Source organism: Cupriavidus sp. GW822-FHT03E04, from assembly GCF_058801495.1.
On record NZ_JBXANI010000043.1, the window covers coordinates 1 to 53,791 of the forward strand.

Genomic DNA, 53,791 nt, shown 5'->3' on the forward strand with positions numbered 1-53,791 from the left:
ACCACCCCTGCCAACCCCGCAACCCTTGTCCCGTCTGCTTTGCAGCGGTGTTTCGTGTTGCGAGGGGGCGAATCATATGCGCCTCCCCGGACCTTGGCAATCGTTTTGTCACATGAGTATGCGATGCATGCCGAAGGCGCGGGAATAACCCATTGATCTATAAAGAAAATACAGCCCGCTTAACCCGTACCGGAAGGTGAATACCCGATGAAGTTACTCGGGTATTCACCTATCAAGTTTTAGCGATGCTTGAAATTGGGCGCCCTCTTCTCCACAAAAGCCGCCATCCCTTCCTTCTGGTCTTCCGTCGCAAAGGTGGAATGGAACAAACGGCGCTCCAGGTGCACGCCCTCGGAAAGGCTGGTCTCGTAAGCCGCGTTGATCGACTCCTTGATCATCATCACCACCGGCAGCGAGAAGCCGGCAATGGTCTCGGCGGCGGCCAGCGCATCGTCGAGCAGCTTGTCGGCGGCAACCACGCGCGACACGAGGCCGGCGCGTTCGGCTTCCGCCGCATCCATCATGCGCGAAGTCAGGCACAGGTCCATGGCTTTGGCCTTGGAGACCGCGCGCGGCAGGCGTTGGGTGCCGCCGGCGCCGGGCATCGTGCCCAGCTTGACTTCGGGCTGGCCGAAGCGGGCGGTATCGGCGGCAATGATGATATCGCACATCATCGCCAGTTCGCAGCCGCCGCCGAGCGCGTAGCCCGCCACGGCCGCGATCACCGGCTTGCGGATGCGGCGAATCGTTTCCCAGTTGCGCGTAATGTAGTCGCCCTTGTACACATCCATATAGGAGTACTTAGCCATCATGCCGATATCGGCGCCTGCGGCAAAAGCGCGGTCGCTGCCGGTGATCACGATGCTGCCGATGGCTTCATCGGCGTCGAACGCGAGCAGCGCCGCGCCCAGCTCATCCATCAGCGCATCGTTGAGCGCGTTCAGGGCCTTGGGGCGATTCAGCGTCACCAGGCCAACGCGCCCGCGCGTTTCGACCAGAATGTTCTCGTACGGCATGTGTTCTCCTCTTGGAATGGGAAGTCGGAAAGCGGAAAGTGGATCGATTCGTTACCCTGCGAGACGATACTCGCGTGTGGAAATTAGTGCTACCATTTGCCGACCGACTGGTCGGTTAATTTAAGCGGCGATCCGGATCCCCTTATATATAGGAGTGACCGCGTGCCACCGGACATAGCCTCCACTGACATGGCAGGAGACGAAAGATGCCAGATACGCCCCCGCAAGCCAGCCTGACTTCCGGCCCGATACTGCTCGCCTGGCATGGCCAGGTTGCGGTCATCACGCTGAACCGCCCCGACAAGCTCAATAGCTTTACCCGCGAAATGCACGCCGTGCTGCAGCAGGCACTCGACCATGTGGAGGCCGGCGGCGCCCGCGCCCTGCTGCTGACCGGTGCCGGGCGCGGCTTCTGCGCGGGGCAGGACCTGGCCGACCTGGATTTCACGCCCGGCGCCATGACCGACCTGGGTGAGTTGATCGATGTGTGGTTCAACCGGCTGGTCCGGCGCCTGCAAAAGCTGCCGCTGCCGGTGATTGCCGCCGTCAACGGCACGGCGGCCGGCGCGGGAGCCAACCTGGCGCTGGCTTGCGACATGGTGCTGGCGGCGCGCTCGGCCAGCTTTATCCAGGCCTTCGTCAAGATCGGGCTGGTGCCGGATTCTGGCGGCACTTGGCTGCTGCCCAAGCGCATCGGCATGGCCCGCGCCATGGGCTTGGCCATGACGGGCGACAAGCTCAGCGCCGACGAGGCCGAGAAGTGGGGGCTGATCTGGGAGGCAATGGACGATCCGCTGTTGCCCGAGCAGGCGCTGGCGCTGGCCACGCACCTGGCGGCCCAGCCGACGCGCGCCCTGGCCGCCATCAAGCAAGCCATGTACGTCGGCGCGAGCCAGGGGCTCGATGCCCAGCTCGACCTGGAACGCGACCTGCAGCGTGAGCTGGGCGCGTCGCACGACTATGCCGAGGGCGTGAACGCCTTCCTGGAAAAACGCGCACCGCGCTTCACCGGGCGATAGGATCGCCAATACCGCAGCGCGGCGCAGCCAACAGCCCGAACAGGAGACCAGCTTGACCCACAATCCCCAGGCCCTCGCGGAAAGCGCCGCCGCCAGCATGTACGAAGCCGACACCTGCAGCCGCTGGCTGGGCATCATCGTCGAGGCCGTGCGGCCCGGCTACGCGCGCTTGTCCATGCCGGTGCGCCGGGAGTTCCTCAACGGCCACGGCATCTGCCACGGCGGCCTGATGTTCACGCTGGCCGACTCGGCCTTTGCCTTCGCCTGCAACAGCCACAATATCAATACGGTGGCGGCAGGCTGCAGCATCGAGTTCCTCAAACCCGTGCAAGGCGGCGACGTGCTGACGGCAGAAGCCACGGAGCAGGTCCTGTCGGGCCGGCATGGCATCTACGATATCCGGGTGACCAACCGCGCCGGCGAGCCGGTGGCGATGTTCCGCGGCAAGTCCGCGCAGATCAAAGGGCATGTGGTCACCCCGCCGGACGCGGCGCAGTGATGCCTGGCCCGGACACATACAAATACAAGCAAACATAAGCCCCGCGCAGGAGACACCATGACGCGCCTGACAGATCTGCCGCTCGAGCCGATCGAGACCGCCAGCCGCGACGCATTGCAGGCGTTGCAACTGGAACGCCTGCAATGGTCGCTCAACCACGCCTATCAGAACTCGCCGGTCTACCGTCGCAAGTTCGATGCCGCCGGCGTTCACCCGAACCAGATCCGCACGCTGGCCGACCTCGCCCGCTTCCCGTTCACCACCAAGCAGGACTTGCGCGATAGCTACCCATTCGGGATGTTCGCCGTGCCGCAGGACCGCGTGGCACGCATCCATGCCTCGTCGGGCACAACCGGCAAGCCCACGGTGGTGGGCTACACCTTGAAGGACATCGACACCTGGGCCACGGTGGTGGCGCGCTCGATCCGCGCGGCCGGCGCGCGGCGCGGCGACAAGGTGCATATCAGCTACGGCTACGGGCTCTTTACCGGCGGACTGGGCGCGCACTATGGCGTGGAAAAGGCAGGGCTCACCGCGATCCCGTTCGGTGGCGGCCAGACGGAGCGGCAAGTGCAGCTGATCCAGGACTTCAAGCCGGAAGTGATCATGGTCACGCCCAGCTACATGCTGGCCATCGCCGACGAGTTCGAGCGCCAGGGCATCGACCCGACCTCCAGTTCCCTCAAGGTCGGCATCTTCGGCGCGGAACCGTGGACGCCCGAGATGCGCCTGGCCATCGAGAAGCGCATGGGCATCTCGGCGGTGGATATCTACGGGCTGTCGGAGGTCATGGGGCCGGGCGTGGCCAGCGAGTGCGCGGAGACCAAGGATGGCCCGACCATCTGGGAGGATCATTTCTACCCGGAGGTGATCGATCCCGTCACCGGCGAGGTGCTGCCCGACGGCGAATTCGGCGAGCTGGTCTTTACGTCGCTGTCCAAGGAGGCCCTGCCGATCGTCCGTTACCGGACCCGGGATCTCACCCGGCTGCTGCCCGGCAGCGCCCGCGGCGCCTTCCGCCGCATGGAGAAGGTGACCGGCCGCACCGACGACATGATGATCATCCGGGGCGTCAACGTGTTCCCCTCGCAGATCGAGGAGTTGATCCTCAAGCACGCCGAACTGGCGCCGCATTACCAGTGCGTGCTGACCAAGGATGGCCATCTCGATGTGCTGACCGTGCGTGTGGAATGCGCACATGGCGTAGACCCGGCGGCCACGCATCAGGCCAGTGCCCAGCTGACCTACGACATCAAGGCCTTTATCGGCGTGACCGTTGGCATCGAGATCCTGCCTAGCGGCGGCGTGGAGCGTTCGGTGGGCAAGGCGCGGCGCATCGTCGACCAGCGCCCGCGCTGAAGCTTTGAAGTAGAGAGGTAGCAGCAAGGGCCGGCCAAGAAATGGCCGGCCCTTGCTTTCATGCCCTAGCTACGCGGCATCAGCACCCACATGCGCCCGCCCTGCTTCATCCGTCCGGCGGTCTCGCCAGCTGCATCGCCAGCCCCCCAGAAGAAGTCAGCCCGCACCCCGCCCTTGATGGCGGAGCCCGTATCCTGCGCAAACATCAGGCGCTGGATCGGCTCGGACGACAGCGGCCGCGTGGTCGAGAGGAAGACCGGCACGCCCAGCGGGATGGTGGCGGGATCGACCGCGATGGAGCGCTCGGCTGTCAGCGGCACGCCCAGCGCGCCGACCGGGCCATCGTTATTAGGCGGCAGCTCGCGGAAGAACACGAAGCGCGGGTTCACGTTGAGCATTTCATCCACGCGCCCCGGGTTGGCCCGCGCCCAGGCCTTGATGCCTTGCATGGTGGCCTGCGCCGGCGTGATCTCGCCGCGGTCGAGCAGCCACTTGCCAAAGGAACGGAACGGCTGGTCGTTAGTGCCGCCGAAGCCCACCCGCATGACGCTGCCGTCCTGCAGGCGGATCCGGCCAGAGCCCTGGATCTGCAGGAACGCGGCTTCCACGGGATCATCCACCCAGACCAGTTCCTGGCCGCGCAGGGCCGGGTTCTGCAGGAGTTCGCCGCGCGCCGGCAGCGCCCGGTTGCCCCATTGGGGCGGCTTGCGATACAGCGGGACCTGGTACTGTCCCTGGCGCGTGCGTGCGCCGTGCAGGATCGGCTCGTAGTAGCCGGTGATCAGCCCGCTATCGGTGCCATCGCCGTTGACCACGCGAAAGGGCTGGAAGTTGGACTCGAAGTAGGCGCGCATCGCGCCCAGGTCGCCGGCGTCGACCATCAGGCCGAGCGCGCAGACGCGGTTCCACTCGGCGCGCTTCTTCAGGGCCTGGCAACTGGCCTGCAGCGCCGGCCAGGCGGCGCGCATGTCGTCCTGGCTCCAGCCGCCGATCTCGCCCCAGCTGGCGGCTTGCAGCACGCCCTTCTGGGTGGAACCGGTCGGCGGCGCCACGGGCCGGGTGCCCGGGCCCTCGATGCGCGGCGGCGGGCCGCTCATGCAGCCGGCCAGCAGCGTGGCGGCGGCCGCAAGCCCGAGCCAGCCGAGCCGGCGGCTGCGGGCAGCGGTATCTGCCTGTCCCGACGAGATGCGGGGACACGAAAAAGGAAGTCGGAAAAGGGAATGCAGGGAATGCAGGTATGCCATCTTGATTGGGTGAAAACTCAGCGTATCGCGGCCGGACGCATCTGCCGATGGCCTACAATGCCCACCGTCGCCTCCACGTAGCCCTGTCATGAGCAAGTTCTTTGAAGCCCATCCCATGCTGCTCTTCGCCCTCGAGGCCGGACTGGCGCTCTTCCTGCTGATCTTCATCGTGGTCTGGACCATGGGCACGGCCAAGAAGAACCCGCGCCCCAGCCGCGCGCCGGACGATCATCCGTCGCGTGCGGGCCATGGAGGAAATGCGGGACAAGGCACGGCGCGTACCCAACAGGATCAGGACAGCGCTTCAGGCCAATAGGTTCCGCCGCGTTCAATACAACGTCTCAGTGCAACATGCGCGGCAGGACCAGCGCAAACTCGGGGATCGGCACCTCGAAGCGATGGCCATCCTCGGCCACGCAGAAATACTCTCCCTTCATCGAGCCCACCGGGGTCGAGATGGTGGCCCAGCTGGTGTACTCGAAATGCTCGCCCGGCTTGAGCAGGGGCTGGTGCCCGACCACGCCAAGGCCAGCCACTTCCTGGGTGCCGTTGTCGCTATCGGTGATGACCCAGTGCCGGGAGATCAGCTGCGCAGCCACCTCGCCGGTATTGTGGATCGTGATGGTGTAGGCGAAGGCATGGCGCCCGCGCTCAGGGTCGGACTGGTCGGCCAGGTACTGGGTACGTACGGCCACGGAAAACGCGTATTCGCTCATTGTCGACACATTAGAGGCGGGATCAGGGTAGCCGCATTGTGCGGCATGGCTCCGGGGGCGGCAAGCTAAGCCGCCGCAAGCAGCCTGTCCGGTGGCAGCGGCGCCCCGCGCGGGGAGGGTAAAATACCGGCTTCCCCCTTGAAGCACCCTCCTTTCGAGCCCCGCCATGAGCACGCCCACCTACCGCATCGCCCCGTCCATCCTGTCCGCCGACTTTGCCCGCCTGGGCGAGGAAGTGCGGCGCGTGACCGCGGACGGCGCCGACTGGATCCATTTCGACGTGATGGACAACCATTACGTGCCGAACCTGACCGTGGGCCCGCTGGTGTGCGAGGCGATCCGCCCCCACGTGAGCGCCCCGATCGACGTGCACCTGATGGTGCGCCCGGTGGACCGCATCATTCCGGACTTCGCCAAGGCAGGCGCCAATATCATCACCTTCCACCCGGAAGCCAGCGAGCATATCGACCGCTCCCTGGCGCTGATCCGCGAACACGGCTGCCAGGCCGGCCTGGTGTTCAACCCGGCCACGCCGCTGCACCACCTGGACCACGTGATGGACCGCATCGACGTGATCCTGCTGATGTCGGTCAACCCCGGCTTCGGCGGCCAGTCCTTCATTCCCGAGACGCTCAACAAGCTGCGCGCAGCCCGCAAGCGCATCGACGCGTACGCCGAGCGCACCGGACGCCGCATCCTGCTGGAAGTGGACGGCGGCGTGAAGATCGACAACATCGCCGAGATCGCCGCGGCGGGAGCCGACACCTTTGTCGCCGGTTCCGCCGTGTTCAGCAAGCCGGACGCCGACGGCGGCTACAAGGGCGTGCTGTCGGCCATGCGCAGCGAGCTGGCCAAGGTCGGCAAGGCAGGCCAATGAGCTCGGTGCAGATGAAGCGCACCGACTGGCGCGGCATCCACGGCGTCATCGTGGACCTGGACGGCACCATGGTGGACACCGCCGGCGACTTCCACGCGGCGGTCAATGCCATGCTGAAGGCGCTGGTCCACCTGCATCCGCAGCTTGGCAACGCCGCGCCGATGAGCAAGGAAGAGATCGTCAGCTTCGTCGGCAAGGGCTCGGAGAACCTGATCCGGCGCGTGCTGGATGCGCGCATCTCGCCAGCCCACGCCAACGGCATGTTTGCCGATGCGCTGGCGCTGTACGACCGGGAATACCTGCGCATCAACGGTCAGTTCTCGCAGGTCTACCCCGGCGTCGCCGAAGGCCTGGCGGCCCTGAAGGCAGCTGGCCTTCGGATGGCCTGCGTGACCAACAAGCCACACAACTTCACCGAGCCGCTGCTGGCCAAGACCGGCCTGGGCCGGTTCTTCGAGCTGGTCTACGGCGGTGACGCCTTCGCCCTGCGCAAGCCGGATCCCCTGCCCCTGCTCAAGGTCGCCGAGGCATTCCGCCTGGAGCCGGCCGCAATGGCCGCGATCGGCGACTCGGAAAACGATGCGCAGGCGGCGCGCGCGGCGGGCATGGGAGTGCTGCTTGTGCCCTACGGCTACAACCACGGCAATCCTGTACAAGGCGTTGACGCCGATGGTATAGTCGATTCCATTGTTCGCGTTGCCGAGCTGTTGGCGGCACACCGGGCATGACCCCGGCGGCCGCAAGGCCGCCGAAGCCAAAGCACCACCCAATATCCAAACCATAAATCGCTGAACACGATTTCATGTTTCTGAACCGCAAACGCATCTCTTCTGGCAGTGATCGGCAGGCCTGGCCCTGGCGTCGCTGGCGCGCCTCCCAACAGGCGTAAAGTGCGTTCGCGAGTCTCCTGACCGCCCCTTTCCCGCATCCCCGCGATGCATTTGCACCAGGATGGGGCCGGCCAGACCGGCAGGTTGCCGGACCTTCTCTGATTTTCCAGCCGCCCGACATCCAGCCCTTGTGCCGGTGTCATCCGAACGCGCTGCACGCCCACCCCGGCCGTGCGTGGACACTCGTCCGCGCCATGGTCTCTCCGGGGCGGGTCTGACGACCTTCCAGCCCCAAGTTGCCGACATCGCGACGTGCGCCATACTGCAATGACAGGCGCCGCTGCACAAGAGGATCGACATGACCGAACTGGAATTCAAATCGCTGGCCGAGCAGGGCTACAACCGTATCCCCCTGATCGCCGAAGCCTTCGCCGACCTGGAAACGCCGCTGTCGTTGTACCTGAAGCTGGCGCAATCGCAAACGCGCGGGGTCAACACCTTCTTGCTGGAATCCGTGGTGGGCGGCGAGCGCTTTGGACGCTACTCGTTCATCGGCCTGCACGCCCGTACGCTGCTGCGCGCCTCGGGCATGCGCACCGAAGTGGTCACGGATGGCCGCGTGGTGGAAACCCACGAAGGCAACCCGCTCGACTTCATCGCCGACTTCGAGAAGCGCTTCAAGGTGGCGCTGCGCCCCGGCCTGCCGCGCTTTTGCGGCGGCCTGGCCGGCTACTTCGGCTACGACGCGGTGCGTTATATCGAGAAGAAGCTCGCCAACACGCAAAAGCCGGACGACCTGAACCTGCCCGACATCCAGCTGCTGCTGTGCGAAGAACTGGCCGTGATCGACAACCTGTCCGGCAAACTCTACCTGATCGTCTACGCTGACCCGACCACGCCGGAAGCTTACGCCCGCGCCCGCCAGCGCCTGCGCGAGCTGCGCATGAAGCTGCGCCAGCCGGTGGACGTGCCCATCACCAGCCCCTCGGTGCAAACCGACGTCTACCGCGAATTCGACAAGGCCGACTACCTCGCCGCCGTGCACAAGGCCAAGGAATACATCATGGCTGGCGACATGATGCAGGTGCAGATCGGCCAGCGCCTGGTCAAGCCGTACCGCGACTCCCCGCTGACGCTGTACCGCGCGCTGCGCTCGCTGAACCCGTCGCCTTACATGTACTTCTACAACTTCGGCGACTTCCAGATCGTGGGCGCCTCGCCCGAGATCCTGGTGCGCCAGGAAACCCGCCGCGTGGGCAACAACGGCGACCAGCGCGAGGATCACATTGTCACCATCCGCCCGCTGGCCGGTACCCGTCCGCGCGGCAACACGCCGGAGAAGGACGCGCAACTGGCCACCGAGCTGCTCAACGACCCCAAGGAAATCGCCGAGCACGTGATGCTGATCGACCTGGCGCGCAACGACATCGGCCGCATCGCCGAGATCGGCTCGGTCAAGGTCACCGACCAGATGGTGATCGAGAAATACTCCCACGTGCAGCATATCGTCAGCTCGGTGGAAGGCACGCTCAAGCCCGGCATGAGCAACCTCGACGTGCTGCGCGCCACCTTCCCGGCCGGCACGCTGTCGGGCGCGCCCAAGGTGCACGCGATGGAGATCATCGACGAGCTGGAGCCGCGCAAGCGCGGCATCTACGGCGGCGCGGTGGGCTACCTGTCCTTCGGCGGCGAGATGGACCTGGCCATTGCGATCCGTACCGGCATCGTCAAGGACGGCAATCTCTATGTGCAGGCCGCCGCCGGCATCGTTGCGGACTCGGACCCCGAAGCCGAATGGAGGGAAACCGAAGCCAAGGCGCGTGCCGTGATCCGCGCCGCCGAGCAGGTCCAGGACGGCCTGGACTCGGATATCTAAGGTAAAGGGAACAGGGGAACCGCCATGCTGCTGATGATCGACAACTACGATTCGTTTACCTACAACATCGTGCAATATTTCGGCGAACTCGGCGCCGACGTGCGCACCTATCGCAACGACGAAATCACGCTGGAAGAGATCGAGGCGCTCAAGCCCGACCATATCTGCGTCTCGCCCGGCCCGTGCAGCCCGCGTGAAGCCGGCATTTCCGTGGCAGTGCTGCAGCACTTTGCCGGCCGCATCCCGATGCTTGGCGTGTGCCTGGGCCACCAGGCCATCGGCGAAGCCTTCGGCGGCAAGGTGATCCGCGCCAAACAGGTCATGCACGGCAAGGTCAGCCGCATCGAGACCACGCAGGAAGGCGTGTTCGCCGGCCTGCCCAAGCACTTCGACGTGACGCGCTATCATTCCCTGGCGATCGAGCGCGAGACCTTGCCGGATTGCCTGGAAGTGACGGCCTGGACACCGGATGGCGAAATCATGGGCGTGCGCCACAAGACGCTCGCCATCGAGGGGGTACAGTTCCACCCCGAGTCCATCCTGTCCGAGCATGGCCATGCCCTGCTGGCCAACTTCGTCAAGGCGCCCCGATGAGACTGCTCGATACGCCTGACGCGCCCGTCCCTGGCGCGGCCCACACCAACGCAAAGACCGAGACCGCCATGTCCATCACGCCCCAGGAAGCCCTCACCCGCTGCATCGAACACCGCGAGATCTTCCATGACGAGATGCTGCACCTGATGCGGCAGATCATGCAGGGCCAGATGTCGCCGGTGATGGCCGCGGCCATCCTGACCGGCCTGCGGGTCAAGAAGGAGACCATCGGCGAGATCTCGGCGGCGGCGCAGGTGATGCGCGAGTTCGCCAACAAGGTGCCCGTCAAGGACCGCGAGAACTTCGTCGACATCGTCGGCACCGGTGGCGACGGCTCGCACACTTTCAACATTTCCACCGCGTCGATGTTCGTGGCGTCCGCTGCCGGCGCGCGTATTGCCAAGCACGGCAACCGTGGCGTGAGCTCCAAGTCGGGTAGCGCCGACGTGCTGGAGGCGCTGGGCGTGAACATCATGCTGACACCGGAGCAGGTCGGGCACTGCATCGAGCAGACCGGCATCGGCTTCATGTTCGCCCCTACCCATCACCCGGCCATGAAGAACGTCGCCCCGATCCGCAAGGAAATGGGCGTGCGCACCATCTTCAATATCCTGGGCCCGCTGACCAACCCGGCCGACGCGCCCAATATCCTGATGGGCGTGTTCCACCCCGACCTGGTCGGCATCCAGGTACGCGTGATGCAGCGCCTGGGCGCGCGCCATGCGCTGGTGGTCTACGGCAAGGACGGCATGGATGAGGTCTCGCTGGGCGCCGCCACGCTGGTGGGCGAACTCAAGGACGGCGAAGTGCGCGAGTACGAAGTCCACCCCGAGGATTTCGGCCTGCAGATGATCTCTAACCGCGGCTTGAAGGTGGCCGATGCCACCGAGTCCAAGGAAATGCTGCTGGAAGCGCTCACCGATGTGCCCGGCACCCCGCGCGAAATCGTCACGCTCAACGCCGGCACGGCGCTGTACGCGGCCAATGTGGCCAGCTCGATCGAGGACGGCATCCAGCGCGCGCGCGAGGCCATCGCCAGCGGCGCGGCGCGCGAGAAGCTCGACCAGTTCGTGCGCGCCACGCAGCAGTTCAAGTAAGCCAGAGCCATCCAGCCCCGCGAGAGAATTACCGCATGTCCGATATCCTGCAGAAAATCCTGGCCGTGAAGGCCGACGAAGTGAACGCGGCGCGCAAGAAGCGCGACCTGCCCAGCCTGCGTGCCGAGGCCGAGAGCCTGCGCGCCGAGCCGGGCCTGGCGCCGCGTGGCTTCGAACGCGCGCTGCGCGAGAAGATCGCCGCCGGCAACGCCGGGGTGATCGCCGAGGTGAAGAAGGCCTCGCCCTCCAAGGGCGTGCTGCGCGCGAACTTCGTGCCGGAGGCCATTGCCGAGAGCTACGCCACGCATGGCGCGGCCTGCCTTTCCGTCCTGACGGACGTGAACTTCTTCCAGGGCCACGCCGAATTCCTCAAGCGCGCCCGCGGCGCCTGCCCGTTGCCGGCCTTGCGCAAGGACTTCATGATCGACCTGTACCAGGTCTATGAAGCGCGCTGCTGGGGCGCTGACGCCATCCTGCTGATCGTGTCCGCGCTGGACCCGGGCCTGATGGCCGAACTGGAAGCCTGCGCGCATGAGCTGGGCATGGACGTGCTGGTGGAGGTGCACGGCGGCGAAGAGCTCGACGCCGCGCTGCGCCTGAAAACGCCGCTGCTGGGCGTGAACAACCGCAACCTGCGGACCTTCGAGGTATCGCTCGACAACACGCTGGACCTGCTGCCGCGCATTCCCGACGACCGCCTGGTGGTGACCGAATCCGGCATCATCGGCCCGGACGACGTGCACCGCATGCGTGACGCCAATGTGCACGCCTTCTTGGTGGGCGAGGCCTTCATGCGCGCGCCCGACCCGGGTGTCGAGCTGGCCCGCCTGTTCGCCTGAACGGAAACATAAAATCACAATGGCCCAGGAAATCGAACTCAAGCTGGCGGTGCCAGATGGTGCCATGCCGGCGCTGGCGGCCTGGCTGGATACACAAGGACAGGCGCGCGGCGAGCATACGCTGCTCAACGTCTACCTTGACACGCCCGCGCGCGACCTCGCCAGCGCCCGTGCCGCCCTGCGGCTGCGCCGCCGCGGCGAGCAATGGCTGCAGACGCTGAAGACCGCCGGCAAGAGCGAAGCCGGGCTGGCCGCCCGCCACGAATGGGAAACCAAGGTGGCGGCAGAAGCCATCGAGCTTGACGCCTTCCCGCCCGAGGCCCGTGCCCTGCTGGCGCCACTGGCCGCCACCCTGGCGCCGGTGTTCCGCACCGATTTCGCCCGGCGCACCTGGCTGGTAGAACAGGACGGGGTGCGCATCGAGGCCGCGCTCGACGTCGGGACGATTTCAGCGCCGGGAAGCTCCGCACGCGAGGCGATCCAGGAACTGGAACTCGAGTGGCTGCCTGGCGCCGCCGGCCATCCCACGCAAACACAGGCGGAAGCCGCACTGCGTGCGCTGGCGCTGCGCCTGCAGCACGTTGCGCCCCTCAAGCCGTCCGACCAGAGCAAGGCCGCGCGCGGCTATCGGCTCGCCGCCGGTGCCGGCCGCGCCTGAGCTGGCGCGCCTGCGCCCTCTCGCCCCTCCAAAAAAACCAGGTACTCCTCCCGCATGACCAAGCACAACAGCGCACAGGCCGACCTGTTCGCAGCCCCGGCCGCGGCCGCAGCCGAAACCGAAAACGCCACCGTGCCTGCCCCTGCCGCCGCCAGCCTGTCGGAGCAAGCCGCGGCGCTGCCAGCGGCCTGGCGCGCATTGCTGGCCCCCTGCATGAACACCACCGGCTGGCAGGAGCTGGCCGCCTTCGTCGACGGCGAGCGCGCCAGCGGCAAGCCGGTCTTTCCGCATGACGTGTTCCACGCCTTGCACCTGACACCGCCCGAGACCGTCAAGGTAGTCATCCTTGGCCAGGACCCGTATCACGGCACTGGCGTGGTCAACGGTAGCGAGATTCCGCAGGCGCATGGCCTGGCCTTCTCGGTGCCGGACGGCGTGCGCGTGCCGCCCAGCCTGCGCAACATCTTCAAGGAAATCGCCGCGGAGTATGAGGGCGGCGCTGCGCCGGCCTCCGGCAATCTCGAAGGCTGGGCGCGCCAGGGCGTGCTGCTGCTCAACACCGTGCTGACGGTGGAGCAAGGCCAGGCCGCCAGCCACGCCAAGCGCGGCTGGGAAGCGGTGACCGACTGCCTGATCCAGGCCCTGTCCGCCGCGCGCCCGAACCTGGTCTTCCTGCTGTGGGGCAGCCACGCGCAAGCCAAGAAGCCCTTGCTGGCCGGCACGCACTGCGTGCTGGAAGCGCCGCATCCGTCACCGCTGTCGGCACACCGGGGTTTCCTGGGCTGCGGGCACTTCCGGCTGGCCAACGATTGGCTGCAACAGCACGGCGCCGCGCAGGTGGACTGGCGCGCCACCTGAGCCGCCGGGCAGCCGCCTGCCTGCCGGGCACGTCTCAAGCGGTCGGCAGGCAGTCGAAATCCTCAAACTCACCTGCGCCGGGCAACGCCACTAGCGCGTTGACCTGCGCGTCCGGCGGCCCGCGCCGCATCCAGTTGCAAAGGGCCTCCAGCCGATCCGGCGGCCCATAGGCCATGACCTCGACCGAGCCATCGTGCCGGTTGCGCACCCAGCCGTTGATGCCGAGCGCCCCGGCCTGCCCCGCGCAGGCCACGCGGTAGCCCACGCCCTGCACCCTCCCCTTGACCACGATGTGCCATGTTTCCATCTGGCTTCCCCTTGCCGCGCGCGCGCGCTGAAACATCCGTTGAAACGGTTACGACACGCATAACAGGTAAACTAGACCGCCATGCAAAGCGTTACCAGTAAGGGCAGGCCAACACAGGTAACGTCCGCAGCACAACGACGCGCAAAGCGCGCCCTGTCGACAACCCGAAGACCCTGTTCACAACCTGAGCCAGCGCAGCGCAAGACGTCCACGCCCTGGCTGGCACCACCGATCCGATCCATCCAGGCCCCCGGAGCGCCCGGCCACATCCGGCCCATACGGCAACCGCAGCCAACGTTTCCACTGCCAAGATAATGCAGCAAGCCGAACACGACCAGGCCAGCTCGGTCACTTCCCGTGGCTACGCCAGCCAGCTGCTGACCGCGCCGCCGAACCGCTTCGACCTGGCGCTGCTGCCCATCATCCTGGCGGTGATCGTGCTGGTGGCCTTTGCCGCCCGTCAGATGAACGTGCCCTACCAGCCCGGCGAGCCGCTGGATGTGCACCTGGACATCGCCTACCTGCCCTACTACCTCATGCGCACCAGCATCCGCATGATGATTGCGCTGGGCGCCTCGCTGCTGTTCTCCTTTGCCTTCGCGGCGCTCGCCTCCAAGAACCGCACCGCCGAAAAAGTGATGGTACCGGCGCTTGACATCCTGCAGTCGATCCCGGTGCTGGGCTTCCTGTCGATCACCGTGACAGGCTTCATCGCGCTGTTCCCCGGGAGCCTGGTCGGGGTGGAATGCGCTGCCATCTTCGCCATCTTCACCTCGCAGGCCTGGAACATGGCGTTCAGCCTGTACCAGTCGATCCGCACCATCCCGAGCGACCTGGTGGAAGCGGCAGCCATGTTCCGGCTCTCGCCGTGGCAGAAGTTCTGGCGCCTCGAAGTGCCTTTCGCCATGCCGGGCCTGCTGTGGAACATGATGATGTCGATGTCCGGCGGCTGGTTTTTCGTGGTGGCGTCGGAAGCCATCTCGGTGTCTGGCAACGACATCCGGCTGCCGGGTATCGGCTCCTACATCTCGCTGGCGATCCAGCAGCAGAACCTGGCGGCGATCGGCTGGGCCATCCTGGCCATGCTGATCGGCATCATCCTCTATGACCAGTTGCTGTTCCGGCCGTTGATTGCCTGGGCCGACCGCTTCCGCTTCGAGACCATGGCGCAGGAGACCGAGCCGCAATCGTGGCTGCTCAACCTGCTGCGCCGCTCGGAATGGGTACGCGTGCTGCTGGGCCGCACGGCGGCGTTGGCCGAGCGCACGCTGGCCTGGGGATCCGGGCGCAAGGCGGTGGCACCGAAGGCCAACGATGGCCGGCGCGCCATATGGATCGAGCGTGCCGGCAACGTCATCATCATCCTGATTGCCATGCTGGCGCTGTATCGCGTGATGCACTTCGTGCGCACCGAGGTGGGTTGGGCGGAGGTTGGCCATGTGCTGTGGCTGGGCACGCTGACCATGGTGCGGGTGATCGTGCTGATCGCGCTGGCCGCGGTGATCTGGGTACCGATTGGCATCCGCATCGGCCTGAACCCCAGCGTGGCGCGTATCGCCCAGCCGGTAGCGCAGTTCCTGGCTGCCTTCCCGGCCAACCTGATGTTCCCGCTGGTGGTGATGCTGATCGTGCGCTTCGGGCTGAACCCGGAGATCTGGCTCAGCCCGCTGATGATTTTCGGCACGCAGTGGTACATCCTGTTCAATGTGATTGCCGGCGCGTCCGGCATCCCCACCGAACTCAAGCTGGCCGCGCGCAACTTTGGCCTGCGCGGCTGGCTGCTGTGGAAGCGCTTTCTGGTCCCGGCGGTGTTTCCCAGCCTGCTGACCGGCCTGGTGACCGCGGCCGGCGGCTCGTGGAATGCGAGTATCGTGTCCGAGTACGTCACCTGGGGCGACCGCACGCTGGTCGCCACGGGTCTTGGCAGCTATATCGCGGAGATGACCTCCAAGGGCGACTTCCCCCGCATCGCGCTGGGCATCGGCGTGATGGCGATCTTCGTGGTGGGCTTCAACCGCCTGCTGTGGAACCGCCTCTACCTGCTGGCGCAGGAACGCACGCGTCTTTGAGCCGCCATACGCCGTCCCTTGCGGCCATGCGCACCCAATACGCCACCCATTTGAAGCCCTGAATCTGAACGGAACTCCATCATGGCAAGCCCCACCGCAGACGCAACCGAATCCGTAGTAGAGCTGCGCGGCGTCTCGAAAATCTTCCGCACCGCGGACCGCTCGGACCGCGCCGTGCTCGAAGGCGTGGACCTGACCCTCAAGCGCGGCGAGATCGTCGCCATGCTGGGCAAGTCCGGCTCTGGCAAGTCCACCCTGCTGCGCATCATGGCCGGGCTGGTCGGCGCCGATCGCGGCGAGGTGTGCTTTCGCGGCCAGCCGCTGCGCGGCACCGCCGAAGGCATCGCCATGGTGTTCCAGTCGTTCGCGCTGTTTCCCTGGCTAACCGTGCAGCAAAACGTGGAGCTCGGGCTGGAAGCCCAGGGCGTGCATAAGGAAGAACGCGCGCGCCGGGCCGAGGCGGCGATCGACATGATCGGGCTGTCGGGCTTCAACAGCGCGCTGCCGCGCGAGCTCTCCGGCGGCATGCGCCAGCGCGTGGGCATTGCCCGTGCGCTGGTGACCGAGCCCGACCTGCTGCTGATGGACGAGGCCTTCTCCGCGCTCGACGTGCTGACCGGCGAGACCCTGCGCGACGAAATGCTCGACCTGTGGGAAGACGGCCGCACCAATATCAAGTGCATCCTGATCGTCTCGCACAATATCGAAGAGGCGGTGATGATGGCCGACCGCATCGTGATCCTGTCGAGCGACCCGGGCCGTATCCGCGCCGAGGTGAAGATCCCGTTTCCGCGCCCGCGCAATCGCGACTCTTCCCAGGTACGCGGGCTGATCGACGAGGTCTACACACTGATGACGTCGCCCGCGGCGATGGGCCCGCGCGTCACCGCGCTGGCGGCTGCGCGCGATATCGGCTACCGCTTGCCGGATGCCGACATCAGCCAGATGGAGGCCATTCTCGACCTGCTGTGCGAAGCACCCTTTTTCGGCAGGGCCGACCTGCCGCACCTGGCCGAGGAAGCCGGGCTCACCGACGATGACCTGCTCCCGGCCTGCGAAGCGCTGCACCTGCTGCAACTGGCCACCATCGAGCGCGGCGACATCAGCGCCACCGGCCTGGGCCGCGCGTACTACGAGACGGAACCGCCCGAGCGCAAGGTGCTATTCGGCAAGCAATTATTGCAACACGTGGCACTGGCCGCGCAAATCCGCCGCGAGCTGGAGCAGTCCGAGGACGGCGAGATCCGCGAGGAACACGTGCTGCGCGAGCTCGAAGCCTTCCTCAAGCCGGACGAGGCCGAACGCGTGCTGACGCTGGCAATCGAATGGGGCCGCTATGGCGAGGTGTACGAATACAGCTACAACAGCGGCATGCTGACGCTGCCCCGCGAGGAGCAGCCGGCGCCGGGCACGGGCACGCAGACCTGATTGGCGCGGCCCGGATTTCTTGGTGTCTTGGCGGCCGATTCAGCATGAAGCGAAGCGGTTCCGGCCAGGCGCGCCAGCATCTTTCGGAAACGGCCTCTTCGGTTCCTAGCGCTCGCGCATGGCCCTGCCGATCGCGCCGGTGCGCAGGGCGATCTTGGCGGTGTCCTCGCGCAGCGCGCGCAGGCGGCGCTCCAGGATGGCATTGGCGGTGCGCCCGGTGGAGCTCGCCGTGCTGGCGAAGTTGCCGGCTTCGCTGGCAGCCCGGCTCAACTCGCCCGAGGCCGCGGCCTGCACCAGCACATCGGCGCGGCGGCGGTCGGCCGAATCAGCCAGGCGGGCGCGACGCTCGCTGGCGTCTTCAGCCGCGGGCGGCGCGGTGAGCGCTTCCGTGGCGATGGCCGCATCGGCGGCGCGCACAGCCCGGGCATCGGACACCGCCGCCACGTCAGCACCACCGGCACCATCGGCAACACCAACGGCGACCGCCACGTTGGCCCCAACGCGATCGTTCGCGAGCCCTGCCGTCTCCGTGGTTTTCACCGGCGCCTTCGCCTTCGCCGGGTCCTTCACCGTGCGGATGAAACCCGCGCCCCGCCCGCCGGCACGATCGTCCTCGGCCAGCCGTTCGCTGGCCAGCTGCAGGCTGTTGGCTGCGGCATCGGTGGCCTGGCGGATGGCGGCTTCGGCGGCCGGCAGGTCCAGCTCGCCGTAGTGCTCGCGCACCTGGATGCGCGCCGCGGCCACGTGCGCCGCCACCAGGTAGTTCTGCACGATGAAGCGGTTCAGGTTGTCCACCGCGCGATGCCGGCTTTTAGGCTCGTCGAGCATGCGCTGGAACGACCCGATCAGCGCGGACAGGCTGTCCATGAACTGCTTGCGCTGCACCCGGTAGGCAAAATCGTCCTTGGCCACGCGCAGCAGCAGGTCGCGCGTGGCGGCAATGTAGCGGCGGTTGGCATGCAGCACGTTCTCCACCAGCGCGGGCAGCGCGCGGTATTCCCAGCTGGGCAGCACAAAGCTGAACACCGTGGCGATCACGCCGCCGATCACGGTATCGATCAGCCGCTCGCCCGCGACCGTGGAACTGCCCGGCACCAGCAGGTTGATCTGGATCAGCACCTGCACGCAGGCGGCAACAGCCGTGTAGCGGTACTTGATCGTGGAGAACGCCGTGCTGGCCACCAGCGCCAGGAACAGCACGCCCAGCAGGATCAGCGGCTGGTGCACGACCTTGAGCACGCCCACCGCAATCACGCAGCCGATCAGCGTGCCGATCAGGCGGTCGTTGTAGCGCTGCTTGGTCATGCTGAAATTGGGCTTCAGGATGACGATGATGGTCAGCAGGATCCAGTAGCTGTGCGACACATACGGCAGGTGCTCCGCAATCCACAGCCCCGCGCCCACCGCCATGGTGATACGCAGCGCAAAGCGGAACGCCGGCGACTTCCAGTTCAGGTTGTCGCGCAGCACCTTGAGCTCGTAGCGCTGGCGCGTCAGGAACGGTGTCATGTCCGGCCCGGGCAGCACCTTGCTAGGCTCCACCGGCGTGCGCGATGCCTCGTGCAACTGCTCCACCAGCACGATGGCGCCCTTGATCATGTCGAGCGTTTCCGCCGCCGCCGTCATCGCCGCCGGGTTGATGTGGTGGTAGCGCAATTGCGCGATCTCGTGCGCGACGGCGCGCAGCTCTTCCCGGTAATCCACGGAAGCGTAGGAGGGCCGGCCGCGGGTGATGTCGTAGGCGATCCCCTCCACGTCCTTGCACATCAACTGCACCAGGCGGCGCAAGTGATCGAGTACCGGCGTGCTGCCAAAGGTCTGGCGCAGCAGCGGGTAATCGGTATTGGTGGAGAGGATGTACTCATACAGGTCCAGCATGCGCATGTGGACCTGCACCAGCAGCCCGTCATGCGTAGTGCGGTTGCCGCGCAGCACCAGGTCACGCGCGGCCTGCTGGCGCTCCGCCACCACGATCTGCTGGCGCACCAACTGGTTGAACAGCGCCTCGTAGTCGTTGCCGGCATCGTAGAAGCCTGCCTTGATCTCGAGGTACCCGGCCATCTCGTACAGCGACTCGGCCAGCACCTGCTGCTTGGTGCGCCGCTGCGTGGCCCAGCTCACCGCCATCGCGTACGCCATATAGGCCACCGCGCCGATGCCGAACAGCAAGGAATGCTCGAGCGCGCGCCGCACCACGAAGTCCTCGTTGATGGTGAGCGTCATGACGAACAAGGCCGAGAACTGCAATGGCAAGGTCTTGTTGCCATACACCGTCATCATGCCGGCCATGAAGGTCACCAGCACCAGCACCAGCGGCATCACGCGCGGGAACGGCGTGGCCATGGCCACCACCAATGTCACCGCCGTGCACAGCAGCACGCTGGCCAGCATCTCGTTGAACTTGTGGTTGAACGGGCTGGGCAGATCCATGAGGCTGGTGCACAGCGCGCCCATCGACACCACCATGGCGGTGGGCAGGTCCGCGAACTGCAAGGCGATCAGCGTGGCGCCGATCACCCCGGTCGCGGAGCGCAGCCCGCGATACACATAATGCGAATAAACGAAGGTGCGGGCGTCGTGCGCGTATTGCATGTGGTGGCGATCGGCGGCGTTGGGGGCTATTCGGCCTACAGGCCCAGCCAGCGCGCACGCATGGCCTGGCGGCCGCCTTCGGCCGTCACGGTGTACTGCACCGCCGGCTCGCGCGCGAAGGTCAGCGGCAGCACATGCAGCTCATCGCGGCGGAACACATGGCACTCGGCGCTATCGCCGTCGCGGTAGCGCGCCAGCAGCTTGTCGAGCTGGCCAGGGGCTACACGCAGGCCGTCCACCGCGGCCAGCAGGTCGCCCGCCGAGATCCCGGCCGCCTGTGCCGCGCCGCCGTCGAGCACCTGGGTCACGCGCACCCAGCCATCCTCGGTCTTGGTCTTGATGCCGAGCGCGGCGTTGCGCTCTGGCTTGGCCGGCACCGCCTTGATGCCGAAGGGCTTGAGGAGCGCGGCGAGTTGCAGCTCGCCGGTGCCTTCGGTGAGCGAGCGCAGCAGCGCGCCCAGGCGCAGACCGCTGACCTCGTCGAACAAGGCGTGCACCTCGGCCTCGGTCACGCCGCGCTGCTGCGCGCCTGGCGCATAGAAGCCGCTGCCGTAGCGCTGCCACAGCGCGCGCATGATGTCGTCAAGCGAGCGGCGGTTGCGGGTCTTGGTGCGGATGGTGAGATCCAGCGCCAGGGCAACGAGCGAGCCCTTGGTGTAATAGCTGACGATGGCGTTGGGCGCGTTTTCGTCCTGGCGGTAGTACTTGGTCCAGGCATCGAACGAGCTATCGGCCACGCTCTGCTTGGTGCGGCCGTTGCCGCGCAGCACGCCGTTCCAGGTCTTGGCCAGCAGCTCCACGTACTGCTTCTCGGTGATGCGGCCGCTGCGCACCAGCATCAGGTCATCGTAATAGCTGGTGAAACCCTCGAACAGCCACAGCAGCGGCGTGTAGGTTTCCTCGCGCAGCCGGTAGGGCACGAACGCCGCGGGCTTGATGCGCTTGACGTTCCAGGTATGGAAATACTCGTGGCTGCACAACCCGAGGAAGGTGCGGTAGCCCTCGGTGGCGTCAGCCTTGCCGCGTGCCGGCAGGTCAGCGCGCGCGCACATCAGCGCGGTGCTGGCGCGATGCTCCAGGCCGCCGTAGCCGTCCGTCGTGACCATGGTCATGAACACGTAGCGGCGGTTGCAGTCGAGGAACGGCGCGGCCTCTGTCTTGGGCTCGAACAGGCGGATCTGCGCTTCGCAGATCTGCTTCAGGTCGCGCAAGACGCGCTCGAGATCGAGCTGCGGCACACGGCCCGTGAACACCACGTCGTGCTGGGCGCCGCAGGCGCGGAAGCTGCCCATGGTGAAGTTGCCCATCTCAACCGGGTGATCGACCAGTTCGTCGTAGTCGGCCACCTGGTAGCGGCCGAAGCCGTAGCGCTTGGCGCCGCCGCGGCCGGGCGCCTCGCGCATGGCCGTGGCGACCCGCCAGCCGGCATAAGCCTCGCCGGCGGGTGCATGGATATCGACCGTGCAGGGCTGGTCTTCCTGCCCTTCGGCGCAGAGGAAGACCGAGCTGCCGTTGAAGAAGCCGTGCGTGGCGTCCAGGTGCGCGGCGCGCACCGACAAGTCCCAGGCGTAGACCTCATAGCTGAGCGTAAGCGGCCCGTCCACCGGGGCCGCCTGCCAGCTCTGCTTGTCCAGCTTGGTCAGCACCACCCGCTTGCCGCCGGCCTGAGCACGGATGCGCACGATATTGCGTGCGAAGTCACGGATCATGTAGCTGCCTGGAATCCACGCCGGCAGGTAGAACTGCTGGCCGGCGGGATTGGGGGCGTCTACCGTGACGGTGACGGCGAACAGGTGCGCTTCCGGTTGAAGCGGGGCAATGGCGTAATGGATCGGCTTCATGAGCGTGATTGTAGCGCCATGCCCGCCCCGGACTACGCGCCGGCTCAGGCGTTGACGTTCACCACCACGCGGCCGCGCATGCCACCGTCGACGATCTTGCGCCCGGCCTCGATCGCCTCCGACAAGCCGATCTCGCGGGTGATCGCGCGCAGGCGATCCGGTTCCAGGTCCCGCGACAGCCGCTGCCAGGCCTGCTCGCGCAAGGCCATCGGGGCCATCACGCTATCGATGCCATAGAGCGTGATGCCACGCAGGATGAAGGGCGCCACCGAAGCCGGGAAATCCAGCCCTTGCGCCAGCCCGCACGCGGTGACCGCGCCGCCGTAGCGCACCTGCGCGCAGGCATTGACCAGCGTGTGCGAGCCAACCGAATCCACCACCGCAGCCCAGCGCTCCTTCTGCATCGGCTTATTGGGCTTGCCCAGCTCCGTTCGGTCGATCACCTCGACCGCGCCCAGCGCCTTGAGGAAATCCGCTTCGGCCGTCTTGCCGGTGGAGGCCACCACGCGATAGCCCAGCTTCGACAGGATGGCGATGGCCACCGAGCCCACGCCACCCGAGGCGCCGGTCACCAGCACCTCGCCATCGCCCGGCTTGATGCCAGCGCGCTCCAGCGCCAGCACCGACAGCATGGCGGTATAACCGGCAGTGCCAATGGCCATGGCCTGCTGCGTGGTGAAGGCAGCCGGCAGCGCCACCAGCCAGTCGCCCTTGAGGCGGGCGCGCTGCGCCAGGCACCCCCAGTGCGTCTCGCCCACGCCATAGCCGTTGAGCACGACCTTGTCGCCGGCCTTCCAGCGTGCATGCGTGGATTCCAGCACCGTGCCGGCACCATCGATGCCCGCCACCATCGGCCACTTGCGCACCACCGGCGAGCGGCCGGTAATGGCCAGCCCGTCCTTGAAATTGATGGTGGAGTAGTCGATGGCCACCAGCACGTCGCCCTCGGCGGGCAGGCTGGATTCGTCGAGCGCGGTGACGGCGGCCTGGGTCGCGCCGTCGGCCTGGGTCAGCAGCAATGCCTGGAACGTCATGGAGTCTCCTTCCGGTTCTTGATTGTTAACCAAAGACGACCGGCCGGCTCCGGCGCGGCAGCGCCGGGAAGGCCGCCGGCGCGACGTGCTTACTTCTTGAGGCTGGCGAGCTTGCGCTCGAGCGTGGCAGCGTCGGCGGCGCCGGGAATGCGGGTGCCGTCCATGAAGAACACGGCTGGGGTGCCGGTGATGTTCAGGCTCTGGCCAAGCGCCAGGTTGTCATCCACAGGGGTTTTGCAGCTGCCGTTGCCGGTCAGCGCCACATGGCTGATCATCCAGTCGCGCCACGCCTTGGTGCGGTCGGCCGCGCACCACACCTGCTTGGCCTTCACCGACGAATCCGGCGACAGCACCGGGTACAGGAAGGTGTAGACCGTGATGTTGTCCATCTGCTGGAACGTCTGCTCGATGCGCTTGCAGTAACCGCAGTTGGGGTCGGAGAACACCGCTACCTGGCGGCTGCCATCGCCCTTGCTCCACTTGATCGCGCGTGCCAGCGGCAGGTCCGACCACTTGATGCGGTTGATATCGGCCAGCCGCTCCTCGGTCAGGTTGGTGCCGGTCTTGGAGTCCACCATCTCGCCGTTGATGATGTAGCGGCCGGTGGCATCGGTGTAGACCACCTGACCACCGATGTTGACCTCGAACAGGCCGGGCACGGGAGTCTTGGCCACGCTCTTCACTTCAGCGCGCCCGCCCAGCATCTTTTGCACCGATTCCTTGATGCGGTCGGTGCCGGGCTCGCCCGCCGCCATGGCGTGCAGCGCGAAGCCGGCAGTCGCAATGCCGCCAACGATGGTGGCGGACAGGGCGGGACGGCGGCGCAGGAAATGCAACATGATGACTCCAGTAATTCGATGATTCGGTTCGCGCGAGCGAGCTCGGGATTCAGGGTTCAAGGGTCGGGCGCTCAGCCCAGCGCGCGGCCGATAAGAAAACGCTTGAGCAGCGACTGGCCGCCCACGACCCGCATGCCGGCATTGCGCACCGTGCGCGCCACGCCGCCAGGCAGGGAAAACAGCCGATGCAGGCCATCGGTAGCCGCCGTCAGCGACAACAAATCGGTGGCGCGCGCGCGCTCGTAGCGGCGCAGCAAGCGCAAGTCGCCTTCTGCGCGGAAAGACTCTTTGGCGGCCATCACGCGGCCAAGTTCCGCCACATCGCGCAAACCCAGGTTCATGCCCTGCCCCGCCAAGGGGTGCACCACGTGGGCGGCGTCGCCCACCAGCGCCACGTGCGGCTGCACAAACTGATCGGCGCGCTGCAGCACCAGGGGGAAGCCCTGCGCCGGCGTCATGCAGCGCAGCGCGCCAAACTGGCGTCCCACGGCGCCGCTGGCGGCCTGCATCACGGTATCGGCCAGCGCCTCGGGCGACAGCGCCAGCAGCTCACTTGCATGGGCATCGTCGGCCGACCACACCATCGACACGCGCCGGCCCGGCAACGGCAACAACGCCAGGATCTCGCCGTTAGCCGGCTCCTCGTCCGCCATCAGCTTGGGCGGCGTGCCCAGGAACCACTGCCAGGCCGTGTCCTGGTGCGGCAGCTCGCATTCAAAATTCGCCACGACGCCAAGCTGGCGATAGTGCCGCTTGGTGACCGGAATGTGGCATTGCTCGCGTACCCACGAGCGCGCGCCATCGGCGCCCACCACGCAAGCCGCGCGCACCTTGTCGCCACCGGCCAGGGTCAGCGTCACGCCATCATGGTCGCGCGCGAACGCCGCAGCGGTATCGTCATGCCAGTGCACCTGGGGCTGGAAGCGCAGCGCGGTATCGAGCACGCGTTCCACATGGCCGGATTCGATGATCCACGCCAGTTGCGCCACAGTGGCCGCGTAGGCCGAGAAATGGAGATCACCGGCAGCCGAGGCATTCGCCTGCGCCGCGCTCGCATCGCCGAACACGCGCATGTCGCACACCGGCTGCATCCGCGCCGGGTCCAGCGCCTCCCACACGCGCAACCGCTCAAGCAAGGCTTGCGAGCTCGCCGAGAAGGCGTAGATACGGCTGTCCCACTGGCCAGGATCCGGCGCGGCCGCGCCGGCAGGCAATCGCGGCGCGATCAGCGCCACCTGCATGCCCTGCTGGGCCAGCAACAACGCGCAAGCCTTGCCGACGATGCCGCCGCCAACCACGGCAACCTGGAAACGGGAGGGAGATGGACGAGTCATGCGTGGATTATAGCCACCCCGGCACGATGGCTTTGGTGCGCCCTCGCGCGCATGAAGCGGCGCCCAGGCGCCTGCGGCAAAGGGGCACACGCCCGCGAGGCGCACAAATTCAGCAGGCGGCAGGCGCGGCCGGCCGGTTCAGCGCAACGTCCGGCGAGGTTACAATAGCCATCTTTCTGATGGCACCCCAGCACAAAACCGGTGAGCAACGCCCCGCTTTGGCTGTGTTGTCTCGTGCTGAACCCTCCCCTCTGCGTCCCCATCGCTGCGCCATTCCATTGCGCCGGACGCACCCAGGGTGAACCGCAACCCATTGATTTTTAAAGGTTTACCATGAGCCTCAAATGCGGCATCGTCGGCCTGCCCAACGTCGGCAAGTCCACGCTGTTCAACGCCCTGACCAAGGCCGGCATCGCCGCCGAGAACTATCCGTTCTGCACCATCGAGCCCAATGTGGGCGTGGTGGAAGTGCCGGATACGAGGCTCGCCAAGCTGGCCGAGATCGTCAAGCCCGAGCGCATCCTGCCGGCCGTGGTCGAATTCGTCGACATCGCCGGCCTGGTGGCTGGCGCGTCCAAGGGTGAAGGCCTGGGCAACCAGTTCCTGGCCAACATCCGCGAAACCGACGCCATCACCCACGTGGTGCGCTGCTTCGAAGACGACAACGTGATCCACGTCGCCGGCCGGGTCGACCCGCTGTCCGACATCGAGGTGATCAACACCGAACTGGCGCTGGCCGACCTCTCCACCGTCGAAAAAGCCCACGCCCGCTACATCAAGCCCGCCCGCGCCGGCGACAAGGAAGCGCTGCGCCTGGTGGCCGTGCTGGAAAAAGCCCAGGCCGTGCTCAACGAGGCCAAGGCCGTGCGCACGCTCGACCTGTCCGACGAGGAATGGGCCGCCATCAAGCCGCTGTGCCTGATCACCGCCAAGCCCACCATGTACGTGGCCAACGTGCGTGAAGACGGCTTCGAGAACAACCCGCACCTGGACGCCGTGCGCGCCCACGCCGCCAAGACCAAGTCGCCGGTCGTGGCCGTCTGCGCCGCCATCGAAGCTGAAATCGCCGACCTCGACGACGAAGACAAGGCCGTGTTCCTGGCCGACCTCGGCATGGAAGAACCCGGCCTGGATCGCGTGATCCGCGCCGGCTTCACCCTGCTCGGCCTGCAGACCTACTTCACCGCCGGCGTGAAGGAAGTCCGCGCCTGGACCATCCACGTGGGCGACACCGCGCCGCAAGCGGCTGGCGTGATCCACACCGACTTCGAACGCGGCTTCATCCGCGCCCAGACCATCGCTTATGAGGATTTCATTGCCTACAAGGGTGAGCAAGGCGCGAAGGAAGCCGGCAAGATGCGCGCGGAAGGTAAGGAATATGTGGTGAAGGATGGCGACGTGATGAACTTCTTGTTCAACGTCTAAGCCGAGTATCGGACGTCGGCGAACTTCCTCCGACAACAAAAACCCCCGCCACCCCTTGAGGTGGCGGGGGTTTTTTATTTTTGGCCGTGGCGTCGGTTAGTTATGCGTGAGCGTCGGGCACTGTTGTGAGCTTCACGCCGAGCGCGTGCAGGAGTTTCATAATGGTGTCGAAGCGAGGCTTTGCGCCCGGAGCGAGTGCTTTGTAAAGGCTCTCACGGCCAAGTCCAGAGTCGGCAGCCACTCTGGTCATACCACGTGCCTTGGCAATGTCCGCAATAGCGGCAAGCAGCACTGCAGTGTCGTCCTCTTCCAAAGCAGCATTGAGGTACTCAGAGATCATTTCTTCGCTGTCGAGATAGTCCGAGGCATCGAAGCGTGCCACTTCGATCTTGTTCATGATGACTCCTTCTTGATCGTTTTCCACATTTCCTTAGCTCGCTTGATGTCGGCTTTCTGAGTCGACTTATCGCCGCCTTAAATAAGCAAGTAAGCCACAGCACCTTCGCGGCCGTAATAGATGCGGTAGCCAGGGCCGAAGTCGATCCTCATCTCCGACAGGCCATCCCCAATTGGCTCCGAATCGCCAAAGTTGCCTTGTTCGGCTCGCTTGAGGCGCACCAGGATCTTGGCCCTTGCCGTCAGATCCCTGAGGGTCGAGATCCAGGCGCTGAATTCAGCGGTGCGGTTAAGTGTGGTCATAACCCGCATCGTATCCGAATGGATACATCTGTCAAGGGCAACGTATGGCGCAGCGCAAAATCAGCGATGCAGGCGCCTGTATCCATCCAACCAGCATGAGCGAATACCAATACTACGAATTCGCGGCCATCGACCGGCCGCTCACCCGCGCCGAGATGGCGCAGCTGCGCGCCGTCTCCACGCGCGCCCAGATCAGCCCCGCGGGCTTCGTCAATCACTATGAGTGGGGCGATCTGAAGGCAGATCCGGCTGACTGGATGCGGCGATATTTCGACGTCTTCGTCTACACCGCCAACTGGTGCAGCAGCAGGCTGGCGCTACGCGTGCCGCTATCCACGTTTGGCAAAGCGGAACTGAAGCCTTTCGCCATCCGGCATGCCTCGACCATCGAGACACACGGAGAACACTGGATCATTGAGTGGTCACTCAACGAAGGCGAAGACTATGACCGCTACGGCATGCAAGACGGCAGCGGCTGGATGCGGCGCCTAGCCCCCCTGCGCGCCGAGCTGATGCGTGGCGACTTGCGCCCGCTTTACCTGGGCTGGCTGGCGGGATCCCATGACCTTTCGGACGACGCATTGGAGCCGGAGGTGCCCCCCGGCCTGGCGACACTGTCGCCGCCGCAGGAAGCGCTAGTCGAATTCCTGGAGATCGATCCCGACCTGCTGGCCGCCGCTGCGGCGGCGAGCCCCGACGTTCCGCCTGGCGATGCCGCGCAGGATGATCGCATCGATGCTTGGCTGCGCGAATTGCCACGCGAGGAAATGGCAGCGGTGCTGAAACTGCTAGCCCAAGGGCTGGTACTTCAAGCGGAACGCCAGGTCCGGTTGCGACATGCCGCCTGGCTGAAAGCGCAGCACGTTTCAACACCGCCTTCCACCGCGCGGCGCATCCTCGGACATCTGCGGGAACTCGCCGAAGCGGCCAGCATAGCGCGCCTGAAGCGCGAAGCAAAGGCACATGCCAGACAGGAGGCCGCACGCCGCCGAAAGCGCGAAACGCAACTAAGGCTGGTGATGAACGATGCAGACAAGCGCTGGGCAGCCATCGATGTGCAGGTACAGAGGGGCACGGCGTCGGCCTATGATGAGGCAACGAAGGCGCTGGCGGAGCTGGCGGACGGTTATGCGCTCACATCGAGCCGCGAAGCATTCGAGCGTGCGCTGCAGCAACTCCTGGCTTCCCACGCCAAGCGCGGCGCCCTGTTGCGCCGCTTGCGCGATGCAGGCTTGTGCGTGGCATGAGCACCCGTTAAGAACGAGCGGGACGGCGATTTCGCAGAGGGCCGGGAGGGTCGGCTCGATCGGGACCTGGCTTTGCCAGGTGCCGCAGGATGGGACCGCGACTTCCGTGCGAAGCGCGGCAAATAGGCGAAACGACTCGGCAGCGGGGTGAAAGTCCACTCTGATGCAAACAAACAGAAGCCCCGCGCGACAAAACGCCTGCGGGGCTTCTTATTTCACGAGACTGCTGACGCAGCCCGCTCGTACAAGCCCACCACAAGTTCATCCATCACGCGCGCCCTCCGAGTCCCGCAAGACCGCGAGTTCGCTCAACGCCAGCGCTTCGTTAGCGAGTGTCGCCGCCAGCGAGAGCAGGTGACCCTGTGTCTCGTCGGTCAAGTTCGCAAGGGTGCCACCGGCAGCGTTCTCGATAGCGACCGACAGCAGCGCATTGAGTTGGGCAGCCTTTTCGGCGGCTAGGCTAAGCGGGCTTTCGGATGCAGCGTGCGCGGTCACGAAGATATCGCGGCCAGTCTGTTCGGCGCTGATGTTGTACTGGGGGTGCTTACACATTGGGCACCCTCCGTTGGGATGCGCGCTGGCGCTGACAGATGAGAGGAGTTTTGGGAAATACAGATTGCCCGCAATGGGCAAGCGAAGACTGGGGCATGCAGATGCCTCCTACGTTGCGGTTTCAACTCCGCTCCCCGACGCCAATCGGGGTGGGCGGGCGCAAGGCAGGGTTGGCGTACCAGAACGTAGGAACCGGCGAGCCCGAAGGCTCCCCCGCCCAGGCCCGCCCATAGGGACGTGCGAAGGCGCGACGGATAAAACCGCCTGGCGGCGGTTATCCGCCTACGTTTTCGAGACGCCAATCCCGGTCGCTGTGGTTGCAGCGACTTAACTAGTATAGCGTCGGCAGCGATGCATTTGCGCATTCACGAGACATCGACTGCCGACTATACGAAGACGCGCAAGCAAAGCTTGGGGCTCTTCCCCGATAGACTTACGCCGGTCATTGCACCACTGAGAGGGCCCATACACGCCGTGGATTTCCTCGATGCTCGCGACAATCTCGATGCTGTCATCGACCAGAGCATGGGCGACGCAGACGCCGTCCTGATCGTCCGCCACGACGCACCCAATGCCGTCATCATGTTGCAGGCGCATTTCAACAGCCATATGGAAACGCTGCACCCGCCGTCTTCACTGGCTAGCGTTGCGCGCAGCTGGCCCGCTCAATCGGGCAATTGCAGCAGGACCGCGAGAGGGCTTGCCAAGCTGATTCGTAGATGAGGCGTTTAGGCGTTTCGGGAACAACGTCCCCGTCGTGCAAAAGCGACAGTCACGACAATTTACTCCGTTGTGTCGGTGGATTCAGCCTGCTCTTTCGCGAGCCGATATGGCCGCGGGGGAACTCCATCGCCTCGCCCTGCGTTATGACTAGCTCCAGCCGTGCCAGGCATCCCTGAGTGGCCTGACCTGGACATTCTCGTAGATGCTTGAAGCCTGCAGCCATTGTTCTACTGCTTGCCGTTGTTCAGGTGTGACCGACCCCCGCAACGCCCCTGAGATGATGAATCCAGCAAGCACGCCGTCATTGATACCGCCGCCCATCAGCAGCGCGTTGGCTTCGACCGCTTCGTCCAGAAAGCTGTCGATCAGATCATCTCGATCCAGAGCCAAGGCGTCACTCGCTAGTTCAGCCGAGAATTCGAAGCCCATCTCCTGGAACTCTCCCACGCGCAGCTTCTTGCGCTGCCGGCAGTTGTAGCGTTTCGCCCCTTTCATTCTTTCTCCGAGTATTCAAGGTTTTAGCCGTATGGCCCTGCTAAGCTGAGCCGCCACTCAGCGCCCCCCCTCTCACAGTGCCCCCAAATCCTCCCCCCGCAGCCCCACCAGCAGCGCTTGCCCATCCGGCCCCACGCGAAACTCGCCATAGCGCGCCTTCTCGAACCGCGCCCCCTGCCCTTCCTGGAAGAAGTACGCATCAGTGGACACCTGCGCCTGCGTGCCGCCCCAGCGGGCCGGCACGTTCTGGAAGCGCAGTAGTTGCTCGCCGCCGGCCAGTGCCTCGCCCGTGTACAGGCGCACGAAGGTGGCTTCGCCGCGTGCATCGCGGCGGATCACGGCAACTTGCTCGCGGGCGGGCTCGATGCCTTGCAGCTTGCCTGCCTGGCGGATGGACTCGGCGATGGCGAAGTTCAGCGCCATGTAGTCGCCTTGCATGAGCGAGCGCGGATCGACTGGCGCCAGGCGCAGGTAGACGGTGTCGCCATGCGCCAGCAGCCGTTCCTTGCCGGTGATGGCGAAGGCGGACAGGCCGAGCGTGAGCACCCATGCCAATAGTATCCAGCGTTTCATGCTTGTCTCCTTGCGCCATCGCGACGCAGCGCCATGCGCAGCAGCAGCACGGCGATGCCGGCGCCGGCGAGCGTGGCGGACTTGATCAGCAACGTCCAGTGCAGCGCGCTGTAGTACCAGATGAAACCGCTGCCGAGCGTGGCGACGGCCAGGCCCAGCCAGGGCAGCGAGCCGCGGCGCAGCGCCAGGCCGAGCGCAAGGGCGGCGGCGACGACCGCCGGCGCACCAGCGAGCAAGGCGCCAAACAGCACCGCGCCGACAAGCGCAGTGCCCCGCACCGCCGGGCTTAGCTGCAGCCGGCCTGCTTCGGCAAGGACAAACGCGGCTAGCACCGCGCCAAACAGCGCGCCGGCCATCCAGTAGTTGCCGGCTTGGCGCCCGGTATCAGCATCGAACAGCAATGCCTGAGGCTGGCTGAGGCCGGTCACCACCAAGGCCGCGCCCAGTGCGAACAGCAGCGTGGCATCCGCGGCCGGCTCGATCCAGTTGTGCAGCCCGGCGGCGCAGAGGCGCCGCTCCGCCAGCACGAAGCCGGTGAGCAGCGTCATGGCGAAGGGCGCGAGCCAGCCTAGCGAGAAGCTCATGGCTTGCCAGACGTGGCGCAGGCCGGGCGTCATGGCCAGGTGGAGCGCCAGGGCCACGCCGGTCCATACGCCCAGCGCGGCCAGGAAGCGATGGAGCCGGTTGCTGACGAGCACATAGAGCACGGCCTCCAGCAGCGCGAGCGCGCCCCAGAAGGCGGCCGATTCGAGCAGGCGGCCGCCGCCGTAGGCCTGGCTCGCGCCGTACACGAGCAGGCCCTGGCCGCTGAGGCTGATGGCCAGCGCGAATTGCTCGAGCGCGGTGGCGCCCGCGCGGCGCCGGTACAGCACCGCGGCCAGCGCGATCATGGCGGCGCCGCAGAGCGCCATTGCCGTGGCGTTGTCGCGCGCGGCCACAAAGACCGAGCCGAGCAGGAAGGCGAGGAAGAACACCGCACCAAGCCAGCCCGCAAGTCCCATCAGCAGCCTGACGGCCCATGGCGTGCGCCCTTGTGCGGCTTGCGGCTGCCCTTGCACCAAGCCGCGCGCGGCCAAGTCCTGCCACAACCTTCGTACTACGTGATGGTCGCTGGTCATGCCGGCTCTCCGTTGGGCGCGCCGCTTTGGGCTTGCCCGTGGTGTCGATAGGCGCGCAGCAGCCAGGCCGCCGCCGCGGCGGACAGGCCAATGGTCAGCAGCCCGAGGATCAGGAAGGCGCCGAACGCGTCCCGGCTGCCCTCCAGCAGTAGCCGGGCAACCCCGGTCACCAGCAGCACGATGACCGAGAAGCTGGCCAGGCTGAGCGCCACCACATCGAATGCCCGCAGCCGGAACCAGGCCAGCAGCCCGCCCAGCGTGAGCATGGCCACGCCGAACATGGCGGGGTCGAAGCGGTTGTGCAGGATGCTGGCGAGGCCGAGCCAGCCAGCGTAGGCGCACGCCAGCGTCGCAAGGATGCGCGCGCCGGCCAGCCCGCGAAAGCCGTAGGCCGGCGCCACTGCGCGCAGCGCGAACCACAGCACCAGTTGCACCAGCGTGGCCACCAGCAACGAGAGCGTGGTGGCGCGTTCGCCAGCCGCCCCAAACAGCAGGTCGAACATGCCGCCCACGCCAAGGCGCACGCTGAGATACCGCAGCAGCGCCACATTGGCCAGCACGATCACCACCCACCAGTGCGGCGCCGCGCGCGCGGCCAGCGCCCACGGGATCGCCAGCAGTGCCCACAGGGCGAACAGCTGCCACGCGTCAGCGCCGGTCTGGTACACCTGCCCGATCACGGCCAGCAGCACGCCGGCCACCACCTGGGCGCCGCAGAGCGCCGCCAGCCCCGCCATGTCGGCGGGCGGGCGCAGCCAGGCGAATCCCGCCAGCAGCGTCAGCGCGCCGGCCAGCAGGCCGAACTTGGCGAACTTGTGCAGGTCTTGCCAGTTGAAGGCGAAGAACACGATCACGCCGGCGCACAGCAGCGCGGCGCCCAGCATCAGCAACGTGCGATCGAGCCAGGTCCGCCACTGCGCCGCGTCGGGTTCGGTCCCTGGCCAGCCGGCGGCCACGCCGTCGGCGCCGAGCACGCCCTGCTCACGCCAGTCTGCCAGCGCCTGGCGCGCTGCCCGCCGGTCTTGAAAGCCCTGCGTTGTGGTTGCCTGCATCAATGCCCCATGTGATGGATACGCCAGCGCACTGTAGCAAAGGCGCCGCCATCTGCGCAGCTTTCCTTGCGTGAGCGGGAACATGCGACAGCGCTGCTTTGCCGCCCTGTCCCGGCCCGGTATGCTGTGCGTTTCTCCAACCCAGCCACGCCTCGCCATGACCCTTGGTATCCTCGCCGCCATCCACGATGAAGTCGACGGCCTGATCGCCGCCATGCGCCACGATGATGCCCGCGCCACCGTGCGGACGATCGGCATGCGCGACTATCACGTTGGCCATCTCTACGGCCAGCGCTGCGTGCTGGTGCTCGCGCGCATGGGCAAGGTAGCGGCGGCGGCCACCACGGTCACCCTGGTGCGCGAGTTCGGCGTGGATGAGATCGTCTTCACCGGCCTGGCCGGCGGCATCGGGGCCGAGACGCGGGTCGGGGACGTGGTGGTGGCGGACCGCACGCTGCAGCACGACCTGGACGCGCGGCCGTTTTTTTCCCGCCATGAGGTCCCGTTGCTGGATCGCGCTGAATTCCCCACCGACCCGGCGCTTACCGCCGCGCTGCGCGATGCGGTGGCAGGCTACCTGCGGGATGATCTGCCGACCTCCGTCCCGGCCGGCGTGCTGGCGCGCTTCGGGGTCAGCGCGCCCAGGCTGCATGAGGGGATGATCGCCAGCGGCGACCAGTTCATCGGCTCACCCGCCGCCGCGGCCGAGTTGCGCGAGCGCTTGCCCGGCGTGCTGGCGGTGGAAATGGAAGGCGCCGCGGTGGCGCAGGTTTGCCATGAGTATGGCGTGCGGCATGCGGTGATGCGCACGCTCTCGGATCGGGCCGACGATACCGCGCACGTGGATTTTGCGGCGTTCCTGACCGACGTGGCCAGCCATTATTCGAGCGGGGTTTTGAGACGGTTTCTGGAGCAGCGCGGGTAACCAGACTAAAGCGGCGTGAATTCGGGATTCGAGATTGGATGGCATTCATTCAATCTCACCGCCCTCTGGCCACGCCCCCGACGCCAACCAGCACGGCCGCGCCCAGGATGGCCGCGAACCAGCCTGCCATCTGCCCGTCGACAAACCAGTGCAGCCCACGGCCGCCGTAAAACGCGGCCAGCGCGCCCAGTACGCCGAACACCACCGCCGCAAACAGGCTGACCCGGCCCACGGGGTGCAGCCACCGCGCCGCCAGCCCAGCCAGCACCCCCACCACCAGCGTACCCAACATCACTTTCTCCCAAATTCCTGAATATGGCGCACTCCCCGGGGAGTCCCGTCAGCCGCCGCGCGTGGCCGCAACAATACGGTAAACCCGACCGCGCTCGGGCAAGATCCGCGCCGGGCGCTATAATGTAGCCCGGTTCGGCGGCGCTTTGCGCCGGAATCCGCGCTTGAATTCATGCCCGGATTGCACCTGACTCCCGCGCTGCAGCCTGCAAAGCCGCCGCCCGGAGCCCGGCCAGAGAGACATGCTCCCCACCATGCAACTGCTCGCGATCGGTATCAATCACACCACGGCGCCCGTCTCGCTGCGCGAGCGAGTGGCGTTTCCGCTTGAGCAGATCAAACCCGCCCTGGGCGCCTTGCGCACCCACCTGGCCGGCAAGAATGGCACCGAAGCCGCCATCCTTTCCACTTGCAACCGCACCGAGATTTATTGCGCCACCGATGTGCTGCTGTCGGGTTCGGAAGGCTTCGAGCACACGCTGCGCTGGCTGGCGCAGCACCATAACGTGCCGGCCGGCGAACTCGCTCCCCACCTGTACTCGTTGCCGCAGTCCGAAGCCGTGCGCCATGCCTTCCGCGTGGCCAGCGGGCTGGACTCGATGGTGCTGGGCGAAACCCAGATCCTGGGCCAGTTGAAGGATGCGGTGCGCACCGCCGGTGAAGCCGGCGCGCTGGGCACCTACCTGAACCAGTTGTTCCAGCGCACCTTCGCGGTGGCCAAGGAGGTCCGCGGCCAGACCGAGATCGGCGCGCATTCGGTATCCATGGCCGCTGCCGCGGTGCGCCTGGCCCAGCGGATTTTTGAAAGCGTCTCGACCCAGCGCGTGCTGTTCATCGGCGCGGGCGAGATGATCGAGCTGTGCGCCACGCACTTCGCGGCGCAAACGCCGCGCCAGATCGTGGTGGCCAACCGCACCGTGGAGCGTGGCGAGCGGCTGGCCGAGCAACTCGCCGGCCAGGGCCTGACCACCGAGGCCATCCGCCTGTCGGAGCTGGGCGCGCGCCTGCATGAGTTCGACATCGTGGTGTCGTGCACCGCCAGCTCCCTGCCCATCATCGGGCTGGGCGCGGTGGAACGCGCCGTCAAGCTGCGCCGCCACCGCCCCATCATGATGGTGGACCTGGCCGTGCCGCGCGACGTGGAGCCCGAAGTCGCGCGCCTGGACGACGTCTTCCTGTACACCGTGGACGACCTCGGCGCCATCGTGCGCGAGGGCAATGCCATGCGCCAGGCTGCCGTGGCCCAGGCGGAAGCCATCATCGAAAGCCGCGTGCAGAATTTCATGCACTGGCTGGAAACCCGCAGCGTAGTGCCGGTCATCCGCGAACTGCAGGTGCAGGGCGAGGCCATGCGCCAGGCCGAACTGGAGCGCGCGCGCCGCATGCTGGCGCGCGGCGACGACCCGCAAGCCGTGCTCGAAGCCCTGTCCGGCGCGCTCACCCGCAAATTCCTGCACGGCCCGACCCACGCCCTGAACCACACCCAGGGCGACGACCGCGAGACCTTGCTGCGCCTGGTGCCGGGCTTGTTCCGCCACAGCAGCCACTCCGAGCGCTAGCCGCGCTCGCCTCGACCGTGCGTGTCCTGCGCGCGGCCAGCTTTGCGTTGCCTGCGGCCATTGGCCATTGGCCCGCACGCATCCCAGCAGCAACATCCGTCTCCACCCGTTTCACCGCGCCTCTTCGGACCCCCATGAAAGCCAGCATGCTTGCCAAGCTCGACCAATTGTCCGAGCGACTCGACGAAGTCAACGCCCTGCTTGCGCGCGAAGATGCCACCGCCAAGATCGACCAGTACCGCAAGCTCACGCGCGAACACGCCGAACTGACGCCGGTGGCCGAGCAATATGCGCAGTACTGCCAGGCACAGGAGGACCTGTCCACCGCGCAAGCGCTGCTGGACGATCCCGAGATGAAGGAGTTCGCGGCCGATGAGATCACCGCGGCCCGCGAGCGGCTGGAAACGCTGGAAGGCAGCCTGCAGACATTGCTGCTGCCCAAGGACCCCAACGACGACCGCAACCTGCTGCTGGAAATCCGCGCGGGTGCCGGCGGCGAGGAAAGCGCGCTGTTCGCCGCCAATTTGCTGCGGATGTACACACGCTACGCCGAGCGCCAGCGCTGGCAGGTGGAGGTGATGAGCGAATCGGCGTCCGACCTGGGCGGCTACAAGGAAGTGATCATCCGGATCGCCGGGGATGCGGCCTTTTCCCGGCTGAAGTTCGAATCCGGCGGCCATCGCGTGCAGCGTGTGCCAGCCACCGAGGCCCAGGGGCGCATCCACACTTCGGCCTGTACGGTGGCAGTCATGCCCGAGGCCGACGAGGTGACCGAGGTGGAAATCAATCCGTCGGACCTGCGTGTGGATACCTTCCGCGCCTCCGGCGCCGGCGGCCAGCACGTGAACAAGACCGACTCGGCCGTGCGCCTGACCCACCTGCCCACCGGCATCGTGGTGGAGTGCCAGGACGACCGCAGCCAGCACCGCAACAAGGACAAGGCCATGAAGGTCCTGGCGGCCCGGCTGATGGACGCGAAGCTGCGCGCGGCCCAGGCGAAAGAAGCCAGCACCCGGCGCAACCTGATCGGCACCGGCGATAGAAGTGATCGTATCCGCACCTACAATTTCCCGCAGGGGCGCGTGACGGATCACCGTATCAACCTGACCCTCTACAAGATCGACATGATCATGGACGGCGACCTCGACGAGCTCCTGTCCGCCTTGTCCGCGGAACACCAGGCGGATCAACTGGCGGCGCTGGGCGAAGCGCATTAATCGCTCGGCAATAGCAGGTTATTGCGACGAATTACCGGTCATTAAGGCAGATTTTTGGATCGCGCTGCATAAATCGCGATTTCTTTACGAAAACCTTTGTATCTGTTGTAAATGCTTGCAACAGCACTGGCGCACCATTTTTCGCTGTCTATAATCGATTCCGACTGAGCCGCCATACAGAGGTCGGCGTGTCGCCACTCGAAAACGGACAAAAGGACGAAATCATGAAGAAATTGCTCGCGCTGTTGATGATCACCGCCGCCATGGCTGCCTGCAGCAAGAAGGAAGAAGCCCCCGCCACGCCGAGCGCCGACAGCGCCATGCAAAGCGCCGCTGAATCCGCCAAGGCCGCCGCCAGCGACGCCGCATCCGCCGCCAGCAATGCCGCCGATGCCGCCAAGTCCGCTGCCAGCAGCGCTGCCGCCGACGTTTCCGCTGCCGCCGAAAAGGCCAAGGTCGATGCCGGCAATGCCATGGAAAAGGCTAAGGACGCCGCCAAGGATGCTGTCAACGCCAGCGCGGACAAGGCCAAGGACGCCGTCAACAAGTAATTCGCACGCCACGGCGGCAAGACACTGGCGCATCGCGCCCAGGCACCGCCGCCCAGGCAAGCGCGTTACACTGCAAACCCCGTCAGGGCACCTCCCGGCGGGGTTTTGTTTTTTGCCCTATCCATGCCCAGCACCACGTCCACCGCCACCTCCCCCAGCCCCAATGCCACCACGCCGGTCTCGCTGCCTGAGACGGCCACGGTACGCGACGCCCTGGCCGTGGCGGCGGCAGCCGGCTTGCCAGCGCTGGAGGCGCGACTGCTGATCAGCCATGTCACCGGGCTCACCCGCACCCAGCTGATCACGCGCGACGACGAAACGCTTGCCCCGGCCCAGCGCGACAGCGTGGCCGCCTTGCTCGGGCGCCGCCTGGGCGGCGAGCCGGTGGCCTACTTGCTGGGGGAGCGGGAATTCTTCGGGCGCGCCTTCCGCGTGACCCCGGATGTGCTGATTCCGCGCCCGGACACCGAAATCGCCGTAGAAGCGGCCCTGAAGCTGCTGGCGCCGCTGGCTGCCCCCCGGGTGCTCGACATGGGCACCGGCTCCGGTGCGCTGGCCGTCACACTGGCCTGCGAACGGCCCGACGCCGAGGTCTGGGCGACCGATATCTCGCCCGGCGCGCTGCAGGTGGCGCAAGACAACGCGCGCGCCCTGGGCGCCGGCAATGTGCGCTTCCTGGCCTCCGACTGGTACGCCGCGCTGCCCGCTGGCCTGCGCTTCGACCTGATCGTGAGCAATCCGCCCTATATCGCCGCCGCGGACCCGCACCTGGGCCAGGGCGACCTGCGCTTCGAGCCGATCGATGCGCTGACCGATCATGGCGATGGCTTGTCGGACCTGGGGGCAATCGTGGCCGGGGCCGCCGCGCGCCTGCATGCGGGCGGCTGGCTGCTGATGGAGCACGGCTACGACCAGGGCCAGGCTGCCCGCGACCTGCTGGCCGCCGCCGGCATGGCCGAGATCTTTACCGCGCGCGACCTGGCAGGCCATGAACGATGCAGCGCAGCTCGCCTGTCGGCGCAGGCCGGGGCGGCCGCCTGAAGCCGGCAGCCGATTCCGGTAAAATCAAATACTTGATTGCATCAAGGCGCACGCATCACGCGCGCCTTTCCGATTTCCCGATAGCGGTGCTGGCCAGTGCCTGCACCGCGAGCAACTGAAAAGAGACATCATGAGTGACGTGCAGCAAAAGATCGACCAGATCGTCAAGGGCAGCCCGGTGGTCCTGTTCATGAAGGGCACCGCCCAGTTCCCGATGTGCGGCTTCTCCGGCCGTGCGATCCAGATCCTGAAGGCCTGCGGCGTCGACGCGCCGACCACGGTCAATGTGCTGGAAGACGACGGCATCCGCCAAGGCATCAAGACTTACGCCAACTGGCCGACCATTCCGCAGCTCTACGTGAACGGCGAGTTCGTCGGCGGCTCGGACATCATGATGGAGATGTACCAGAACGGCGAACTGCAATCGCTGCTCAAGGCCTGAGCGCGACATGACCGCAGCGGGTGCAGCGGCGGGTGCAGCGGGTGAGGGCAAGCCGCGGCGCATCGTCGTCGCGATCACCGGCGCCACCGGCGCGGTCTATGGGGTCCGTCTGGTACAGATACTGGGCGCCGCGCCTGGCGTGGAGGCCCATCTGCTGATCTCCGCGGCGGGCGTGATGAACCTGCAGCACGAACTCGACATCAGCAAGGCCGAGGTGGAGGGCTTTGCCCAGGTGGTCCACAACGTGCGCGATATTGGCGCCACCATTGCCAGCGGCTCGTTTGCCGCCCATGCGATGGTGGTGGCGCCCTGCTCCATGCGCACGCTCGCGGCCGTGGCGCATGGCCTGTCCGACAATCTCATCACCCGCGCCGCGGATGTCACGCTCAAGGAGCGCCGCAAGCTGGTGCTGATGGTGCGCGAAACGCCGTTGAACCTCGCGCACCTGCGCAACATGACCGCCGTCACCGAGATGGGCGGCATCATCTTTCCCCCGGTACCCGGCTTCTACCAGAAGCCGCAGAGCGTGGCGGAACTGGTCGACCATACGGTTGGCCGCGTGCTGGACCTGATCGACGTGCCGCAGACGCTGGCGCCGAGCTGGGCCGGGCTCAACGGGCAGGCCTGACAGCCCGACAAACGCGTTTAACCTCGTTCTACCCCTGCTAGCCCGTACTATCCCGTGCTACCGCTCTCGCTTCAATGCCAGTAGCGATAGCGGCGGCCGCCGTAGTAGCCGCCGCGATAGCCATAGTAGCCACCGTAAAACCCAGGGGCCACCACCACCGGCGGCGCAGCGTAGACCGGCGCCGGCGCCACTGCGACCTCGCCACCCCCATAGCCATAGCCGGGATAAGCCGGGTAGACCGCACAACCGCCAAGCATGGCGGCGCCAACCATCGCGAGTCCCATCATCAACGTTTTCATCTCATCGTCCTTGTGGCTTGTTTAGCCTTGGTCTAGCCATAAGAACGTTATACGGGGCGGTTTAGTAATACAGGGTCAACCTGCTGTAACCCTTGTTACGAATCGCAACGTTTGGGTGAACGTAAAGGACTCGGACCTCAGGCCTCAGACATCAAACCGCACCCCCTGCGCCAACGGCAGCGCATCACCATAGTTCACGGTATTGGTAGCGCGCCGCATATACCCCTTCCAGGCGTCCGAGCCGGATTCACGCCCGCCGCCAGTCGCCTTCTCACCACCGAACGCACCGCCAATCTCCGCCCCGCTGGTGCCGATATTCACATTGGCAATGCCGCAATCGCTGCCGCTTGCCGACATGAAGCGCTCCGCCTCGCGCAGCGACTCGGTGAAGATGCAAGACGACAAACCATGCTCCGACGCATTGTTCAGCGCGATGGCTTCGTCCAGCGTGGTGTACGGCATCACGTAGAGAATCGGCGCGAAGGTTTCGCTCAGCATCATCTCGTGCTGGCGATCGGTCAGCACCAGCGCGGGCCGCACGTACTCGGCATTGGGGTACTTTTCGGCCAGTACGCGCTCGCCGCCGTGCACGGTATTGCCATGCTCGCGGCAGCGCAGCAGCGCGGCGGCCATGGCGGCGCCCGCGGCGCCATCGATCAGCGGACCGACCAGCGTTGTCTCGGCCAGCGGATCGCCCACCGGCAGGCGGCCGAACACCTGGATCAGGCGCGTGGTAACGGCCTCCAGCACGTCGACATGCACGAAGGCGCGGCGCAGCGACGTGCAGCGCTGCCCGGCCGTGCCCGCCGCCGAGAAGGTCATGGCGCGCACAGCGAGTTCGAGATCGGCCGAGGGCGCGATGATCGCGGCATTGTTGCCACCAAGTTCCAGGATGGCGCGCTTGAACCGCTCGGCGCAAGCGATGCCCACGGCGCGGCCCATGCGGGTGGAGCCGGTGGCGCTCACCAGCCGCACAGCGGCGTGTTCCACCAGATGCTGGCCTAGCGCCGGGCCACCCGAGAGCACGGTGGCGATGCCAACGTGCTGTGGCGCGGCAATCTCCAGCACGCCGTCAAGCAAGCTCTGCATGGCCAGCGCGGTGAGGGGCGTTTTTTCCGACGGTTTCCAGATCACGCCATTGCCGCACACCAGCGCCAGCGCCGCGTTCCAGGCCCAGACCGCCACGGGAAAGTTAAAGGCCGAGATCACGCCGCACAGGCCATAGGGATGCCAGGTCTCGCGCATCGCATGCCGTGGCCGCTCCGAGGCGATGGTAAGGCCATGCAACTGGCGCGACAGGCCGACGGCGAAGTCGCAGATGTCGATCATCTCCTGCACCTCGCCGAGCCCTTCCTGCAGGATCTTGCCGGCCTCCAGCGAAACCAGTTCACCAAGATGCTTCTTGTGTTCGCGCAGCACTTCGCCAAAGCGCCGCACCACCTCACCGCGCACTGGCGCGGGCACCAGCGCCCAGCTGGCTTGCGCCACGCGAGCGCGTTCGATGCGCGCATCGGCCTCGGCGTGGCTGCAGGCGGGCAGGTGCCCGAATGCCTCGCCGTCGATCGGCGAGTGCACCGGCAAGGCGCCGGTGGGGCCTTCGCCGTCGCGCCACGGCGGCGTCAGCCCGATGGCCTGCCAACAGGCCGCGAATTCCTTTGCTTTCATACCGTTGCCTCTTGAAGCGGATGACGGGTGTAGTGTCGGCCAAAACGGTTGGCCAGGAAAACGTCCAGCGGCATCGCCTCTTGCGCAACGAAGCCGGCCTGTGGCAACTCGCCATTGGCAACGAGGTCCAGCGCGGTGCAGATGCCGGCCGCCGTGGTGAGCTGGATCGCATTGACGTGGCCGGCAGCCGTTTGCGCGCCGCCAATGCGCACCGAGAACGACGCCTGTGTCAGCGGCCCGCGCCCGCCTTTGCCACCGCTGGCGGCATAGCCAGTGGCGTTGGCGAACACGATCACCACGTCCTGCTGCGTGGCGGGGATCGCGCTCTCGAAGATCTCGCGCATCCAGTCGCGGCGCTCGCGCAGGCGCAGGTCGTTGAGCAGCAGCTTCATCACCGCGCAGTGGCCCGGATAGCGGATCGACTTGTAGTCCACGTCGCGCGCCCGGCCCGCCAGCGTCTCGGGCAAGGTCCCAAGCCCTCCTGAAGTATTAAAGGCTTCGTACTCGATGCCGTCCAGCGCAAAGCTCTCCAGCCCTTCCAGCGCCGGCACTTCCACGCGGCGGCCATCGACGATGGCCTCGCACGGGTTGCAGTATTCGTTGATCAGGCCTTCGGTGCTCCAGGTCAGGTTGTACTTGAGCGCATTGCTCGGGTAGCGCGGCAGCGCGCCAACGCGCATCTTCAGGTCGAGCAGTTCGCCACCGCCGCGCAGGAAGCGCTGGGCGAGGTCATTGCCGACCACGCCGATAAAGCCGGGCGCCAGCCCGCATTGCGGCATCAGCACGGAGCGCGCACCCTCGGCCAGGCGGCGAATGGCGTGGGTGGCGGCAACGTCTTCGGTCAGGTCGAAGTAATGCACGCCAAGGCTGGCCGCTACCGTGGCCACGCCAACCGCGGCGTGGAATGGCAGTGCGTTGAGCACGGCCTGCGCGCCGCCGAGCAGCCGGGCGCAATCCTCGGTCTGGTCCGGGTCGCCGATGCGCACGGCGATGCCCTCCGGCACGCCCTCGAGATGGGTGGGCTCGCGGTCAACCAGGGTCACGCGGTAGTCGCCACTGTCATGCAGCATGATGGCGATGGTGCGGCCGATCTTGCCCGCGCCCAGCACGACCACGCGCATCGGCGTCTGCCTGGTTTGGGTGTTCTGTCCAGTTTGGTCCAGATGGCCGGTTGGCGTAATGCAGGTCATGATGTCCCTCATGGAAGTGATTCAGCGGAGCAAGCCCATAGCTGAAGTATGGTTGCGGGCACAGGCAGAATGAAGGAACAAGATTGACGAAAAGGCCTCACAATCGAACGATTCGGCAAGATCAACGGTCGAATCGACGAACCACGTGCTTTTGACCTGCCCGCCGCCCCTAGCCCGCCACTAGCCCGCCCATGACCGAACTCGACCAGACCGACCGCCACCTGCTCTCCCTGCTGCAGGCCAACGCGCGCGAGAATGCCGCCAATCTCGCGCGCAAGCTCGGCATTGCCCGCACCACCGTGGTGGCACGCATTGCGCGGCTGGAGCGCGATGGCGTGATCGCCGGCTACGGCGTGCGGCTGGGCAAGGAAATGGAAGACAACGCTATCCTGGCGTTCTGCGGCATGTCGGTGATGCCCAAGAGCGCGCCCGCGGTGGTGCGGGCGCTGCAGCGCTTTCCCGAAATCGAGGAGCTGAACTCGGTTAGCGGCCCGGTGGACTACATGGCGGTGATCCGCTGCGACACCCATGCCCGGCTGGACAAGCTGCTGGACGAAATCGGCGCGCTGGATGGTGTCAATCACACCACCACCTCGATCGTGCTGGCGCGCAAGATCGACCGGCGCCGCGCCGCGGGCTGAGCCAGCGCCGCGCGCGCGAAAGGCTTATGCTGCACAACCTGGCAGCCAGCCCGGCGCGGTTTGGCACCCCGGAAACCATCCAGATCAGGAGAGCAAGACGATGAGCAATCGCATTCGAGTCGCCGTAGGCGGCGTGACCGGCTGGGCCGGCGGCGAACTGGCGCGCGGCGTGGCGCACGCGCACGACATGACGCTGGTGGCCGGGCTGTCGCGCGGCGCGGCCGGCCAGGCCCTGGCGGCGCTGACCGCGCACAAGGGCACGCCGGGCGTGGCAGTGGCCAGCATCGACGAGCTGGCGCAAGGTGCCTTCGACGTTTATGTGGAATACACCAAGCCGGACATTGCCAAGCGCAACATCCTGCAGGCGCTGGCCAAGGGCGCGCACGTGGTGGTGGGCGCCTCCGGGCTATCCGACGAGGACTATGCCGAGATCGATGCCGCCGCGCGCCAGGCCGGGCGCGGCGTACTGGCCTGCGGCAACTTTGCCATCACCGTGGTGCTGCTGCAGAAGTTCGCCGAGATGGCCGCGCGCCACCTGGAGCACTGGGAAATCATCGACTACGCCAAGGCCGGCAAGATCGACGTGCCCTCTGGCACCGTGCGCGAGCTGGCATATCGGCTGGGACAGGTCCGTGAGGCCAGGCAGGTGGTGCCCATCGACCAGGTCAAGGGCCCGAAGGAAGCGCGTGGCGCGACGATGTCCGGCAGCCAGGTGCACGCCGTGCGCCTGCCGGGCTATCAGTTGGGCGTGGAGGTGATCTTCGGCGCCGACGGGCAGCGCCTGCACCTGAAGCATGAGTCCGGCGACGGCTCCAAGCCCTATGTCTCGGGCGCCCTGCTGGCGATCCGCAAGGTGCATACCTTGACCGGGCTGGTGCGCGGGCTGGACAAGGTGATGGAAGGACTTTGAGGGCCTTTGCGGCGCGCGGAGCGCCGCAAAGCCACAAACGCTACCAGCTGCCTTCCTTGCCCTTCTTCTCCGCGCCCTTGCCGCCGGCGGCCGCTTGCGGGGCGGACGCCGCCTTGGGGTTGAGCTGTTGCGCCATCGCGTTGTCCTGGTTGGCCATCAGCATGCGGGCCTGGGGCAGCAGCAGTTCGATGGTGCCGGTATTGGGATCCTCCGGAATGGCGTAGAGCTCCACGGTCAGCGGCTTTTTCATCCAGCCGGCGTGCACACTGGTGATGGGCTGGCCGGCCTTGTCCTTCATCTTCACCTGCTCGGAACGAAAGGGCTTGCCGTAGCGCGCGGTCAGGCTGTCCACCACGGCTTTCTCGGAGCGCACGCCGTCGGTCGGCACGATGACGCCGACCAGGGCGCTGCGGTCGACAAAGGCCACCACGTGGGGACCATCCATGAAGGCAGGTCGCTTGTCGCGCGGCACGCCAACCTGGCGCATCACGCCGTCGCCGCGCACTTCAACGCACAGGGCGGTCACGTCGCGGCCGTCAGGGGTGCGCTTGTCAGCGCAATCGGGCAGCGTGGGCAGCGGGCTGCCGATCTCCAGGCTATCCATCATCGGCGCCAGTTTGTCGGCGGCACCATCGTTGGAGGCAGCACCGGCCCAAGGCGAAATCAGCAGCAGGCTGGCAACAGCCAGCCCGGCGAGGGGGTATTTCATCCAGACTCCTGAGATAAGCTCCGGGTTGGAGCGCCCCCTACGCGCGTGGTTCCTGCCACCCGCCACAAGATGGCATGCAGGCACACTGCCGGGGGTTAATGCGTCATATTCATCACCGCGCTGGTCATCACCGCCAGCACCATCAGCAGCAAGCCCCACAGCAGCAGGCGCGGCACCCGGCTGGGCGGCAACTGCCGCCGCAGCGAGCGTGCCGATGACGGTAGCGGCGCGCGCTGGCGGGTATGGCCATGCAGGCCACGCGTGTGCCACACAGTGTCCGGCCCGAGGTCGCGTAAAGCCGTGCCTTCCTTGCCCTGCGGCTTGCGTGGGCTTTGCGACTGCGGCTGCGGGCGCGGTGCGCCGTTACTGCCCGGCGGTCGTTTTGTGGCCATCTGTGCTCCCCGGTTCGTCGTGCCGGCGCGGATCCTCATGTGCCGCCGGTACACAGCGCCGGGTACATGGCCCGGGCGCCGCTCATGGTAAGACAAAGCGGCAACGAGCACCATGGCCATGGCCTGCGCTTATGCGGCGGGAGCCACTTTCCGCGTGGCTGCAAGCGCCTCGCGCCGGAAAGCATGGCCCACTTGGTGATAGAACGGGTGCGGGCAGAACTGGCGTGCCAGGAACGAAGCCAGCAGCGACGAGGCCAGCAGGAACAAGGTGAGGTCCTGCGAGCGCGTCATCTCCATCACGATCACGCTGGCGGTGATGGGAGCCTGGGTGGCGGCGGCCAGGAAGGCGGCCATCGACACCAGCGCCAGCACGCGTGGCTCGGCCATGCCACCGAAGAGGTGGCCGACCCAGTCCGCCACATTGGCGCCGATGCCGGCACCGATGGCCAGCGACGGCGTAAAGATGCCACCGGGAATGCCGGCAAAATACGAGACCACGGTCGCCGCCAGCTTGGCCAGGCCGAACCACAGCGTGGCGTGCGGCTCGCCATTGATCAGGCCGGCAGCCTGCCCGTAGCCGGTGCCGAAGGTGGCGCCCCCTGTGGACCAGCCGATCGCCGCGGCCGCCAGGCCGCACAGGAACGCCACCTGCACGGGATGCTGCAATGGCCAGGCGCGCAGCCGTGCCGGCATCAGCGCGGGCACGCCGCCGGTCAGCAGCTTGGCAAACAGGCCGCCCAGCGCGCCGTTGACCAGGGCGCACAGCAGTACCGGCCCCCAGGCATCGTGCAGCGCGAGGATCGGCGTCTTGACGCTGAAATAGGGATTGTTGCCAAGCACCGCCAGCGAGAGAAAGCCGGCGGTCAGCACCCCTGACAGCACCAGCCGGTCCCAGCGCACGGCGGTGCCGCGGCCAAGCTCCTCAATGGCGAACACCACGCCCGCCAGTGGTGTATTGAAGGCGGCGGCAAGGCCCCCGGCAGCGCCGGCGGCGATCAGCGCGTTAGGATGAAAGCCGATGCGAAAGCGCAGCTTCTCGTGGCACCAGCGCCCCCAGGCGAGCATGGCCGCGGCGCCAACCTGCACCGATGGCCCTTCGCGGCCGATGGAGGCGCCCGCCAGCAGCCCGCCGGTGGTCAGCAGCACTTTCCACATGGACTGGCGGAACGACACCAGCAAGCTCTGCGCCGGCCCCGCCGGGGGCAGGCCGAACGCGGCGATCACCTGCGGGATGCCGCTGCCGCGCGCCTGCGGCGCCAGGCCGATGGTGAGCCAGCGCAGCGCGGCCAGCCCGAACGGCAGCAGCACAAAGGCCAGCCAGGGCGTGGCCGCTGTCAGGTGCGCGTTCCAGCGCAGTGCCACCTCGGCAATCCAGGCGAAGATCAGGGAGAACAGCGCCACGCAGCCGGCGCCGCACATGAAGACGGCGTAGCGTAGCGTGGTGCGGGAGATACGCCACATCTGGCGCGACTTGCGGCCCGCTGCCATGCGGGCGCGGCGGCGCAGCGCGCGCAGCCGGTTGTGGTCGGAGGCCCGCCCGGAAACGTCTTCAGGACCGGACGGCTCGGGATCTTGGCTGCGATTGGGTGTGACGTCGTTCATGGAGCGGCAGGCGTGGGCGAAGAAACGCCGTGACGAGCCCGAGGGCCGGATTCATCACGGCGTGATGGAACTATACGCCGATCGCCGCCGGGCATGCCGCGCACAAAGTGCGCGCCAGAGGCCCCTGGCTCAGTCCAGGCTGATGTTGTTGGCGCGAATGACCTTGCCCCAATGCTCGCGATCCGCCTCTACGTAGCGGTCGATCTCGGCCTGGGTGCGCGGCGGCTGAATCACCAGTCCCAGTGCGCTGAAGGTCGCCCGGAAATGCGGATCCTTGAGGACCTGCGCGGCTGCGGCCTGCAGCTTTTCCACGACGTCCGGCGGTGTCTGCGCCGGTACGGCGAGCCCGAACCAGGTTGCGGCCTGGAAGTTGGGATAGCCGCTCTCGGCCACGGTCGGCACGTTGGGCAGCACTTCCAGCCGGGTGCGGCCGGTTACCGCCAGCGCGCGCAGCTTGCCGCCCTTGATGTGGGGCAGCGAGGTGCTGACCACATCCACCATCAGTTGCACATCGTTGGCGAGCAGCGCCGAGAGCGCCGGCGCGCTGCCGTTGTACGGCACATGGGTGACCGAGATCCCGAGTTCGGTCTTGAGCATTTCGGTAGCAAGCTGCAGCGCGTTGCCCAGGCCGACCGAGGCGTAGTTGAGCTTGCCGCCGCTGGCCTTGGCGTAGGCAGCGAACTCGCGGATATTGGTGGCCGGCACCTGGCTGTTGGTCACCACCACCAGCGGCGCCTCGGCGCCAACGGTGAAGATCCGGAAGTCGCGCGGCGGATCGTAGGCGATCTTCTTGTAGAGCATGGGATTGAGCACCATGCTGCCATTGGTGGCAAGCACCATGGTGTAGCCATCGGCGGGTGCGCGCGCCACGCTTTGCGTGCCGATCATGGTGGCGGCGCCGGGGCGGTTCTCCACCACCACCGTCTGCTTGAGCACGCGGCTCATGCCATCGGCCAGCCCGCGCCCGAACTGGTCGGTGGAGCCGCCCGGCGTGTAGGGCACCACCAGCTTGATGGGGCGGTCGGGATAGGCGGCAGCGGCCAGTTGCGAACAGGCGAAGACGGCGGCGCCGGCCCAGGCGCGCCATCCGGTTTTCCAGCTATGCATTGTGTAGTCTCCTTGGCGTTTTTTGACGTCTGGTGTTCGGTACTCGGTACTCGGTACTTGGCATTCGGTGCCCGGTGCGGCTCAAACCCGCCGCGTGCGCCCTTCCCAGTACTTGTCGCGCAGGCGGCGCTTGGCCAGCTTGCCGGTATCGTCGCGCGGCAGCAACGCCTCCACCACGATGGTGCGCGGCACCTTGAAGCCGGACAGGCGCTGGCGCAGCCATTCGATGATGGCGCCCTCTTCCAGCGTGGCGCCCGCCACCGGTTGCACCATGGCCAGCAGGCGCTCGCCGTATTCGTCGTCGGGCACGCCGAACACCACACAGTCGGCCACGCCGGGATAGCGCACCAGCTCGTGCTCGATCTCGGCCGGGTAGATGTTCACGCCGCCGGAGATCACCATGTCGGAGGCGCGGTCGCAGATAAAGAGGTAGCCGTCGGCGTCCAGGTAGCCCATGTCGCCCAGGCTCACCAGGCCGTCGCGGTCGATGGCGCGGCGCGCTGCCTCGTTGTTGCGATAGGTGAAGTCCGGGTAGGCGGGCTGGCGCACATAGACCAGGCCGATCTTGCCGGGGGCGCAGGCAACGCCCTGCTCATCCAGGATGCGCACTTCGCCCTGGTCAACCGGGCGCCCCGCCGTGCCGGGCTTGGCCACGGCGTCGGCCGGCGTGGCCACGGTAATCATGCCGGCCTCGCTTGAAGCATAGGTTTCATGGATCACCGGGCCGAACCAGTCCAGCATGGCGCGCTTGACCTCGGGCGCGCACGGCGCCCCGGTCGAGGCGACAAAGCGCAGCGAGGACAAGTCATAACGGGCGCGCACGTCGGCCGGCACCTTGAGCATGCGCACATACATGATCGGCACCAGGTAGAGCACGTCGATGCGGTGCTTCTCCACCAGCGCCAGCACCTGCTCCGGATCGAAGCGCGCGCACAGCACCAGGCGCTCCCCAAGCTGCAACGCATTCTGGATGAACACGCCCGGTGCGCTGTGGTACAGCGGCGCGGCCATCAACGCGCGCGTGCCCTGCACGATGCCCATGGTCTGCGCCACCACCGAGCGCATGCGCGCAAGCTGCTCGTCCAGCGTGGCCAGCGGCGGCGCGGCGCGCAGCACGCCCTTGGGGCGGCCGGTGGTGCCAGAGGTGTAGGCCATGTGGCCGCGCGGCGCCACGCGCGGGCCATCGTAGGGCTGCTGCTCTGCAAGCCAGCTTTCGTAGCCGGTGGTGCCAGCGGGGCTGTCCTGGCCCGGCGCCGCCACGGCCAGCACCTGCACGCCTGCGGGCACCACGGCGCGCACGCCGTCCAGCAGGTCGGCGCTGACGATCAAGGCCCGGGCGCCGCTGTCGGTCAGCAGGAAGCGGATTTCTTCCGCCGTGAAGTGCCAGTTGATCGGGCAATAGTAAGTGCCGGCCGTGCGGCAGGCATGCACGATATCGGCAAAGACCGGGTCGTTGCGCAGCAGCACCGCGACCACGTCGCCTTCGCCCAGGCCAAGCGCGCGCAGGCCGCCGGCCAGGCGCGCGCCGCGCTCACTCAGTTCGGCGCCGGTACGGTGGATGTCTTCAAACAGGAGGTCAGCGGCCATCAGTTGTCTCCAGCCTGGCTAGGCTTGGTGGTAGAGCGGGTCGGGGTCGGTGCGTTGACGGTGCGCCCGGCACGATCGGCGGCGTTCGTGGCCGCGATGCGCTCGCGCGCGGCTTGCCATTCGGCATCGCCCCAATCCAGGTACTGCTTGAAATAAGCGCCGTTGGCAAGGTAGTCGCCGCCATCCAGCGCAATGGTCTGCCCGTTGATCCACGCGTTGTCGCGAGCCAGCAGGAAAGCGGCCAGGTTGCCGATATCCTGCGGCTGGCCGATGCGGCCCGTGGGGTTCTGGCCGCTCATCGCGTCTTGCTGCGCATCCTGCGGACGCAGGCGCGAGCCCGCGCCTTCGGTGGGGATCACGCCCGGCGCGATGGCGTTGCAGCGGATGCCGTGGCGGCCCCACTCCACGGCCAGCGACTTGGTCATGGCGTCCACGCCCGCCTTGGACATGGCGGACGGCACCACGAAAGGCGAGCCGGTCCAGACCCAGGTCACGACGATGGACAGGACCGAGCCGGGATGGCCGTCGCGGATCCAGCGCTTGCCCACGGCCTGCGTGGTGTAGAAGGTACCGCGGAAGACGATGTCCGAGATGGCGTGAAAGCCGTTGGGAGACAGATCCTCGGTGCGGCTGATGAAGTTGCCTGCGGCGTTGTTGACCAGGCAATCGAGCGGGCCGTGCCCGCTCCAGATGGTCTCGATCATGGCGTCGACGGCAGCCGCGTCGCGGATGTCCACCGCGTGCGTCACGACCTTGGTGCCGTGCTGGTGGCGCAGCACCTCAGCGGCCTCGTCCAGCACCGCCAGCCGGCGCCCGCACAGGTGCAGCTCCGCCCCCAGCCCCGCCAGGCGCTCGGCCATGATCAGGCCCAGCCCGGTGCCGCCACCGGTGATCAGCACGCGCTGGCCGGCGAAAAGATCGTTCTTGAACATGGTGTCTCCTGCTTGTTTCAGGGCGGTGTCGCGCCCGCCTGGCCCTGCCTTGGCGATCCCGCAGGGCATGGTCACTGTAGCCTCGGCTCCCCGTATCGACAATTCCCTCGCAGCGACTCACAATGTTGCGCCATACGCGACAATTCTCCATGGAATCCCGGATGGACCTCAACCTGATCCAGGCCTTTGTCGATATCGTCGAAGCCGGCAACTTGTCCGAGGCGGGGCGGCGGCGCGGCGTCACGCGCTCGCAGGTCAGCCGCCAGCTGCGCGAACTGGAGCACCAGGCCGGCGCGCAGTTGCTGCGCCGTACCACGCGCCGGCTAGAGTTGACCGAGGCGGGCCGCGCGCTTTACCAGCACGGGCTGCGCATCCTGCAGGAAGTGGCGTCCGCCCAGGCGGAGATCGACAGCCTTGGCACCACCCTGCGCGGCCACGTGCGCGTGAGCGTGCCGACCGGGCTGGGCGACACCTTCCTCGCGCCGCTGCTGCTGGAATTCACCGGGCAGCATCCCGGCATCTCGCTGCGCGTGTTTTTTGCCAACCGCGTGGTGGACCTGATCGCCGCGGAGATCGACGTGGCGCTCAAGGTGACTTCGCAGCCGCCGCTGGACCACGTAGCGCGAGACATCTGCGCCATCGACTGGCAGCTCTGCGCCTCGCCCGGCTACCTGGCCCGCCACGGCCCGCTGCAAACCCCGGCCGACCTGGCGCGCTGCCAATTCCTGTGCCCGCCCTATCCCGCCCGGCGCTTCGTGCTCACGCTCAACCGCGGCGAGCAGCGCGAAGAGGTGGAACTGAGCCCGCACCTGCAGTCCGAGCATTTCCCCTTCCTGATGCGCGCGGTACGCGACGGCCACGGCGTGGGCCTGCTGCCGGTCTACGCCGGCTGGGACGATGTGCGCGAAGGCCGGCTGGTGCCGGTGCTGACCGAATGGAAACCGGAAGGATTGGGCAGCCGGCTCTACATCATCACCACGCCCAACCTGCATCCGTCGATGGCCACGCGCACCTTGATCGACTTCCTGCGCGCGCGGATTCCGGCGCTGGATGTCTTCAGCGCCCCGGGTGGTACCGCTTTGTGCGCACCGTAGTCCCCGCACGCCGCTTGCAGCTCGCCAGCAAACTTTCAAATTGCAAGTTAAGATGCGCCGAAACCCTTGGCTTGCAAAACGAAAGTAAAAACCCGAGCCGACCCTGCAAGCCGCGCGAGAGGAGACCATGGGACATACCGACTTTGCCAGCATGCCTTGCCCGATTGCCCGCTCGATGGCGGTGCTGGGCGAGCGCTGGGCCATTCTTTTGCTGCGCGAGGCGTTCTACGGCAGCACCCGCTTTGATGAATTCCAGCGCCACCTGGGCATCGCGCCCAACATCCTCAGCGCACGCCTGAAGACGCTGGTGGAACACGGCATGCTGGAGCGCGTGCCGGCGCCCGACAGTGCACGGCATGCCTACCACCTCACAGAAAAAGGCCGCGACTTCTTCCCCGCCTTCGTGGCGCTGAAGGCCTGGGCCGACCGCTGGATGACCGACGAGCGCGGCCCGCTCACCTTGCTGCAGGACAAGCACACCGGCGCGGAGATCGCCACGCCGGCGCTGGCCCGCCCGGACGGCAGTCCGCTGACGCTGGACGACCTGCGCGTGGCGCCAGGCCCTGGCGCGGGCAGCTATCTGCGGCGGCGCTTTGGCGCCGCTGCCGGCCTGCAAACCGCGGACGAGCAACCGACAGACGAAACGGAGTCCAGCCATGAATGAGCCGCAAGCCAATCCCATGGCCGGAGCCGCGATGGCGCCAGCCGCAGCCGCATCCATTGCCACCCACGCACACCCGCTGATGCGCGAACTGATGCGCCGCATCCTGCTGCTGGCCGCGCCCACCAGCCTGATCGCCTTCCTGCAGGCAGGCGCGCAACTGATCGAGACCTGGCTGGCGGCGCGCCAGGGCACGGCGGCGCTGGCGGGCTGGGCGGTAGTGCTGCCGTTTGCCTTGCTGCTGCAGCAGATGTCCACCGGCGCCATGGGCGGTGGCGTGGTGGCGGCCATCGCCCGCGCGCTGGGCGCGAACAAGCGCGAGGAGGCCTCGTCGCTGGTGCTGCACGCACTCATCATCGCGGTCACGGCGGGGCTGGCGTTTGCCGTGGCGATGGCCGGCTTCCCGCGCGCCGTCCTGGGCGCGGTGGCGGGGCAGACCGCGGCGGACGCGGCCGCCACGTATGCCATCTGGCTGTTCGGCGCCGGCGCGGTGCCGGCCTGGCTGGCCAACACGCTGGCATCGGTGCTGCGCGGCGGTGGCCGCCATGCGCTGGCGGCGCGGGTGCTCTCGCTGATGTGGATCGTCTTCCCGGCGCTGGCCTGGACGCTGGCCGAGCCGGTGGGCATGGGCCTGGCCGGTATCGGCGCGTCACTGGCGGCGGTGTCGTGGGCGGCGGCGCTGGCCATGGCCTGGGTGGTGCTGCGGGGCGGCGCGGGGTTCGTGCCGATGCTGCGCATCCGTCCGTCACGCGCGCTGTTCACACGCATCCTGTCAGTGGGGCTGGTGGCCTGCGCGCTGGCCTCGGTGGCCAACCTGTCCACGATCCTTGTGACCACCCAGCTGCGCCACTATGGCACCGCCGCGGTGGCCGCATACGGCATCTCGGCGCGGCTGGAGTTCCTGATGATCCCGCTGGCGTTCGGCGTGGGCTCCGCGCTAACCGCGCTGGTGGGGCGAGCAGTCGGTGCCGGCGACTGGGCCACCGCACGCCGCACGGCCTGGGCCGGCGCGCTGATGGCGCTGGCGGTGGCCGGCGCGGTGGGTGCGGTGGTGGGACTGGCGCCGGATGCCTTTGCCGGGTTCTTCACCAAGGATGCCGAAGTGGCGAGCATCGCGGCGCGCGCGCTGTCCTGGGTCGCGCCGGCCTTCGGCGGCTTCGGGCTGGGCATGGCGCTGTATTTCGCGTCGATGGGCGCTGGCCGCATGGGCTGGCCGATCGCGGCCGGCATCTCGCGCATCGCGCTGGCCGCCGGCGGCGGCTGGCTGCTGGCGAACGTCGCGGGCATGGGCCTGGACGGGCACTTCCTGGGCGTGGCGCTGGGCATCACCGCTTATGGCATGGTGACGGCGTTTGGCGTGCGCGGCGCCAACTGGTCGGCGCGCTGAGCCTGAGTGGGCGGCGCAAGCGACCCACTCAGCGCATCACGGCGTGCGCGTTGCCGCTCAGCCCGGCATCCCTGACCTCGGTCGGCACCGCCGGCCATCCACCGCCCAGCGACTTGTACAAGGCTGCCGTGCCATTCAACACATCGACCTG

General features: G+C 66.8%; 56 protein-coding genes (1 of these 56 cut by a window edge). 29 read left to right on the forward strand and 27 right to left on the reverse strand.

The annotated features are described in order from the left end of the window. Positions 1–239: 239 nt before the first annotated feature. Positions 240–1,016, reverse strand: coding sequence for an enoyl-CoA hydratase (locus tag AC1RQC_RS37730; RefSeq protein WP_492811681.1), 777 nt, complete (start codon positions 1,014–1,016; stop codon positions 240–242). Between the two features lie 206 nt (positions 1,017–1,222). Between AC1RQC_RS37730 and paaG the strand changes: the two genes are divergently transcribed. From paaG to paaK, 3 genes are read left to right on the forward strand one after another with little or no spacing between them, the layout of a single operon-like run. Continuing rightward, positions 1,223–2,035 carry a 2-(1,2-epoxy-1,2-dihydrophenyl)acetyl-CoA isomerase PaaG gene (gene paaG, locus AC1RQC_RS37735; protein ID WP_477134854.1) on the forward strand — a complete coding sequence of 271 codons (813 nt, stop codon included), beginning with the start codon at positions 1,223–1,225 and terminating at the stop codon, positions 2,033–2,035. A gap of 52 nt (positions 2,036–2,087) precedes the next feature. After that, positions 2,088–2,534 carry a hydroxyphenylacetyl-CoA thioesterase PaaI gene (paaI, locus tag AC1RQC_RS37740; protein ID WP_416049769.1) on the forward strand — a complete coding sequence of 149 codons (447 nt, stop codon included), beginning with the start codon at positions 2,088–2,090 and terminating at the stop codon, positions 2,532–2,534. A gap of 57 nt (positions 2,535–2,591) precedes the next feature. Continuing rightward, positions 2,592–3,893 (forward strand): phenylacetate--CoA ligase PaaK, encoded by a 1,302-nt coding sequence (gene paaK / locus AC1RQC_RS37745; RefSeq protein ID WP_492375961.1) that lies wholly within the window; start codon positions 2,592–2,594, stop codon positions 3,891–3,893. 65 nt (positions 3,894–3,958) lie between these two features. On the opposite strand, the gene mltA is transcribed toward paaK, so the two are convergent. After that, positions 3,959–5,137 (reverse strand): murein transglycosylase A, encoded by a 1,179-nt coding sequence (gene mltA / locus AC1RQC_RS37750; RefSeq protein ID WP_492831588.1) that lies wholly within the window; start codon positions 5,135–5,137, stop codon positions 3,959–3,961. An 88-nt stretch (positions 5,138–5,225) separates the two neighbouring features. Here mltA and AC1RQC_RS37755 point away from each other — a divergent pair, with 88 nt between their 5' ends. Next, on the forward strand, positions 5,226–5,453 hold the full coding sequence (locus tag AC1RQC_RS37755) for a hypothetical protein (RefSeq protein WP_043349921.1): 228 nt from the start codon (positions 5,226–5,228) through the stop codon (positions 5,451–5,453). Between the two features lie 25 nt (positions 5,454–5,478). Here the strand turns inward: AC1RQC_RS37755 and apaG are convergent, their stop codons facing one another. Continuing rightward, positions 5,479–5,853 (reverse strand): Co2+/Mg2+ efflux protein ApaG, encoded by a 375-nt coding sequence (gene apaG / locus AC1RQC_RS37760; protein WP_006162582.1) that lies wholly within the window; start codon positions 5,851–5,853, stop codon positions 5,479–5,481. A 166-nt stretch (positions 5,854–6,019) separates the two neighbouring features. Here apaG and rpe point away from each other — a divergent pair, with 166 nt between their 5' ends. The 8 genes from rpe (at position 6,020) to AC1RQC_RS37800 (ending at position 13,482) form a co-directional block, all read left to right on the forward strand. After that, the gene (rpe, locus tag AC1RQC_RS37765) at positions 6,020–6,730 is read left to right on the forward strand and encodes a ribulose-phosphate 3-epimerase (protein WP_492375959.1); all 711 of its coding nucleotides are present in this window, start codon (positions 6,020–6,022) and stop codon (positions 6,728–6,730) included. Further along, positions 6,727–7,458 carry a phosphoglycolate phosphatase gene (gene gph / locus AC1RQC_RS37770; protein WP_492886515.1) on the forward strand — a complete coding sequence of 244 codons (732 nt, stop codon included), beginning with the start codon at positions 6,727–6,729 and terminating at the stop codon, positions 7,456–7,458. Before rpe ends, gph begins: the two co-directional genes overlap by 4 nt. A gap of 460 nt (positions 7,459–7,918) precedes the next feature. Further along, a complete protein-coding gene (gene trpE / locus AC1RQC_RS37775; RefSeq protein ID WP_492811674.1) occupies positions 7,919–9,436 on the forward strand; it encodes an anthranilate synthase component I in 1,518 nt (505 codons plus the stop codon). A 24-nt stretch (positions 9,437–9,460) separates the two neighbouring features. Continuing rightward, positions 9,461–10,030 (forward strand): aminodeoxychorismate/anthranilate synthase component II, encoded by a 570-nt coding sequence (locus AC1RQC_RS37780; protein WP_006162587.1) that lies wholly within the window; start codon positions 9,461–9,463, stop codon positions 10,028–10,030. A 68-nt stretch (positions 10,031–10,098) separates the two neighbouring features. Beyond that, positions 10,099–11,127 carry an anthranilate phosphoribosyltransferase gene (trpD, locus tag AC1RQC_RS37785; RefSeq protein WP_006162588.1) on the forward strand — a complete coding sequence of 343 codons (1,029 nt, stop codon included), beginning with the start codon at positions 10,099–10,101 and terminating at the stop codon, positions 11,125–11,127. A gap of 35 nt (positions 11,128–11,162) precedes the next feature. Next, complete coding sequence (trpC, locus tag AC1RQC_RS37790; protein WP_043349935.1) at positions 11,163–11,966, forward strand: indole-3-glycerol phosphate synthase TrpC; 804 nt, start codon at positions 11,163–11,165, stop codon at positions 11,964–11,966. Between the two features lie 19 nt (positions 11,967–11,985). Further along, complete coding sequence (locus AC1RQC_RS37795) at positions 11,986–12,624, forward strand: CYTH domain-containing protein (protein ID WP_492886517.1); 639 nt, start codon at positions 11,986–11,988, stop codon at positions 12,622–12,624. 54 nt (positions 12,625–12,678) lie between these two features. Next, positions 12,679–13,482, forward strand: coding sequence for a uracil-DNA glycosylase (locus AC1RQC_RS37800; protein ID WP_492886518.1), 804 nt, complete (start codon positions 12,679–12,681; stop codon positions 13,480–13,482). Positions 13,483–13,516: 34 nt separating this feature from the next. Here AC1RQC_RS37800 and AC1RQC_RS37805 read toward each other — a convergent pair whose 3' ends face one another. After that, a complete protein-coding gene (locus tag AC1RQC_RS37805) occupies positions 13,517–13,789 on the reverse strand; it encodes an acylphosphatase (protein WP_174428369.1) in 273 nt (90 codons plus the stop codon). Positions 13,790–14,103: 314 nt separating this feature from the next. Here AC1RQC_RS37805 and AC1RQC_RS37810 point away from each other — a divergent pair, with 314 nt between their 5' ends. Together AC1RQC_RS37810 and AC1RQC_RS37815 are read left to right on the forward strand one after the other, a co-directional pair. After that, positions 14,104–15,858, forward strand: a complete 1,755-nt coding sequence (locus tag AC1RQC_RS37810) for an ABC transporter permease (protein WP_492811667.1) — start codon at positions 14,104–14,106, stop codon at positions 15,856–15,858. An 81-nt stretch (positions 15,859–15,939) separates the two neighbouring features. Beyond that, entirely contained in the window at positions 15,940–17,286 is a 1,347-nt protein-coding gene (locus AC1RQC_RS37815) for an ABC transporter ATP-binding protein (RefSeq protein ID WP_492811665.1), read from the forward strand. 105 nt (positions 17,287–17,391) lie between these two features. Here the strand turns inward: AC1RQC_RS37815 and AC1RQC_RS37820 are convergent, their stop codons facing one another. From AC1RQC_RS37820 to AC1RQC_RS37840, 5 genes are all read right to left on the reverse strand, one after another. Beyond that, the gene (locus AC1RQC_RS37820; RefSeq protein WP_492886520.1) at positions 17,392–19,878 is read right to left on the reverse strand and encodes an FUSC family protein; all 2,487 of its coding nucleotides are present in this window, start codon (positions 19,876–19,878) and stop codon (positions 17,392–17,394) included. Between the two features lie 35 nt (positions 19,879–19,913). Further along, positions 19,914–21,719 (reverse strand): M61 family metallopeptidase, encoded by a 1,806-nt coding sequence (locus tag AC1RQC_RS37825; RefSeq protein WP_492886522.1) that lies wholly within the window; start codon positions 21,717–21,719, stop codon positions 19,914–19,916. Between the two features lie 44 nt (positions 21,720–21,763). Further along, positions 21,764–22,753 carry an acrylyl-CoA reductase (NADPH) gene (gene acuI / locus AC1RQC_RS37830; RefSeq protein WP_492811659.1) on the reverse strand — a complete coding sequence of 330 codons (990 nt, stop codon included), beginning with the start codon at positions 22,751–22,753 and terminating at the stop codon, positions 21,764–21,766. 89 nt (positions 22,754–22,842) lie between these two features. Beyond that, entirely contained in the window at positions 22,843–23,592 is a 750-nt protein-coding gene (locus AC1RQC_RS37835) for a DsbC family protein (protein ID WP_492811658.1), read from the reverse strand. Positions 23,593–23,663: 71 nt separating this feature from the next. Then, the gene (locus AC1RQC_RS37840) at positions 23,664–24,926 is read right to left on the reverse strand and encodes a UbiH/UbiF family hydroxylase (RefSeq protein WP_492886524.1); all 1,263 of its coding nucleotides are present in this window, start codon (positions 24,924–24,926) and stop codon (positions 23,664–23,666) included. A gap of 333 nt (positions 24,927–25,259) precedes the next feature. Here AC1RQC_RS37840 and ychF point away from each other — a divergent pair, with 333 nt between their 5' ends. After that, positions 25,260–26,351 carry a redox-regulated ATPase YchF gene (gene ychF, locus AC1RQC_RS37845; protein ID WP_492375947.1) on the forward strand — a complete coding sequence of 364 codons (1,092 nt, stop codon included), beginning with the start codon at positions 25,260–25,262 and terminating at the stop codon, positions 26,349–26,351. A gap of 100 nt (positions 26,352–26,451) precedes the next feature. Here ychF and AC1RQC_RS37850 read toward each other — a convergent pair whose 3' ends face one another. Both AC1RQC_RS37850 and AC1RQC_RS37855 read right to left on the reverse strand, forming a co-directional pair. Beyond that, the gene (locus AC1RQC_RS37850; protein ID WP_045238852.1) at positions 26,452–26,748 is read right to left on the reverse strand and encodes an addiction module antidote protein; all 297 of its coding nucleotides are present in this window, start codon (positions 26,746–26,748) and stop codon (positions 26,452–26,454) included. A gap of 77 nt (positions 26,749–26,825) precedes the next feature. Further along, positions 26,826–27,050: a type II toxin-antitoxin system RelE/ParE family toxin gene (locus tag AC1RQC_RS37855; protein ID WP_492831580.1), complete on the reverse strand. Its 225-nt coding sequence runs from the start codon at positions 27,048–27,050 to the stop codon at positions 26,826–26,828. 95 nt (positions 27,051–27,145) lie between these two features. Between AC1RQC_RS37855 and AC1RQC_RS37860 the strand changes: the two genes are divergently transcribed. Further along, complete coding sequence (locus tag AC1RQC_RS37860; protein ID WP_492886526.1) at positions 27,146–28,297, forward strand: hypothetical protein; 1,152 nt, start codon at positions 27,146–27,148, stop codon at positions 28,295–28,297. Between the two features lie 261 nt (positions 28,298–28,558). On the opposite strand, the gene AC1RQC_RS37865 is transcribed toward AC1RQC_RS37860, so the two are convergent. Further along, on the reverse strand, positions 28,559–28,849 hold the full coding sequence (locus AC1RQC_RS37865; RefSeq protein ID WP_492886527.1) for a hypothetical protein: 291 nt from the start codon (positions 28,847–28,849) through the stop codon (positions 28,559–28,561). 474 nt (positions 28,850–29,323) lie between these two features. Between AC1RQC_RS37865 and AC1RQC_RS37870 the strand changes: the two genes are divergently transcribed. Further along, a complete protein-coding gene (locus AC1RQC_RS37870) occupies positions 29,324–29,572 on the forward strand; it encodes a type II toxin-antitoxin system Phd/YefM family antitoxin (RefSeq protein WP_492886529.1) in 249 nt (82 codons plus the stop codon). A gap of 147 nt (positions 29,573–29,719) precedes the next feature. Here the strand turns inward: AC1RQC_RS37870 and AC1RQC_RS37875 are convergent, their stop codons facing one another. From AC1RQC_RS37875 to AC1RQC_RS37890, 4 genes are all read right to left on the reverse strand, one after another. Then, entirely contained in the window at positions 29,720–30,067 is a 348-nt protein-coding gene (locus AC1RQC_RS37875; RefSeq protein WP_174427637.1) for a YggL 50S ribosome-binding family protein, read from the reverse strand. 72 nt (positions 30,068–30,139) lie between these two features. After that, positions 30,140–30,640 (reverse strand): GDYXXLXY domain-containing protein, encoded by a 501-nt coding sequence (locus AC1RQC_RS37880; protein WP_492886531.1) that lies wholly within the window; start codon positions 30,638–30,640, stop codon positions 30,140–30,142. After that, complete coding sequence (locus AC1RQC_RS37885) at positions 30,637–31,758, reverse strand: DUF4401 domain-containing protein (RefSeq protein ID WP_492886533.1); 1,122 nt, start codon at positions 31,756–31,758, stop codon at positions 30,637–30,639. The genes AC1RQC_RS37880 and AC1RQC_RS37885 overlap by 4 nt, the downstream gene beginning before the upstream one ends. Continuing rightward, positions 31,755–32,810: a DUF2157 domain-containing protein gene (locus tag AC1RQC_RS37890; protein ID WP_492886535.1), complete on the reverse strand. Its 1,056-nt coding sequence runs from the start codon at positions 32,808–32,810 to the stop codon at positions 31,755–31,757. Before AC1RQC_RS37890 ends, AC1RQC_RS37885 begins: the two co-directional genes overlap by 4 nt. 157 nt (positions 32,811–32,967) lie before the next feature. Here AC1RQC_RS37890 and AC1RQC_RS37895 point away from each other — a divergent pair, with 157 nt between their 5' ends. Beyond that, the gene (locus AC1RQC_RS37895; protein ID WP_492886537.1) at positions 32,968–33,735 is read left to right on the forward strand and encodes a 5'-methylthioadenosine/adenosylhomocysteine nucleosidase; all 768 of its coding nucleotides are present in this window, start codon (positions 32,968–32,970) and stop codon (positions 33,733–33,735) included. Positions 33,736–33,790: 55 nt separating this feature from the next. Here the strand turns inward: AC1RQC_RS37895 and AC1RQC_RS37900 are convergent, their stop codons facing one another. Beyond that, positions 33,791–34,027: a hypothetical protein gene (locus AC1RQC_RS37900; protein WP_492886539.1), complete on the reverse strand. Its 237-nt coding sequence runs from the start codon at positions 34,025–34,027 to the stop codon at positions 33,791–33,793. Between the two features lie 253 nt (positions 34,028–34,280). On the opposite strand from AC1RQC_RS37900, the gene hemA reads away from it, so the two are divergent. From hemA to AC1RQC_RS37930, 6 genes are all read left to right on the forward strand, one after another. Continuing rightward, positions 34,281–35,585, forward strand: a complete 1,305-nt coding sequence (gene hemA / locus AC1RQC_RS37905) for a glutamyl-tRNA reductase (protein ID WP_174427671.1) — start codon at positions 34,281–34,283, stop codon at positions 35,583–35,585. A gap of 134 nt (positions 35,586–35,719) precedes the next feature. Then, on the forward strand, positions 35,720–36,802 hold the full coding sequence (gene prfA / locus AC1RQC_RS37910) for a peptide chain release factor 1 (protein ID WP_492375873.1): 1,083 nt from the start codon (positions 35,720–35,722) through the stop codon (positions 36,800–36,802). A gap of 224 nt (positions 36,803–37,026) precedes the next feature. After that, positions 37,027–37,353: a hypothetical protein gene (locus AC1RQC_RS37915; RefSeq protein ID WP_492886541.1), complete on the forward strand. Its 327-nt coding sequence runs from the start codon at positions 37,027–37,029 to the stop codon at positions 37,351–37,353. A gap of 123 nt (positions 37,354–37,476) precedes the next feature. Beyond that, a complete protein-coding gene (gene prmC / locus AC1RQC_RS37920; protein WP_492886543.1) occupies positions 37,477–38,394 on the forward strand; it encodes a peptide chain release factor N(5)-glutamine methyltransferase in 918 nt (305 codons plus the stop codon). Positions 38,395–38,524: 130 nt separating this feature from the next. Beyond that, complete coding sequence (gene grxD / locus AC1RQC_RS37925; protein WP_150985669.1) at positions 38,525–38,836, forward strand: Grx4 family monothiol glutaredoxin; 312 nt, start codon at positions 38,525–38,527, stop codon at positions 38,834–38,836. Positions 38,837–38,843: 7 nt separating this feature from the next. Continuing rightward, positions 38,844–39,464: a UbiX family flavin prenyltransferase gene (locus tag AC1RQC_RS37930; RefSeq protein ID WP_492375871.1), complete on the forward strand. Its 621-nt coding sequence runs from the start codon at positions 38,844–38,846 to the stop codon at positions 39,462–39,464. A gap of 71 nt (positions 39,465–39,535) precedes the next feature. Here AC1RQC_RS37930 and AC1RQC_RS37935 read toward each other — a convergent pair whose 3' ends face one another. The 3 genes from AC1RQC_RS37935 to AC1RQC_RS37945 form a co-directional block, all read right to left on the reverse strand. After that, on the reverse strand, positions 39,536–39,763 hold the full coding sequence (locus tag AC1RQC_RS37935; protein WP_492375870.1) for a hypothetical protein: 228 nt from the start codon (positions 39,761–39,763) through the stop codon (positions 39,536–39,538). Between the two features lie 144 nt (positions 39,764–39,907). Next, complete coding sequence (amaB, locus tag AC1RQC_RS37940) at positions 39,908–41,428, reverse strand: L-piperidine-6-carboxylate dehydrogenase (RefSeq protein WP_492831575.1); 1,521 nt, start codon at positions 41,426–41,428, stop codon at positions 39,908–39,910. Further along, positions 41,425–42,549 carry a saccharopine dehydrogenase family protein gene (locus AC1RQC_RS37945; RefSeq protein WP_492831592.1) on the reverse strand — a complete coding sequence of 375 codons (1,125 nt, stop codon included), beginning with the start codon at positions 42,547–42,549 and terminating at the stop codon, positions 41,425–41,427. The genes amaB and AC1RQC_RS37945 overlap by 4 nt, the downstream gene beginning before the upstream one ends. Before the next feature lie 260 nt (positions 42,550–42,809). Between AC1RQC_RS37945 and AC1RQC_RS37950 the strand changes: the two genes are divergently transcribed. Then, positions 42,810–43,259, forward strand: a complete 450-nt coding sequence (locus tag AC1RQC_RS37950; RefSeq protein ID WP_174427647.1) for an Lrp/AsnC family transcriptional regulator — start codon at positions 42,810–42,812, stop codon at positions 43,257–43,259. A gap of 100 nt (positions 43,260–43,359) precedes the next feature. Next, positions 43,360–44,169 carry a 4-hydroxy-tetrahydrodipicolinate reductase gene (gene dapB, locus AC1RQC_RS37955; protein ID WP_492886545.1) on the forward strand — a complete coding sequence of 270 codons (810 nt, stop codon included), beginning with the start codon at positions 43,360–43,362 and terminating at the stop codon, positions 44,167–44,169. A gap of 40 nt (positions 44,170–44,209) precedes the next feature. Here the strand turns inward: dapB and AC1RQC_RS37960 are convergent, their stop codons facing one another. From AC1RQC_RS37960 to AC1RQC_RS37985, 6 genes are all read right to left on the reverse strand, one after another. Then, entirely contained in the window at positions 44,210–44,878 is a 669-nt protein-coding gene (locus AC1RQC_RS37960) for a hypothetical protein (protein WP_492886547.1), read from the reverse strand. Positions 44,879–44,973: 95 nt separating this feature from the next. Continuing rightward, on the reverse strand, positions 44,974–45,270 hold the full coding sequence (locus AC1RQC_RS37965; protein WP_492886549.1) for a hypothetical protein: 297 nt from the start codon (positions 45,268–45,270) through the stop codon (positions 44,974–44,976). 129 nt (positions 45,271–45,399) lie between these two features. Then, complete coding sequence (locus AC1RQC_RS37970) at positions 45,400–46,872, reverse strand: chloride channel protein (RefSeq protein WP_492831573.1); 1,473 nt, start codon at positions 46,870–46,872, stop codon at positions 45,400–45,402. Positions 46,873–47,001: 129 nt separating this feature from the next. Continuing rightward, positions 47,002–47,979: a Bug family tripartite tricarboxylate transporter substrate binding protein gene (locus AC1RQC_RS37975; RefSeq protein ID WP_416049801.1), complete on the reverse strand. Its 978-nt coding sequence runs from the start codon at positions 47,977–47,979 to the stop codon at positions 47,002–47,004. Positions 47,980–48,060: 81 nt separating this feature from the next. Further along, a complete protein-coding gene (locus tag AC1RQC_RS37980) occupies positions 48,061–49,566 on the reverse strand; it encodes an acyl-CoA synthetase (protein ID WP_492886551.1) in 1,506 nt (501 codons plus the stop codon). Further along, complete coding sequence (locus tag AC1RQC_RS37985) at positions 49,566–50,498, reverse strand: SDR family oxidoreductase (protein WP_492375862.1); 933 nt, start codon at positions 50,496–50,498, stop codon at positions 49,566–49,568. Before AC1RQC_RS37985 ends, AC1RQC_RS37980 begins: the two co-directional genes overlap by 1 nt. A gap of 161 nt (positions 50,499–50,659) precedes the next feature. Between AC1RQC_RS37985 and AC1RQC_RS37990 the strand changes: the two genes are divergently transcribed. From AC1RQC_RS37990 to AC1RQC_RS38000, 3 genes are all read left to right on the forward strand, one after another. After that, a complete protein-coding gene (locus AC1RQC_RS37990) occupies positions 50,660–51,592 on the forward strand; it encodes a LysR family transcriptional regulator (RefSeq protein WP_174427655.1) in 933 nt (310 codons plus the stop codon). A gap of 127 nt (positions 51,593–51,719) precedes the next feature. Then, positions 51,720–52,256, forward strand: a complete 537-nt coding sequence (locus tag AC1RQC_RS37995; RefSeq protein WP_492375860.1) for a winged helix-turn-helix transcriptional regulator — start codon at positions 51,720–51,722, stop codon at positions 52,254–52,256. Positions 52,257–52,335: 79 nt separating this feature from the next. Further along, a complete protein-coding gene (locus AC1RQC_RS38000; RefSeq protein WP_492886557.1) occupies positions 52,336–53,640 on the forward strand; it encodes an MATE family efflux transporter in 1,305 nt (434 codons plus the stop codon). A 28-nt stretch (positions 53,641–53,668) separates the two neighbouring features. On the opposite strand, the gene AC1RQC_RS38005 is transcribed toward AC1RQC_RS38000, so the two are convergent. Beyond that, a protein-coding gene (locus tag AC1RQC_RS38005; protein WP_492886553.1) for a hypothetical protein crosses the window boundary here: on the reverse strand, positions 53,669–53,791 show its 3' portion. Its footprint extends 99 nt past the window's final position; the window shows 123 of its 222 coding nt (coding positions 100–222); its start codon lies off the right edge, out of view; its stop codon occupies positions 53,669–53,671.

What these genes read in the sequence shown, in the direction of transcription:
- prmC (WP_492886543.1), top strand. Translation starts at nt 37,477, where the DNA reads ATGCCCAGCACCACGTCCACCGCCACCTCCCCCAGCCCCAATGCCACC.
- AC1RQC_RS37990 (WP_174427655.1), top strand. Translation starts at nt 50,660, where the DNA reads ATGGACCTCAACCTGATCCAGGCCTTTGTCGATATCGTCGAAGCCGGC.
- dapB (WP_492886545.1), top strand. Translation starts at nt 43,360, where the DNA reads ATGAGCAATCGCATTCGAGTCGCCGTAGGCGGCGTGACCGGCTGGGCC.
- trpE (WP_492811674.1), top strand. Translation starts at nt 7,919, where the DNA reads ATGACCGAACTGGAATTCAAATCGCTGGCCGAGCAGGGCTACAACCGT.
- AC1RQC_RS37900 (WP_492886539.1), bottom strand. Translation starts at nt 34,027, where the DNA reads ATGTTGGGTACGCTGGTGGTGGGGGTGCTGGCTGGGCTGGCGGCGCGG.
- AC1RQC_RS37970 (WP_492831573.1), bottom strand. Translation starts at nt 46,872, where the DNA reads ATGAACGACGTCACACCCAATCGCAGCCAAGATCCCGAGCCGTCCGGT.
- AC1RQC_RS37835 (WP_492811658.1), bottom strand. Translation starts at nt 23,592, where the DNA reads ATGTTGCATTTCCTGCGCCGCCGTCCCGCCCTGTCCGCCACCATCGTT.
- AC1RQC_RS37825 (WP_492886522.1), bottom strand. Translation starts at nt 21,719, where the DNA reads ATGAAGCCGATCCATTACGCCATTGCCCCGCTTCAACCGGAAGCGCAC.
- AC1RQC_RS37875 (WP_174427637.1), bottom strand. Translation starts at nt 30,067, where the DNA reads ATGAAAGGGGCGAAACGCTACAACTGCCGGCAGCGCAAGAAGCTGCGC.
- AC1RQC_RS37890 (WP_492886535.1), bottom strand. Translation starts at nt 32,810, where the DNA reads ATGCAGGCAACCACAACGCAGGGCTTTCAAGACCGGCGGGCAGCGCGC.
- AC1RQC_RS37930 (WP_492375871.1), top strand. Translation starts at nt 38,844, where the DNA reads ATGACCGCAGCGGGTGCAGCGGCGGGTGCAGCGGGTGAGGGCAAGCCG.
- AC1RQC_RS37960 (WP_492886547.1), bottom strand. Translation starts at nt 44,878, where the DNA reads ATGAAATACCCCCTCGCCGGGCTGGCTGTTGCCAGCCTGCTGCTGATT.
- AC1RQC_RS37850 (WP_045238852.1), bottom strand. Translation starts at nt 26,748, where the DNA reads ATGAACAAGATCGAAGTGGCACGCTTCGATGCCTCGGACTATCTCGAC.
- AC1RQC_RS37810 (WP_492811667.1), top strand. Translation starts at nt 14,104, where the DNA reads ATGCAGCAAGCCGAACACGACCAGGCCAGCTCGGTCACTTCCCGTGGC.
- grxD (WP_150985669.1), top strand. Translation starts at nt 38,525, where the DNA reads ATGAGTGACGTGCAGCAAAAGATCGACCAGATCGTCAAGGGCAGCCCG.
- AC1RQC_RS37730 (WP_492811681.1), bottom strand. Translation starts at nt 1,016, where the DNA reads ATGCCGTACGAGAACATTCTGGTCGAAACGCGCGGGCGCGTTGGCCTG.
- amaB (WP_492831575.1), bottom strand. Translation starts at nt 41,428, where the DNA reads ATGAAAGCAAAGGAATTCGCGGCCTGTTGGCAGGCCATCGGGCTGACG.
- mltA (WP_492831588.1), bottom strand. Translation starts at nt 5,137, where the DNA reads ATGGCATACCTGCATTCCCTGCATTCCCTTTTCCGACTTCCTTTTTCG.
- ychF (WP_492375947.1), top strand. Translation starts at nt 25,260, where the DNA reads ATGAGCCTCAAATGCGGCATCGTCGGCCTGCCCAACGTCGGCAAGTCC.
- paaG (WP_477134854.1), top strand. Translation starts at nt 1,223, where the DNA reads ATGCCAGATACGCCCCCGCAAGCCAGCCTGACTTCCGGCCCGATACTG.
- trpD (WP_006162588.1), top strand. Translation starts at nt 10,099, where the DNA reads ATGTCCATCACGCCCCAGGAAGCCCTCACCCGCTGCATCGAACACCGC.
- acuI (WP_492811659.1), bottom strand. Translation starts at nt 22,753, where the DNA reads ATGACGTTCCAGGCATTGCTGCTGACCCAGGCCGACGGCGCGACCCAG.
- AC1RQC_RS37895 (WP_492886537.1), top strand. Translation starts at nt 32,968, where the DNA reads ATGACCCTTGGTATCCTCGCCGCCATCCACGATGAAGTCGACGGCCTG.
- AC1RQC_RS37795 (WP_492886517.1), top strand. Translation starts at nt 11,986, where the DNA reads ATGGCCCAGGAAATCGAACTCAAGCTGGCGGTGCCAGATGGTGCCATG.
- hemA (WP_174427671.1), top strand. Translation starts at nt 34,281, where the DNA reads ATGCAACTGCTCGCGATCGGTATCAATCACACCACGGCGCCCGTCTCG.
- trpC (WP_043349935.1), top strand. Translation starts at nt 11,163, where the DNA reads ATGTCCGATATCCTGCAGAAAATCCTGGCCGTGAAGGCCGACGAAGTG.
- AC1RQC_RS37950 (WP_174427647.1), top strand. Translation starts at nt 42,810, where the DNA reads ATGACCGAACTCGACCAGACCGACCGCCACCTGCTCTCCCTGCTGCAG.
- gph (WP_492886515.1), top strand. Translation starts at nt 6,727, where the DNA reads ATGAGCTCGGTGCAGATGAAGCGCACCGACTGGCGCGGCATCCACGGC.
- rpe (WP_492375959.1), top strand. Translation starts at nt 6,020, where the DNA reads ATGAGCACGCCCACCTACCGCATCGCCCCGTCCATCCTGTCCGCCGAC.
- apaG (WP_006162582.1), bottom strand. Translation starts at nt 5,853, where the DNA reads ATGAGCGAATACGCGTTTTCCGTGGCCGTACGTACCCAGTACCTGGCC.
- AC1RQC_RS37815 (WP_492811665.1), top strand. Translation starts at nt 15,940, where the DNA reads ATGGCAAGCCCCACCGCAGACGCAACCGAATCCGTAGTAGAGCTGCGC.
- AC1RQC_RS37980 (WP_492886551.1), bottom strand. Translation starts at nt 49,566, where the DNA reads ATGGCCGCTGACCTCCTGTTTGAAGACATCCACCGTACCGGCGCCGAA.
- AC1RQC_RS37840 (WP_492886524.1), bottom strand. Translation starts at nt 24,926, where the DNA reads ATGACTCGTCCATCTCCCTCCCGTTTCCAGGTTGCCGTGGTTGGCGGC.
- AC1RQC_RS37805 (WP_174428369.1), bottom strand. Translation starts at nt 13,789, where the DNA reads ATGGAAACATGGCACATCGTGGTCAAGGGGAGGGTGCAGGGCGTGGGC.
- AC1RQC_RS37885 (WP_492886533.1), bottom strand. Translation starts at nt 31,758, where the DNA reads ATGACCAGCGACCATCACGTAGTACGAAGGTTGTGGCAGGACTTGGCC.
- AC1RQC_RS37800 (WP_492886518.1), top strand. Translation starts at nt 12,679, where the DNA reads ATGACCAAGCACAACAGCGCACAGGCCGACCTGTTCGCAGCCCCGGCC.
- AC1RQC_RS37755 (WP_043349921.1), top strand. Translation starts at nt 5,226, where the DNA reads ATGAGCAAGTTCTTTGAAGCCCATCCCATGCTGCTCTTCGCCCTCGAG.
- AC1RQC_RS37855 (WP_492831580.1), bottom strand. Translation starts at nt 27,050, where the DNA reads ATGACCACACTTAACCGCACCGCTGAATTCAGCGCCTGGATCTCGACC.
- AC1RQC_RS37820 (WP_492886520.1), bottom strand. Translation starts at nt 19,878, where the DNA reads ATGCAATACGCGCACGACGCCCGCACCTTCGTTTATTCGCATTATGTG.
- AC1RQC_RS37985 (WP_492375862.1), bottom strand. Translation starts at nt 50,498, where the DNA reads ATGTTCAAGAACGATCTTTTCGCCGGCCAGCGCGTGCTGATCACCGGT.
- AC1RQC_RS37995 (WP_492375860.1), top strand. Translation starts at nt 51,720, where the DNA reads ATGGGACATACCGACTTTGCCAGCATGCCTTGCCCGATTGCCCGCTCG.
- AC1RQC_RS37780 (WP_006162587.1), top strand. Translation starts at nt 9,461, where the DNA reads ATGCTGCTGATGATCGACAACTACGATTCGTTTACCTACAACATCGTG.
- AC1RQC_RS37965 (WP_492886549.1), bottom strand. Translation starts at nt 45,270, where the DNA reads ATGGCCACAAAACGACCGCCGGGCAGTAACGGCGCACCGCGCCCGCAG.
- paaK (WP_492375961.1), top strand. Translation starts at nt 2,592, where the DNA reads ATGACGCGCCTGACAGATCTGCCGCTCGAGCCGATCGAGACCGCCAGC.
- AC1RQC_RS37865 (WP_492886527.1), bottom strand. Translation starts at nt 28,849, where the DNA reads ATGTGTAAGCACCCCCAGTACAACATCAGCGCCGAACAGACTGGCCGC.
- AC1RQC_RS37860 (WP_492886526.1), top strand. Translation starts at nt 27,146, where the DNA reads ATGAGCGAATACCAATACTACGAATTCGCGGCCATCGACCGGCCGCTC.
- AC1RQC_RS37975 (WP_416049801.1), bottom strand. Translation starts at nt 47,979, where the DNA reads ATGCATAGCTGGAAAACCGGATGGCGCGCCTGGGCCGGCGCCGCCGTC.
- prfA (WP_492375873.1), top strand. Translation starts at nt 35,720, where the DNA reads ATGAAAGCCAGCATGCTTGCCAAGCTCGACCAATTGTCCGAGCGACTC.
- AC1RQC_RS37915 (WP_492886541.1), top strand. Translation starts at nt 37,027, where the DNA reads ATGAAGAAATTGCTCGCGCTGTTGATGATCACCGCCGCCATGGCTGCC.
- AC1RQC_RS37945 (WP_492831592.1), bottom strand. Translation starts at nt 42,549, where the DNA reads ATGCGCGTGGTCGTGCTGGGCGCGGGCAAGATCGGCCGCACCATCGCC.
- AC1RQC_RS37880 (WP_492886531.1), bottom strand. Translation starts at nt 30,640, where the DNA reads ATGAAACGCTGGATACTATTGGCATGGGTGCTCACGCTCGGCCTGTCC.
- AC1RQC_RS37935 (WP_492375870.1), bottom strand. Translation starts at nt 39,763, where the DNA reads ATGAAAACGTTGATGATGGGACTCGCGATGGTTGGCGCCGCCATGCTT.
- AC1RQC_RS38000 (WP_492886557.1), top strand. Translation starts at nt 52,336, where the DNA reads ATGCGCGAACTGATGCGCCGCATCCTGCTGCTGGCCGCGCCCACCAGC.